Origin of the sequence: Winogradskyella sp. PE311 (genome assembly GCF_046545555.1) — a bacterium.
GTDB lineage: Bacteria > Bacteroidota > Bacteroidia > Flavobacteriales > Flavobacteriaceae > Winogradskyella.
In genome coordinates, this window is record NZ_JBHZTH010000002.1 from 288357 (window position 1) to 344357 (window position 56001).

At 32.1% G+C, this 56001-nt stretch carries 53 protein-coding genes and 1 other RNA gene; 34 read left to right on the forward strand and 20 right to left on the reverse strand.

Going from position 1 to position 56001, the window contains the following annotated elements; all coding sequences use genetic code 11:
* The first annotated feature begins 131 nt into the window (after positions 1–131).
* The 4 genes from ACFWU4_RS10865 to rocD all read left to right on the forward strand — a co-directional run bounded on the left by ACFWU4_RS10865 (position 132) and on the right by rocD (position 2987).
* On the forward strand, positions 132–638 hold the full coding sequence (locus ACFWU4_RS10865) for a hypothetical protein (protein ID WP_411127738.1): 507 nt from the start codon (positions 132–134) through the stop codon (positions 636–638).
* The gene (locus tag ACFWU4_RS10870; protein WP_411127740.1) at positions 639–1190 is read left to right on the forward strand and encodes an RNA polymerase sigma factor; all 552 of its coding nucleotides are present in this window, start codon (positions 639–641) and stop codon (positions 1188–1190) included.
* Positions 1180–1560 carry a DUF6768 family protein gene (locus ACFWU4_RS10875; RefSeq protein WP_411127742.1) on the forward strand — a complete coding sequence of 127 codons (381 nt, stop codon included), beginning with the start codon at positions 1180–1182 and terminating at the stop codon, positions 1558–1560. Before ACFWU4_RS10870 ends, ACFWU4_RS10875 begins: the two co-directional genes overlap by 11 nt.
* Before the next feature lie 146 nt (positions 1561–1706).
* Complete coding sequence (gene rocD, locus ACFWU4_RS10880) at positions 1707–2987, forward strand: ornithine--oxo-acid transaminase (protein WP_411127743.1); 1281 nt, start codon at positions 1707–1709, stop codon at positions 2985–2987.
* Positions 2988–3047: 60 nt separating this feature from the next.
* On the opposite strand, the gene ACFWU4_RS10885 is transcribed toward rocD, so the two are convergent.
* Both ACFWU4_RS10885 and ACFWU4_RS10890 read right to left on the reverse strand, forming a co-directional pair.
* Positions 3048–3380: a CCC motif membrane protein gene (locus tag ACFWU4_RS10885; RefSeq protein ID WP_411127745.1), complete on the reverse strand. Its 333-nt coding sequence runs from the start codon at positions 3378–3380 to the stop codon at positions 3048–3050.
* 24 nt (positions 3381–3404) lie between these two features.
* Entirely contained in the window at positions 3405–3701 is a 297-nt protein-coding gene (locus ACFWU4_RS10890; RefSeq protein WP_411127747.1) for a DUF2752 domain-containing protein, read from the reverse strand.
* Positions 3702–3791: 90 nt separating this feature from the next.
* Between ACFWU4_RS10890 and ACFWU4_RS10895 the strand changes: the two genes are divergently transcribed.
* Both ACFWU4_RS10895 and ACFWU4_RS10900 read left to right on the forward strand, forming a co-directional pair.
* On the forward strand, positions 3792–4010 hold the full coding sequence (locus ACFWU4_RS10895; RefSeq protein WP_411127749.1) for a hypothetical protein: 219 nt from the start codon (positions 3792–3794) through the stop codon (positions 4008–4010).
* Complete coding sequence (locus ACFWU4_RS10900) at positions 4000–4557, forward strand: Smr/MutS family protein (RefSeq protein ID WP_411127751.1); 558 nt, start codon at positions 4000–4002, stop codon at positions 4555–4557. Before ACFWU4_RS10895 ends, ACFWU4_RS10900 begins: the two co-directional genes overlap by 11 nt.
* A gap of 11 nt (positions 4558–4568) precedes the next feature.
* Here the strand turns inward: ACFWU4_RS10900 and ACFWU4_RS10905 are convergent, their stop codons facing one another.
* Positions 4569–5558: a hypothetical protein gene (locus ACFWU4_RS10905; RefSeq protein ID WP_411127753.1), complete on the reverse strand. Its 990-nt coding sequence runs from the start codon at positions 5556–5558 to the stop codon at positions 4569–4571.
* Positions 5559–5608: 50 nt separating this feature from the next.
* On the opposite strand from ACFWU4_RS10905, the gene ACFWU4_RS10910 reads away from it, so the two are divergent.
* Entirely contained in the window at positions 5609–6754 is a 1146-nt protein-coding gene (locus tag ACFWU4_RS10910) for a cysteine desulfurase family protein (protein ID WP_411127755.1), read from the forward strand.
* On the opposite strand, the gene ACFWU4_RS10915 is transcribed toward ACFWU4_RS10910, so the two are convergent.
* The gene (locus tag ACFWU4_RS10915; protein WP_411127757.1) at positions 6744–8543 is read right to left on the reverse strand and encodes a T9SS type A sorting domain-containing protein; all 1800 of its coding nucleotides are present in this window, start codon (positions 8541–8543) and stop codon (positions 6744–6746) included. The two genes, ACFWU4_RS10910 and ACFWU4_RS10915, sit on opposite strands and share 11 nt — an antisense overlap.
* Before the next feature lie 158 nt (positions 8544–8701).
* Here ACFWU4_RS10915 and ACFWU4_RS10920 point away from each other — a divergent pair, with 158 nt between their 5' ends.
* The gene (locus ACFWU4_RS10920; RefSeq protein WP_411127759.1) at positions 8702–10114 is read left to right on the forward strand and encodes a cell wall anchor protein; all 1413 of its coding nucleotides are present in this window, start codon (positions 8702–8704) and stop codon (positions 10112–10114) included.
* 321 nt (positions 10115–10435) lie between these two features.
* Entirely contained in the window at positions 10436–11875 is a 1440-nt protein-coding gene (locus ACFWU4_RS10925) for a cell wall anchor protein (protein WP_411127761.1), read from the forward strand.
* Here ACFWU4_RS10925 and ACFWU4_RS10930 read toward each other — a convergent pair.
* Together ACFWU4_RS10930 and ACFWU4_RS10935 are read right to left on the reverse strand one after the other, a co-directional pair.
* Positions 11872–14337, reverse strand: coding sequence for a TonB-dependent receptor (locus ACFWU4_RS10930; RefSeq protein WP_411127763.1), 2466 nt, complete (start codon positions 14335–14337; stop codon positions 11872–11874). The two genes, ACFWU4_RS10925 and ACFWU4_RS10930, sit on opposite strands and share 4 nt — an antisense overlap.
* 10 nt (positions 14338–14347) lie before the next feature.
* A complete protein-coding gene (locus ACFWU4_RS10935) occupies positions 14348–16036 on the reverse strand; it encodes a M23 family metallopeptidase (protein WP_411127765.1) in 1689 nt (562 codons plus the stop codon).
* Between the two features lie 178 nt (positions 16037–16214).
* On the opposite strand from ACFWU4_RS10935, the gene ACFWU4_RS10940 reads away from it, so the two are divergent.
* From ACFWU4_RS10940 to rny, 4 genes are all read left to right on the forward strand, one after another.
* Entirely contained in the window at positions 16215–16505 is a 291-nt protein-coding gene (locus ACFWU4_RS10940; protein ID WP_411127767.1) for a hypothetical protein, read from the forward strand.
* A 19-nt stretch (positions 16506–16524) separates the two neighbouring features.
* Positions 16525–16812 (forward strand): cell division protein ZapA, encoded by a 288-nt coding sequence (locus tag ACFWU4_RS10945; protein ID WP_411127769.1) that lies wholly within the window; start codon positions 16525–16527, stop codon positions 16810–16812.
* Between the two features lie 57 nt (positions 16813–16869).
* Positions 16870–16990: non-coding RNA, 6S RNA (gene ssrS / locus ACFWU4_RS10950), on the forward strand.
* 55 nt (positions 16991–17045) lie between these two features.
* Positions 17046–18623, forward strand: a complete 1578-nt coding sequence (gene rny, locus ACFWU4_RS10955; protein WP_411127771.1) for a ribonuclease Y — start codon at positions 17046–17048, stop codon at positions 18621–18623.
* A gap of 33 nt (positions 18624–18656) precedes the next feature.
* Here the strand turns inward: rny and ACFWU4_RS10960 are convergent, their stop codons facing one another.
* Together ACFWU4_RS10960 and xerA are read right to left on the reverse strand one after the other, a co-directional pair.
* On the reverse strand, positions 18657–19859 hold the full coding sequence (locus tag ACFWU4_RS10960) for a sensor histidine kinase (RefSeq protein ID WP_411127773.1): 1203 nt from the start codon (positions 19857–19859) through the stop codon (positions 18657–18659).
* A gap of 65 nt (positions 19860–19924) precedes the next feature.
* Positions 19925–20833 (reverse strand): site-specific tyrosine recombinase/integron integrase, encoded by a 909-nt coding sequence (gene xerA / locus ACFWU4_RS10965; protein ID WP_411127775.1) that lies wholly within the window; start codon positions 20831–20833, stop codon positions 19925–19927.
* A 219-nt stretch (positions 20834–21052) separates the two neighbouring features.
* Here xerA and ACFWU4_RS10970 point away from each other — a divergent pair, with 219 nt between their 5' ends.
* The 3 genes from ACFWU4_RS10970 (at position 21053) to ACFWU4_RS10980 (ending at position 22496) form a co-directional block, all read left to right on the forward strand.
* On the forward strand, positions 21053–21523 hold the full coding sequence (locus tag ACFWU4_RS10970; protein ID WP_411127777.1) for an outer membrane beta-barrel protein: 471 nt from the start codon (positions 21053–21055) through the stop codon (positions 21521–21523).
* A gap of 77 nt (positions 21524–21600) precedes the next feature.
* Positions 21601–22020: a type II 3-dehydroquinate dehydratase gene (locus ACFWU4_RS10975; RefSeq protein WP_411127779.1), complete on the forward strand. Its 420-nt coding sequence runs from the start codon at positions 21601–21603 to the stop codon at positions 22018–22020.
* A 2-nt stretch (positions 22021–22022) separates the two neighbouring features.
* Positions 22023–22496 (forward strand): outer membrane beta-barrel protein, encoded by a 474-nt coding sequence (locus ACFWU4_RS10980; RefSeq protein WP_411127781.1) that lies wholly within the window; start codon positions 22023–22025, stop codon positions 22494–22496.
* 105 nt (positions 22497–22601) lie between these two features.
* Here ACFWU4_RS10980 and lpdA read toward each other — a convergent pair whose 3' ends face one another.
* The 3 genes from lpdA to msrB all read right to left on the reverse strand — a co-directional run bounded on the left by lpdA (position 22602) and on the right by msrB (position 25177).
* A complete protein-coding gene (gene lpdA / locus ACFWU4_RS10985) occupies positions 22602–23978 on the reverse strand; it encodes a dihydrolipoyl dehydrogenase (RefSeq protein WP_411127783.1) in 1377 nt (458 codons plus the stop codon).
* A gap of 57 nt (positions 23979–24035) precedes the next feature.
* Positions 24036–24590 (reverse strand): DUF1572 family protein, encoded by a 555-nt coding sequence (locus ACFWU4_RS10990; RefSeq protein ID WP_411127785.1) that lies wholly within the window; start codon positions 24588–24590, stop codon positions 24036–24038.
* 101 nt (positions 24591–24691) lie between these two features.
* Positions 24692–25177 carry a peptide-methionine (R)-S-oxide reductase MsrB gene (msrB, locus tag ACFWU4_RS10995; RefSeq protein WP_411127787.1) on the reverse strand — a complete coding sequence of 162 codons (486 nt, stop codon included), beginning with the start codon at positions 25175–25177 and terminating at the stop codon, positions 24692–24694.
* A gap of 160 nt (positions 25178–25337) precedes the next feature.
* Between msrB and ACFWU4_RS11000 the strand changes: the two genes are divergently transcribed.
* From ACFWU4_RS11000 to ACFWU4_RS11025, 6 genes are all read left to right on the forward strand, one after another.
* Positions 25338–26753, forward strand: a complete 1416-nt coding sequence (locus tag ACFWU4_RS11000) for a glycogen synthase (RefSeq protein ID WP_411127789.1) — start codon at positions 25338–25340, stop codon at positions 26751–26753.
* Entirely contained in the window at positions 26750–28015 is a 1266-nt protein-coding gene (locus tag ACFWU4_RS11005; RefSeq protein WP_411127791.1) for a glucose-1-phosphate adenylyltransferase, read from the forward strand. Before ACFWU4_RS11000 ends, ACFWU4_RS11005 begins: the two co-directional genes overlap by 4 nt.
* Before the next feature lie 21 nt (positions 28016–28036).
* On the forward strand, positions 28037–29953 hold the full coding sequence (gene glgB / locus ACFWU4_RS11010; RefSeq protein WP_411127793.1) for a 1,4-alpha-glucan branching protein GlgB: 1917 nt from the start codon (positions 28037–28039) through the stop codon (positions 29951–29953).
* A 221-nt stretch (positions 29954–30174) separates the two neighbouring features.
* Positions 30175–32583 carry a TIM-barrel domain-containing protein gene (locus tag ACFWU4_RS11015; RefSeq protein WP_411127795.1) on the forward strand — a complete coding sequence of 803 codons (2409 nt, stop codon included), beginning with the start codon at positions 30175–30177 and terminating at the stop codon, positions 32581–32583.
* Positions 32584–32671: 88 nt separating this feature from the next.
* The gene (locus tag ACFWU4_RS11020; protein WP_411127797.1) at positions 32672–33496 is read left to right on the forward strand and encodes a M48 family metallopeptidase; all 825 of its coding nucleotides are present in this window, start codon (positions 32672–32674) and stop codon (positions 33494–33496) included.
* A 70-nt stretch (positions 33497–33566) separates the two neighbouring features.
* Entirely contained in the window at positions 33567–34868 is a 1302-nt protein-coding gene (locus ACFWU4_RS11025) for an MFS transporter (RefSeq protein WP_411127799.1), read from the forward strand.
* A gap of 52 nt (positions 34869–34920) precedes the next feature.
* Here the strand turns inward: ACFWU4_RS11025 and ACFWU4_RS11030 are convergent, their stop codons facing one another.
* The 4 genes from ACFWU4_RS11030 to ACFWU4_RS11045 form a co-directional block, all read right to left on the reverse strand.
* On the reverse strand, positions 34921–35646 hold the full coding sequence (locus ACFWU4_RS11030) for a head GIN domain-containing protein (RefSeq protein ID WP_411127801.1): 726 nt from the start codon (positions 35644–35646) through the stop codon (positions 34921–34923).
* Between the two features lie 62 nt (positions 35647–35708).
* Positions 35709–36797, reverse strand: a complete 1089-nt coding sequence (locus ACFWU4_RS11035) for a hypothetical protein (protein ID WP_411127802.1) — start codon at positions 36795–36797, stop codon at positions 35709–35711.
* On the reverse strand, positions 36775–37338 hold the full coding sequence (locus tag ACFWU4_RS11040) for a hypothetical protein (RefSeq protein ID WP_411127804.1): 564 nt from the start codon (positions 37336–37338) through the stop codon (positions 36775–36777). Before ACFWU4_RS11040 ends, ACFWU4_RS11035 begins: the two co-directional genes overlap by 23 nt.
* 11 nt (positions 37339–37349) lie before the next feature.
* Entirely contained in the window at positions 37350–37901 is a 552-nt protein-coding gene (locus tag ACFWU4_RS11045; protein ID WP_411127806.1) for an RNA polymerase sigma factor, read from the reverse strand.
* A 229-nt stretch (positions 37902–38130) separates the two neighbouring features.
* Between ACFWU4_RS11045 and lon the strand changes: the two genes are divergently transcribed.
* From lon to cmk, 4 genes are all read left to right on the forward strand, one after another.
* Positions 38131–40584, forward strand: coding sequence for an endopeptidase La (lon, locus tag ACFWU4_RS11050; RefSeq protein WP_411127808.1), 2454 nt, complete (start codon positions 38131–38133; stop codon positions 40582–40584).
* A complete protein-coding gene (locus tag ACFWU4_RS11055) occupies positions 40568–41380 on the forward strand; it encodes a LysM peptidoglycan-binding domain-containing protein (RefSeq protein WP_411127810.1) in 813 nt (270 codons plus the stop codon). Before lon ends, ACFWU4_RS11055 begins: the two co-directional genes overlap by 17 nt.
* Positions 41381–41489: 109 nt before the next feature.
* Entirely contained in the window at positions 41490–42521 is a 1032-nt protein-coding gene (gene porQ / locus ACFWU4_RS11060; protein WP_411127812.1) for a type IX secretion system protein PorQ, read from the forward strand.
* Positions 42522–42602: 81 nt separating this feature from the next.
* Positions 42603–43286 carry a (d)CMP kinase gene (cmk, locus tag ACFWU4_RS11065; RefSeq protein WP_411127814.1) on the forward strand — a complete coding sequence of 228 codons (684 nt, stop codon included), beginning with the start codon at positions 42603–42605 and terminating at the stop codon, positions 43284–43286.
* A gap of 44 nt (positions 43287–43330) precedes the next feature.
* Here the strand turns inward: cmk and ACFWU4_RS11070 are convergent, their stop codons facing one another.
* The gene (locus tag ACFWU4_RS11070) at positions 43331–43708 is read right to left on the reverse strand and encodes a LysM peptidoglycan-binding domain-containing protein (protein WP_411127816.1); all 378 of its coding nucleotides are present in this window, start codon (positions 43706–43708) and stop codon (positions 43331–43333) included.
* A 274-nt stretch (positions 43709–43982) separates the two neighbouring features.
* Here ACFWU4_RS11070 and rpsA point away from each other — a divergent pair, with 274 nt between their 5' ends.
* From rpsA to ACFWU4_RS11100, 6 genes are all read left to right on the forward strand, one after another.
* A complete protein-coding gene (rpsA, locus tag ACFWU4_RS11075; RefSeq protein ID WP_411127818.1) occupies positions 43983–45818 on the forward strand; it encodes a 30S ribosomal protein S1 in 1836 nt (611 codons plus the stop codon).
* A 180-nt stretch (positions 45819–45998) separates the two neighbouring features.
* Complete coding sequence (locus ACFWU4_RS11080) at positions 45999–46235, forward strand: hypothetical protein (RefSeq protein WP_411127820.1); 237 nt, start codon at positions 45999–46001, stop codon at positions 46233–46235.
* 128 nt (positions 46236–46363) lie between these two features.
* On the forward strand, positions 46364–46903 hold the full coding sequence (gene pyrR, locus ACFWU4_RS11085) for a bifunctional pyr operon transcriptional regulator/uracil phosphoribosyltransferase PyrR (protein WP_411127822.1): 540 nt from the start codon (positions 46364–46366) through the stop codon (positions 46901–46903).
* A gap of 12 nt (positions 46904–46915) precedes the next feature.
* Positions 46916–47845, forward strand: a complete 930-nt coding sequence (locus ACFWU4_RS11090; protein ID WP_411127824.1) for an aspartate carbamoyltransferase catalytic subunit — start codon at positions 46916–46918, stop codon at positions 47843–47845.
* 8 nt (positions 47846–47853) lie between these two features.
* Positions 47854–48186, forward strand: coding sequence for a ribonuclease Z (locus ACFWU4_RS11095; RefSeq protein ID WP_411127826.1), 333 nt, complete (start codon positions 47854–47856; stop codon positions 48184–48186).
* Between the two features lies 1 nt (position 48187).
* Positions 48188–49093: a ribonuclease Z gene (locus ACFWU4_RS11100; protein WP_411127828.1), complete on the forward strand. Its 906-nt coding sequence runs from the start codon at positions 48188–48190 to the stop codon at positions 49091–49093.
* On the opposite strand, the gene ACFWU4_RS11105 is transcribed toward ACFWU4_RS11100, so the two are convergent.
* Positions 49090–49506 (reverse strand): hypothetical protein, encoded by a 417-nt coding sequence (locus ACFWU4_RS11105; RefSeq protein WP_411127830.1) that lies wholly within the window; start codon positions 49504–49506, stop codon positions 49090–49092. The two genes, ACFWU4_RS11100 and ACFWU4_RS11105, sit on opposite strands and share 4 nt — an antisense overlap.
* A 78-nt stretch (positions 49507–49584) precedes the next feature.
* On the opposite strand from ACFWU4_RS11105, the gene pdxH reads away from it, so the two are divergent.
* Together pdxH and ACFWU4_RS11115 are read left to right on the forward strand one after the other, a co-directional pair.
* The gene (gene pdxH, locus ACFWU4_RS11110) at positions 49585–50232 is read left to right on the forward strand and encodes a pyridoxamine 5'-phosphate oxidase (protein WP_411127831.1); all 648 of its coding nucleotides are present in this window, start codon (positions 49585–49587) and stop codon (positions 50230–50232) included.
* Between the two features lie 195 nt (positions 50233–50427).
* Positions 50428–50922 carry a CAP domain-containing protein gene (locus tag ACFWU4_RS11115; RefSeq protein ID WP_411127833.1) on the forward strand — a complete coding sequence of 165 codons (495 nt, stop codon included), beginning with the start codon at positions 50428–50430 and terminating at the stop codon, positions 50920–50922.
* Positions 50923–51486: 564 nt separating this feature from the next.
* On the opposite strand, the gene ACFWU4_RS11120 is transcribed toward ACFWU4_RS11115, so the two are convergent.
* From ACFWU4_RS11120 to ACFWU4_RS11130, 3 genes are all read right to left on the reverse strand, one after another.
* Positions 51487–53397: an OmpA family protein gene (locus ACFWU4_RS11120; RefSeq protein WP_411127835.1), complete on the reverse strand. Its 1911-nt coding sequence runs from the start codon at positions 53395–53397 to the stop codon at positions 51487–51489.
* Between the two features lie 13 nt (positions 53398–53410).
* On the reverse strand, positions 53411–54346 hold the full coding sequence (locus tag ACFWU4_RS11125) for a type IX secretion system membrane protein PorP/SprF (RefSeq protein WP_411127837.1): 936 nt from the start codon (positions 54344–54346) through the stop codon (positions 53411–53413).
* A gap of 12 nt (positions 54347–54358) precedes the next feature.
* Positions 54359–56001 (reverse strand): gliding motility-associated C-terminal domain-containing protein (locus ACFWU4_RS11130; RefSeq protein WP_411127839.1); only part of this gene is annotated, 1643 nt, incomplete at its 5' end.

The window sequence follows — 56001 nt, forward strand, 5'->3', positions numbered from 1 at the left end:
GACCCTTAATTTTTAGAAAAGACACATAAACGTTCAGGTTTGACTAAGACTTCCTAATTCATATATAGATATATTTAATAGAATGTTCTGAAATTTTTTGAACCTATTTATACTTTTAACGTCTTTAGAGTATGAGAGTTATAAACAGTCATAAACGCACAATTAATCAGCCTATAAGTATGGTTTATCCTTTGTTTAAAACACTTGCTAGTCCAAACGATTTGGTATGGCCTTACGAAAAATGGCCCGCAATTAAATTTAAAAATGGATTGTATGTTGGAAGTAGTGGTGGACATGGTAGAGTTAGATATACAATTATAGAATTTACTGAAGGTGAATCAATAAAATTTCAGTTTTCAAAACCAATAGGATTTAATGGTACACATCAATTAAAAATTGAAGAATTGACAGAAAATAGTGTTCAAATAAGTCATATAATAAGAATGGAGACATCATTTAAAGCCACATTTTTTTGGATATTTATAATCCGTTGGTTGCATAATGCGCTTATTAAAGATGCTTTTGATAAAGTAGAAAACTATTTTTTAACTTATAATAAAGAGACAACTTATAGTATTTGGGTTGGACTGCTACGAAATCTCTATAAGAGAAAATCATATAAAACTAAACATGCTTAATTGAAAACCAAGCAAAATATAGATGCGAAATTAATAAAAGCCTATAAAGCTGGTGATAATAACGCCTTAGCTATTTTGGTTAAACGATGGCATAAACTATTTTGTGATAAGGCACATTGGTTGGTTAAAGATAAAGATGTTGCTAAAGATATAGCACAGGATAGTTGGTCAATTATTATTAAAAAAATAGATAGCTTAAATGACCCTAAACAATTTAAATATTGGGCATACAGAATTATAGTTAATAAATCAACCGATTGGTTGCGACTGCAAAGTAAAAACCAAAAGGAGTCTTTTAATCATGACATTGAGTTTTTAAATACGGAGAAAGTATATTCTGAAAATGAGCACCTAAAGCACAAGTTGTCAAAAGCTATAGATAGTTTGCCTAATGGTCAAAAAGTAGTGATTAAATTATTTTATATAGAGTTATATAGCTTAAAGGAAATAGGTGATTTATTAGGAATTTCGGTAGGAACTGCTAAATCTAGATTGTTTTATGCACGAGAAAAATTAAAAACAATTTTAAATTATAAAGATTATGAAAACTAATAAGGAAGACATAGACCAATTAATTAAAGACACTTTAACAGAAGAAGAAGCTAAATTTTACGATGCACTTGAAGAGCAAAGTGTATTCGCAATGATTGCTGGCTTATATAAAGGAAAAAATCTATGGTTTATACTAATAATGCATGTTATTAATATTGTCGCATTTGCATTTATGATTTACTGTTTAATACAAACTTTTGATGCTGTAGAGACTAATGATCTATTGCTTTGGATTGCTGGTTTTTTCTTTTGTTTTATTACAATGTGTATGATTAAAATTTACGCTTGGATGCAAATACACAGAAATGCTTTGACTAGAGAAATAAAAAGATTAGAATTACAAGTGTCATCATTATCAACAAAATTATGATAGTAAGTTTTTATTTCGAATAGAATATTTATTAATTTGCAAACTCTAGGGATGATTTCTCTCCCACGCTGCTTTTTCAGTCTTCCTGAAAGAATAAAGGTGATGAAGGAATGGATATTTTATTCATTTATTAAATTATTTTTAAAATGGCTGTTTTAGACCAATTAACATCGCAACAGGCGATCGATTTAGAAAACAAGTATGGTGCGCACAATTACCATCCACTACCAATAGTATTAAGTAGAGGAGAAGGTGTATTTGTTTGGGATGTAGAAGGGAAAAAGTATTATGACTTTCTTTCTGCGTACTCAGCAGTAAATCAAGGGCATTGTCACCCTAAGATTGTGAGTGCTATGACTAACCAGGCGCAAACGCTAACCTTAACTTCAAGAGCGTTCTATAATGACATGTTAGGTAAGTTTGAGAAGTATGCAACAGAAACATTTCATTACGATAAACTATTACCAATGAATACTGGTGCTGAAGCTGTAGAAACGGCTCTAAAACTATGTAGAAAATGGGCGTATGAGGTTAAAGGTATTGAAGAAAATGAAGCGGAAATTATTGTTTGTGAAAATAATTTTCATGGTAGAACGACGACTATTATTTCATTTAGTAATGATCCTGTCGCTCGCAAAAACTTTGGACCTTATACAGATGGATTTATTAAAATTGAATATGATAACCTTAAAGCTTTAGAGGAAGCTCTTAGTGCCAATAAAAATGTGGCTGGATTTTTGGTAGAGCCAATTCAAGGTGAAGCAGGTGTATATGTGCCTAGTGATGGTTATTTAGCAGCAGCAAAAGCATTATGCAACAAGCATAACGTTTTATTTATTGCAGACGAAGTACAAACAGGAATTGCACGTACAGGTCGTTTATTGGCAACTTGTGGTAATTGTAATTGTGCAAATAAACATTGTTCTGGCGAGCCAGAAGTAAAAGCTGATATCTTAATATTAGGTAAAGCTCTTTCCGGAGGTGCTTATCCTGTTTCAGCAGTTTTAGCTAATGACAATATTATGAACGTTATTAAACCTGGGAATCATGGTAGTACATTTGGCGGTAATCCAGTTGCTGCTGCTATAGGTATGACTGCTCTAGAAGTTATTAAAGATGAAGAGTTGGCTCATAACGCTCAAGAATTAGGTGAATTATTTAGAGCAGAATTATCAAAATTTATTGAAACAAGTTCTATTGTTAATGCTGTAAGAGGTAAAGGGCTTTTAAATGCAATATTAATAAATGACACAGAGGAAAGTGAAACAGCTTGGAATATTTGTTTGCGTTTACGAGATAATGGCTTATTAGCTAAACCAACACACGGTAATATAATCCGTTTTGCACCACCATTGGTTATGAGTAAAGATCAATTATTAGATTGTGTATCTATTATAACCACGACTTTAAAGGAGTTTGAAAATTAACTTTATATAATTAAAAAAGGCAACCAACTGGTTGCCTTTTTTAATACTTAATATTTGATTCTATTGATTTTGCATCTCTTTTGCACGTTCCATCATTAATTCAGGATCGCTAAGCGCGTCCCATCCAATCATTGAAATAACATATAGCATGTAAGCTGCAAATAATACACCGAGTACTATACCAATAATACCCATAATTTTTCCTGCTTTTACATTACCATACCCTAAGTAATTTTCAGGATCTTGTTTATAAACTTTTTCTGATTTAAGCGCAATAATTAAAGCGACAATACCAAAAATGATTCCTGGTAAGCCATAACAACAGCAACCTACTATTGATAAAATTCCCATTACAAGGGCTAAAGTTGCGTTTGGCAGCATTTGTTTTTCCATGATTGTTGATTTTTTTAGTGTTAGTTAAAATGTTTTAATTAAAAAACTTGTTACAATAATACTAATATTTAGAATAAATAAACCTAGAATTATTTTATGCCCATTTTTAAACTGAAATTTTAAGTGTAATAGAAGAAATGAAAACATAGCAATAAGAGTATAAATTGCAGGATACATATGGAAAGCTGCGACGAATTCTCCTCGCAAAATAAATGCTACAGATCGCTGCATTCCACAACCCATGCAATCTACATTGAAATTTTTCTTCCAAAAGCAGGATAACATATAATCCTCAAGTCCTTTTAATAATATAAGCATCATGCGAATTTAATAATTTGACAAATACTTTTGTAATAACTATTGTAAATTATAGTAAAGCTTATTTTTGTAAAAGATATAAATTACAGGGTCATGGATATTTCTAGAGTAATAAATTTTATTTGTATAGTAGCTGGAGGTGCAATTGCAGTATATGCGCAAGCAGAGCAAAAGCAGAACTCATACTTATTAATTGGTGGTATAATAATACTAATGTTTGGTATTTACAGAACATCTCGTAATATTCCTAGCAAGTACGGCAAGCAAGAAGAAGAAACTTTTGTTAAATCAGAACATATAGATGAAAATTAAAGTTGGTGATAAGGTTGAAACTATTGATGATGCTATAGTAGGTAGTGTCATAAAAATTGAAGATGATTTAATTACAATAAAAGATACTGACGGTTTTGAGTTTAAGTTTGAAGCTAATGAGTTAATTCTATCTGTTTCTGAAAATAAAATTAACAATGCTGTTTATGATGCAAATATTGAAGCTGTAATACGAGAGAAGGAATCGAAAAAAAGAAAGGTAACTCAGTCAGTAAGACCTAAAGAAAGGCATGCACCAAAATTTGAAGTTGATTTACATATTCATCATTTAACCAAGTCTACACGAGGTATGACAAATTTTGAAATGCTTAATATTCAATTAGATACAGCAAGAGGTCAATTAGAATTTGCCATCAGAAAACGAATTCCTAAAATAGTTTTTATTCACGGAGTAGGTGAAGGTGTTCTACGTCAAGAATTAGAAACACTTTTTAGTCGCTATAATAATGTAAAGTTTTATGATGCAGATTATAAAACCTATGGCTTAGGTGCTACTGAAGTTAGAATTTTTCAGAATATGGAACCTTAATAAAAAGGCACTTATTGGTTTACAGTAAAAACAGTAGTTAAAGTTCCTAGATTTATAATCTCAGCACTTAATATTTCTAAATTAACATCATTTATAACAAAATTTGTTAAGACTGTTCTTGTATAAGAATTGTTTTCTGTAAACCCAGGAGAACCATAATTCGTTACTTCCAGAATATTTAAATAATGTGGCACTAAATCACCAGCCGAGTTTGTATTTTGATCGTTTCTAGGATCTTTATCACCATTAGCATCTTCTTGTATAGTTAAGACCATATCACCATCATCATCAGTATCTAAATAATCGGGTATTAAATCACCATCAGTATCGAGTGGGTTGGTTGTAGGATCTCCATCTCCATCTATATCACTCGAGTCAATTTCGTTTATCGTCTTTACATTATCATTATCATCATCCTCATCTAAATAATCAGGAAATTCATCTCCATCAGAATTAAGGGCATTAGGAAAATTACCATTTTCATCCGCGTCACCACGACCTTCTAAATCAGAAGGAATACCATCACCATCATCGTCATCAATAGTAACAGTAACAAATGCAGAACCAGCTGTTGCTTCATAGTCTTCTACAATTACTAAATCAGAAGGAGGAATAACATCACATAATTCTTGATCTGTTCCCGAACTTACTACAGCTCTATTATAAGTTCTATAAAGAAACCTTACCGTAGATCCATTAATAGCAAATTCTGTAGAAATTCCTGAGGCTGTAGGTTCTGAAAACAATAAATCGTTAGTGTCGTTCCTTGGTATTATGAGTGAAAGAGATTCGTTAGGATCTTGCCTTAAATCATAAATAAGATAAGACTCATTATCATTTGTGCATCGCTCTAATTCCTGATCAAAAACTAATTCTACAGTAATAATATCACCATCGTCGCAAGTGGTTAAAACAAATAAACTAAGTATTATAAAAAAACGACGTAACATAGAATAGATTTTAGACAAAAATAACGGATTTGTAAAATTATAACGTCGCATTAACCAAATAATTTTATTTACAATATTTTTGTAATAAATATGTGCACTTTATGAAATCGATATATCTAGATAATGCAGCTACTACTGCCATACGACCTGAGGTTGTGGAGCGTATGACAGAAGTGCTAAGTCACACTTATGGTAATGCATCTTCAACACATGGATTTGGGCGTTCGTCAAAAGCGCTTTTAGAGCAATGTCGAAAAAACATTGCGAGTTATTTTAATGTTACATCAGGTGAGATTGTTTTTACTTCTGGTGGCACTGAAGCTGATAACTTAGCATTAAGAAGTGCTGTGAGAGATTTAGAGGTTACAGAAATCATAACATCTAAAATAGAGCATCACGCAGTTTTACATACAGCAGAGCAATTAGAAAAAGAGTATGGTGTAAAATTAAGTTTTGTTCATTTAAATGATTCTGGCTTAGTAGATTTAGATCATTTACAATCTCTACTGAAAGCTTCGAATAAAGCAATAGTTAGCCTAATGCATATTAACAATGAGGTTGGTAATAGTTTAGATATTGTAAGTGTTGGTAACCTTTGTAAAGAAAATAACGCATTGTTTCATTCTGATATGGTTCAATCTATAGGTCATTATAAAATAGATTTACAGAAGCTATCAATTGATTTCCTTGCTGCTAGTGCACATAAGTTCCATGGACCTAAAGGTGTTGGATTTTGCTTTATAAGAAAAGAATCGGGTCTTAAACCTTTAATATTTGGTGGTGAGCAAGAGCGAGGTTATAGAGCAGGTACTGAAGCTGTCCATAATATAGTTGGCATGGATGAAGCATTAAAAATTGCTTATGACCAATTAGATATTGAAAAAGAATATGTTCTGGGTTTAAAAAATTATTTCATTCAAAAGCTTGAGAAAGATATAATTAACGTAAGCTTTAATGGTGCTTGTGCCAATAATAAACAGAGTACATATACTTTGGTGAATATATGTCTTCCTATTGCACCGGAGAAAGCGTCAATGCTACAGTTTCAATTAGATCTTAAAGGTATAGCATGTTCTAAAGGCAGTGCATGCCAAAGTGGAAGTAGCCAACAATCTCATGTACTTAGTGCTATATTAGATAAAGATAAATTAATACTTCCGTCCGTACGTTTCTCTTTTTCTATTTATAATACTAAAGATGAATTGGACTATGTAATTGAAGTTTTAAAAGATTTTGTTAATTCTTAACAATTACCTTTTGAGTTTTTATAGTATTAGATTCAGTGACTACATTAACAACATAAACTCCATCACTAAAGTTAGTGGTTGTTAATTTATACTTACTCATACTAGTGTTATAACTCTTAGAAAGAACTTCCTTACCTATCACATCAAATACCTCAATTTTTTTAATCTCCAAGCTATTTGGGTTAGAGACTACAAGTTGATGAATTTGGTTGTCTTGAGTAATACTTACAGTACTTAAATCAACGTCTTCAACACCCAAAACTTGGTTTGGTATAAAAACAATTTCAAACCTATTGGAGTAGTTTCCTGGTTCAATGTTTATTTCAAAGTTTTGATTTCTTAAATTAACATAGGTGTCATTGTTATTATCATGAATATATATACCTTGACCGTCTTCAAAATTTTGAATATCAAAAATTCTAATACGCATTGGTTGTTGCTCTTCTATATCTACATTTAGTGGAATCACTAAAGCTTCGTCAAAGGCATACGCAGCACCAGAACAAACTTTATTATCAATTGTAAAATAGGTGTCTGTTGCGTAATTGCTAGATCGTTTTAGTTCTAAGCCCTTATCATAACCTTCTGTTGCTGTATTATGAAAATTTAAAATAAGTTGTCTTGTATATTGTGATTGGTTAACTGAGAAGTCAACATTAAGCCTAAAACGTTTATAATCTGCTGGCACTAATGATAAACCATTAGTCTGATAGTTAATGGACGTAGTGTTTTCATCGTTATCTTCTGTGAGCGATGCATTTCTAAAAAAAGAACTACTACCTCCTTCTTTCTCATAAACGCGATGCTCATTTTTTGCAAACACAGTCCCTGTGGTGCTTGTTTCTCCTTTAACCATAAATCCTTGTCCAATTGGAATATAACGACCGGCAGTTTTAACACCATTTTCAGGCGTAACTAAGGGAAAAGAGTTATCGTTTTCATTATATGTCATAAAAACGGCTGGAGTATCAGTAATAATATCTCCGGCAGCATTAATTGTAAACTCGTAATAACCTCCTACATAATCCTGTAAAACATGCGAATTTACTGTTCCATTCTGTTCCCAATAATATAAAGTTCCATCTATTGCATTAACATTGTCGACATCATGAATGTATAAAGCGGCATCTATTGCACTTGGGTAAGGGTTGCCAACTAAAGTAAATAAATCTTCTAAAACAGCATTTCCAATTGTACCATTATTCGGTTTTCCTCTAAAGTCGTAAGTTTGATTGCCTGTAGCAGCTGTTCCTATACCTTTCATTGTAAAACCAAGTCCTGGCGCAATATCATTAGTACTGCCAACAAAAGCCCAATCACTATATGAATCTGAAGCTACATAGGTCCATAACCATCGATTAGATATTGTTAATGGAGAGTTATAGCCATCAAAATCATTTGTAAAACCACTGTCTTGGCTATCAATAGTGCTCATTGTAGAAAGTAGTGGGTCATCAGTTTGATTGAGTCGGAAGCTATTGTTTATCGAAGTATTGGATAAAATACCACCTATTGGTGAGCACCAATAATTATAAGTCCATTGGTTTACTGTGCCTTCTTGATAAACACTAAGTTCTCCTATACCAGAATTACCTGTTGTTAAATCTCCCTGTATTAATTGTGATTCGTCTCGTAGGTATATTTTAGAATCTGCCTCATTAAGGTTGATATCATCCTTTACAAAAATGATTTGATCTTTCACATATATATAAGTGTCATTTCTAACACTTAATTGAGCAAAAGCTATTATAGAAAACGAAAAAAAACAAAAGGTAAATAAATATTTCATAATACGTTGTGTTACTATTTAGCCTTAAATGAAAGGCAATATAACAAAAATAATACATTTAAACGATAAAATTTGTTTTTTATCGATTAAATGTTTAAGTTCGCCCACCCTTAATTAATAACATTATGTTTTTATCTACTAAAAGCTGGCTGTTGGTCATGCTATTATTTACATGTGTAGGATATGCACAAGTAGGAATAGGTACGACAGATCCAGATCCATCTGCTTTATTAGAATTAGACTCAGACGGTCAAGGAATACTAGTTCCTCGGATGTCTACTTTAGATCGTATAGATATTACAAGTCCTGCCGAAGGTTTAATGGTTTATGATTTAGATGAACGAAGTTTTTACTATTATTCATCGGGTAGCTGGCTGCCAATTTCAGGGTCAGAAAAGCGTATAAACCATAAATTAATAAAAAGTTTAGCAGATTTATCTGATGAACTTATCGCAGGTGGTGGATCGCAATATTTGTTAGATTCATCCTATTTGTATGAAATTAATGGCTCACTGAACGTAGATTTTCCAATAGTATTGAATGGAGCATACCTTAAAGGTGAAGATAATATAGATGATCAATTGGTAAATAATACTGGAGGACCTCTTTTTGTAGGATCTTCAGGAGGAAATTTAAGAAGATTAACTATTGTAGGAAATAGTAGTCCAATTTTTAACATCACGGGTTCAGGTTCAGAAAGTTTAGTTTCACTTTCTGTAAATTACACAAATGCCAGTAGCATCGGTTCGTTAAATAACATGAGTAGTGTTCACTTTAATACAGGTCAATTTATTAATAACTCTGCAGGAATTACAGCTACTGATATTTCATCATACTTAATGACAAATTTTAGTTGGGCTTCAACTAATTCTGGTATATTTTTGTCTTTAAATGGAACTTTTGATGATATTCAATTATCAAATGCTTGCGTTATTGTAGATTCTGGTGAAACTGGTATAGATGTTAGCAGCAATCCAACTATTACAGGTAATGCTTCAATCGTAAACGTAAATTTTGATGGTGCCGGACAGAATGTTAATCGTTATTTAACAGGATCCTATACAAATTACAATTTTAATAATAATTGGCATATTGAATCACAAGGAATTCCAAGAGAAACTGATGATAGTGCATCTGGGAATTTTTATTATACGGGTGATCTAGTTACAGGCTTTACTCAGTCAATTTCTAACGGAACAGCGGTAGAGGTGCAGGGCGGTGGTACATTTAATGCGGATAATTTATTAAGATTTAGCGCATCTGGAGGAAATAATAGATTGACTTATACAGGAGGTACAACTAGAGAATTTAATATTAACGTATCTATGTCAGTAAGAGTGACTAACGCAGCAGGTAATTATTATGCTTTTGCAATAGCTAGAAATGGTACTCTTATTACAGAATCTAACTCAATTGTTTATATTGATAATAATAACCAAATACAAAGTATTTCAATGAATGCTAATATTAGACTTGGGACTAATGACTATGTAGAGGTTTATGTACAGCGTCTTACAGGGTCAGGATCTGATACTTTAGCCGTGTTTTCAGAAAATTTAAGTATCCATTAATTTATTAGTTCGGAATTATAGAATTAATAATATATCGATTTGGGTAGTTGTTTTTTGTATTAATTAAGTTTTAATTGTCTTTTTCTAGGTTTTATTTCTGTTGTTTTAATTGAAATTAGCCTAAAATCTGACTATTAATCTACTTATATTCCTAATATATTGTCTTTTTTTTTTGCTTCAATTTTGTCAGTAAAATAGGGTGTTTCTAAAGCTTCTAGTGAATCACGCCATGTATTTTATCTATTAAAAATGTATTTCATCGGATATTTTGTATATATTTATCCCATGTTTAGGCTATAACTGATCTTAAATGATTGTGTTATGAAACTGTTTAATTTTTTACTTTTTTTACTCTTTTCTAATTTTTTACTTGCTCAAGTTGGAGTTGGTAACACAAATCCAGATGCGTCTTCAATTTTAGATATTACATCTACTACAAAAGGGATGTTAGCTCCAAGGATGACAACCTTACAACGCGAGGCAATTACAACTCCGGCTGATGGTTTATTAGTATATGATACTGACGAAAGCTCGTTTTATTTTTATAAAGCTTCGAACTGGGTTATTATTAATTCAGACTTACAAAATGTTGAAAGGGATAATTATAAGTTGGTTAAATCTGCTGCAGATTTAGCAGACGAACTTGTTGCAGGTGGCGGTACTACATATGAATTAGATACGAATACGTATTATGAAATTAATGGCACAGTGGTCTTATCATTTCCAATTGACCTTAACAATGCATACATATCTGGTTTAGATGCCAATGAAGATGTTCTATTTCAGCCAACAGGCACTATATTTTCTGGCACAACTGGTGGAAGTATTAGAAATCTCACCTTAGTTTCTAGTGCGAGTAAAATTTTTGATATTACAGCAGCAGCAACTGAAACTTTAGTTTTTCAAAACAGCATCATAGCGAATTCTGCAGAAGTTGGTGATTTAGAAGGTTTTGGAGTTGTTTTTTGCAATATTATTAATATTGTTAATAATTCGGATGGTATAGTTTTTACAGATATCGATAATCTTTTACTAAGTAATTTAGCATGGTTCGAAAGTAACTCAGGTACATTTGAAACATACATAGGGAATTTTGATTTAATTGAGAAGATAAGTGGTTTTTTTAAAGTACCAGCTGGAGCAACTGGTATCGACGTAAGTAATAATCCTTCTGTTGGCTTTGGTAGCATTGTCGGTACTCCTTTTTCAGGATTGGGTACTTTTATTGATGGCTATACTGTAGGGAGTTATAGTGGTTATGATTTTTCAAATGATTGGAATATTAACAGTCCTGGAATAAGAATTGAAAATGATAATAGTGCTTCAGCAGATTTTTATTACACCGGAGCGGTTACCACAGGATTTACTCAAACTATCACAAATGGTACGGCTCAAAACATTGAAGGTGGTGGAACTTTTTCTGGTAATAATTTATTTAGATTTACGGCTCCAGCACCAGGTAATAGATTGACTTATGATGGTATAGAACAACGCCAGTTTCAAGTCAATGCTTCTTTGTCTATAAGAGTGTTAAGTGCTACGTCCGATTTTTATGGTTTTTTAATTGCGAAGAATGGTACCGTCATTACAGAGTCTAATTCAGTGATATTTATAGATAGTGATAGTCAGATACAAAATGTAGCTATTAATGCCATCGCTAATCTAGAGAAAGGTGATTACATTGAAGTTTTTGTTCAACGTTTAACTGGGACAGGGAGTGATACATTGGTTGTTTTCTCCGAAAATTTAAGTATAAACTAGAATTTAGCAGATAACCTTAAATTAAATACTCTTGGTGTAAGAAAGTTTGGAATGGCGAATTGTCTTTTTGTGTAGACATCTCTAACCCAAGTGTTTGTTATTGAGTTTTGATTATTGAACATGTTATATATTTCAAAACCAAGAGATAGTTCTTTAAATTTTTTCTTCCAACCAGAATTATAAGTTTTAGATGGGTTTATTAGTTCTAATGAAATACCTAAATCAGCCCGTCTATAATCTCTTAAACGAATTTGAAAGTCATACGGATCTGCATAACTCGGTGATCCACCAGGTACACCTGTATTATAAACTAGGTTGAGGTACATTTTTAAATTTGGCATATTTGGCACATAATCTTGAAACAAAGCTCCAAACTTTAAACGTTGATCAGTAGGCCTGGCGATAAAACCTCTATTGTCTATATTTTCTTCAGTTTTTAAATAGCCAAAACTAAACCATGATTCAGTTCCAGGTACAAATTCTCCATTAAGCCTCATATCTAAACCATAGGCGTATGCAGTGGCATTATTATTTGCTCTGTATCGAATTCTTACATTTTCTAAAGTATATGGATTAACATCAGTTAACCCTTTATAATAAGCTTCTGTGACCAATTTAAATGGTCTATCCCATATCTCAAAACTATATTCATTACCTAATACAATATGAAAAGATTTTTGAGCTTTTACATTAGGTCGTACAACACCAGAAGAATCTCTAAGTTCTCGGTAAAATGGAGGTTGGTAGTATAATCCGCCTGCAACTCTAAATAACATATCTTTATCCCAATCTGGCTTTATAGCAAATTGAGCTCGTGGGCTGAATACGGTTTGCGTTGAGCTTTCTATGCCTTCACCACTAACGGTCCAGTTATGAGCTCTTACACCTACGTTATAAAACACATCGCTATTTCCCCAAGACGTTCGTTTACTATATTGAGCAAAAGCTTGTAAGCGATCAATTTGTACTTTATTTAGTGCTCTTATGTTTTCAAAAGCAGTAATAGGTCCAGAAAAAGCCTCATAAGGTTGAAGATTTGGTTCACTAAAATTTGGTGGTCTAATCGAAAAACCTGCAGAATCAATAATTTCATATTCAACCAGGCGATCTCTAATATCTTCGTGAGTGTATTTTACAGACCATTCAACTGTGCTTTCATCATCAATTTTATAATCACCGCGATGCTCAGCATTTACTATAAGTGCATCTAAATCATTTCTAGCATGGGTTAATTGAGAACCAATACCCTCACTAAATTCTACTTCTCCCAAATCCTCATCACCAATATTGGTATTAACTTCTCCTAATCGATATTGAGCAAAGATGTCAAAATATTCTTGCTCTGTGGTTTGGTATGCAGAAGCAATAAATTTTAATGTTAAATCTTCATTCACAAAATAATTTGCTTTGAGCGCCCCAAAATACGTTTGATATTGATCCTCTTCCTGACCTTCGTAAAATACCAAAAGCGCTACTGGCTCTTGCAGTGTCCCGAAATTAGTTTGTCGATTCTCGGGCTCGAAGTTGTATTTGTTTAAAGAAATATTACCAAGAAAGTTTAAATGAAATTTATCTGAAAAACGATACGTTAAATAGGTCTGAGCATCCGCAAAGACAGGCTCTACATTTCCTTCGGTCTCAAGATTATTTAATATTAGACTATTATCTCTATAGCGAACACCTGCAATACCAGAAAATTTCCCATCCTTAGATACTGCTTCAGCAGCTATACTTCCACCTAATAAGCTTAAGTCAGTTCTTATACCAAAAGCCACTGGATTTCTATAGGTAATATCTAAAACCGACGATAATTTATCACCATATTTGGCTTGAAAACCACCAGCTGAGAAATCTACATTTTGAACTAAATCAGTATTGACAAAACTTAAACCTTCTTGATTACCAGAACGAATTAAGAATGGTCTATAAACTTCTATTTCGTTTACATAAACCAAATTCTCATCAAAATTCCCACCTCTAACTGAGTATTGCGTACTTAATTCATTAGAAATATTTACACCAGGCAGTGTCTTTAGAATATTCTCTACGCCAGGTTGAGCTCCTTTTATGGTTCTTATTGTTTCTGGAGAAATTGAAGTAACGCCATCAACAGATTGTCTTGTATTTGTATTAATCACTACCGTTGCAATTTGCTCAACTTCAATCTTCATGACAGGATTAAACTCTAGTTCTTGACCATTTTTGAGATTAAATTTGGCTTCGACTCGTTTATGACCGACATGTGTAAATTCGATAATGACTTCAACTCCAATTGGAATTTTTAGCTCATAAAAACCATTACTATTGCTAGCCGTTCCCTCACCAGTTGATGATTTAATATTTACATTTTCGATTGGCTGATTGGATTCATCTAAAATAACACCTCTAATTATTGAGGACTGAGAAAAGGATAGCACACTAAAAAGTAAGCTTAATGAGGTAATAAAATGTAAGCGTTTCAAATAGTTTAGTTTATTTTCTAAAGAATGTTGCTTCAAATGTAGAACTATTTCCAACATTATCAGTAACAATTATCTTTAATTCATTCTTAGTATCATTAACGATATTATCATTAAAATCGTGTATCAGAGTGTCGGTTTTATAATCATACTCCATTAAGATCCATTTACCATTAACTGTAGCTCTATATTTACTTATGCCTGATAAATCGTCATCTATCTTTACTTTTAAATAACGGTATTTGCTTAACCACTTTTTATTTTGAAAATTAATAGGTTTAATAGTGGGTTTAATTGTATCTATCGCTAGTGTAAAAGTTCCAAAAATTTTACTGCCAGCACTTAATATATTTCCTTTTCGTTTAGTATTTAAATATCCTGGTTTTTTATAATATCCATATAAGCGCGCAATAAAAATTTTGTCTAAATCTTTACTCTTGTAATTACTTAAGTCATAATTAACATAAAAATTCTTTTGAAGTGGAATTTTGTCTTCATGAAGATGAATGGTATCAGAGCTAACACTAAAGTCAATAAGAACATCTTCATATACCGTATTCTTATAAAAATTTACTGATACATTTTCAGATTCGAGAGTTGTAAATTTATCACTGGACACTAAGGATTTATTAGTGGCTGGTATAGCTTCAGGTTTGATCAGTTTTTCGTACTTACCTCTAACAGGAATATTAACCCAAGTTTCATTACCCTTATAGTCTCTCACTCTAATTTTATATACCGATGAGGTACTGTCTTCGACTATTATATAACCATTATCATAAGCATCTTTATAAAGGCTTAAAGGGTTATTCTTTTCAATAAATAATTTTTGAATTCTAGATTTTTTTGATTTAAAATATTCGTAATCAATTAAACGTTTAATATGTTTTGTTTCGCTAAAGCTAAAGCGCTTAAAATCTATTTCTAAACTTTTATTACCGTTAAAAAAAGTTTGAATATTACTAACACCATTGTTATTTGGTGCTAAATCTTGTTTGTCATAAGATGTTATACCAAAACCAATATTACCAAATGCAGTAATTTTCTCGACTTCATAACTTCCATTTTTTTGTGGAATTAAACGTAGTGGCATACGTTTATTTTTTCCGTTTATAATAGCGTTTTCATCTTTAGGGTAAGCATAAACAGCTGATACAAATGGAGCTTTAGAATCTTTTACATCAATACCAAACAGCATAGGATTCATTGGACGTTCTTGATTATCTCTAATTTCAAAATGCAAGTGTGGACCACCAGAACCACCTGTATTACCAGAATATGCTATAACTTCATCAGAGTCTATAAGAAGCTCTTCCGTGCTTGGAAATACCTCTACTTCAAAACTTTCCTTATCGTATTGACATTCTTTTATATATTTTTCTAAACGTTTAGAAAACTTCTGTAAATGTCCATACACTGTTGTATAGCCATTTGGGTGTGTAATATAAATCGCTTTACCATAGCCATAATGTGAAATCTTAATACGGCTCACGTAGCCTTTGGCAGAGGCATAAACCTTTAATCCTTGTTTTTGCTGTGTCTTTATATCGAGACCTCCATGAAAGTGCGAAGACCTTAATTCTGCAAATGTCCCAGAAAGAACCATTGTTATGTCCAAAGGATTTCTAAAATAATCTTGAGGATATTCGGACTGTGCGTAAGTGGTTAGTGAAATTAAAAATAGGAGCAGTGTTTTTTTCATGGAATAATCAATTAAAGCTAAAATATTAATTTGATTAATATATACAAACGTAAAATCGAGATTATTTTATTTAACAGTCTAATTCCTTTAATGTTATGTCAATGAAAAATAATTGTAAAAGAATTGTATTTTTTCATTTGGTATGTTAACTTTGTTTCAACAGTATTGAATTACTTTAATGAGTAAAATAGAAGACATTGTTGATGCTTTAGAAAACAAGATTAGTAAGGTCTTGCATAAGCAAGAAGTCTTAAAAAAGACAAATGCTAGCTTAACTGAAAAATTAGAGCAGCAACAGCATAAGCTTTTAATGCAACAAGAAGAATTAGGATCTTGGGCAGAAAAATATGATACACTCAAAATAGCAAATTCAATGCTTGGTAGTGACGAAAATAAGCGAGAAACGAAGCTCAAAATAAATGCACTTATTAGGGATATTGATCATTGTATTGGTCAAATTTCAGAATAAAGTTGTAAATTTAGATTAAATGTCAAATCAATTAAAAATTAAACTTTCAATAGCAAATAGGGTCTATCCATTAACGATAAATCCAAGCCAAGAGGAAGGTTTAAGAAAGGCCACAAAAAAGATTGAGGCTATGATTGGACAATTTGAGCAGAATTACTCTGTTAGAGATAAGCAAGATGTTTTAGCAATGTGTGCTTTACAATTTGCGGCTCAAGTAGAGCAAAAATCAATAGATAAAGAGTATGTTAATGAAGAAGTACAGGATAAGCTTAAAGCTTTAAATGAACTTTTAAAATCTCATATTTAACTCGCACGTTCTTTAAAATAAAAGGTTACTGCCTACATTAGTTTCATTTTTTGATAAACTCAACGATCAATTCTTTAAAAAGGGTGAGTTGAAGTTGTAAAATCGTGCTGTTAATACGTAAGTATTTAGACAGATTTTTGATCAGCTTGTTAGCCCTAAACTTGTTTTTAAGGAGTTTATACAAAACCGTAAACTGATGTAGGCTTTTTTTATATAATAACTAAACAATAAACATGGACACTAACACAATCTTATATGTTGTAGGAGGAGTAGTATTAGGAATAATACTAGGATATATTATAGCAAAATCTTTAGCAAAAGGAAATGCCTCTAAATTAATCTCAAATGCAGAAGGAGAGGCAAAGGCTATTTTGAAACAAGCAAAGGTGGATGCAGATGCTTTGAAGAAAGATAAAATACTACAGGCAAAAGAAAAATTTATTGAGCTAAAATCAGAACATGAAAAAGTAATTCTGTCTAGAGATAAAAAGATGGCAGAAGCTGAAAAGCGCATCCGAGATAAAGAGTCTCAAATATCTAATGAATTATCGAAATCAAAAAAATCTAATCAATCGTTAGATAGTAAGATTAAGGATTACGATTTTAGATTAGAATTTTTAGATAAGAAAAAAGACGAAGTTGAAAAGGCTCATAAAAGCCAAATAAAACAATTAGAGGTTATTTCGTCTTTATCAGCAGAAGAGGCTAAAGAGCAATTGGTGGAATCTTTAAAAGAAGAAGCTAAGACTGATGCTATGGGCTTTATACAAAACCATATAGAAGAGGCGAAACTAACGGCACAACAAGAGGCGAAGAAAATAATTATTAATACAATTCAACGTATTGGTACTGAAGAAGCTGTTGATAATTGTGTGTCTGTATTCAATATAGAATCAGACGATGTAAAAGGTAGAATTATAGGTAGAGAGGGAAGAAATATTAGAGCGATTGAGGCTGCTACCGGCGTAGAGATTATCGTAGATGATACTCCTGAAGCTATTATTTTATCTTGTTTCGATTCTGTAAGAAGAGAAATTGCACGTTTATCCCTACATAAATTAGTAACAGATGGTAGAATACATCCGGCTAGAATAGAAGAGGTTGTAAGAAAAACTCAGAAACAGATAGAACAAGAAATTATAGAAGTTGGTAAGCGAACTGTTATCGATCTCGGAATTCACGGTCTAAATCCAGAATTAATAAAAATGGTCGGTCGTATGAAATACCGATCGTCTTATGGACAGAATTTACTTCAGCATTCGCGAGAAGTGGCTAAACTCTGTGGTGTTATGGCTGCTGAGTTAGGATTAAATCCAAAGTTAGCTAAACGTGCAGGTCTACTTCATGATATTGGAAAAGTACCATCTTCAGAAACAGATGTAGAAACACCGCATGCTATTCTTGGTATGCAATGGGCAGAGAAGCATGGTGAAAAACCTGAGGTTTGTAATGCTATTGGTGCTCACCATGATGAAATTGAAATGACAACATTGTTATCACCAATTATTCAGGTTTGTGATGCGATATCTGGTGCTAGACCAGGAGCTAGAAGACAAGTTTTAGATTCTTACATACAACGATTAAAGGATTTAGAGGATGTAGCCTTTGGTTTTCCAGGTGTTAAGAAAGCTTATGCGATACAGGCTGGTAGAGAGTTACGTGTCATTGTAGAGAGTGAAAAAGTATCTGACGAAGTGGCCGCAGGCTTATCTTTTGAGATTTCTCAAAAAATCCAAACGGATATGACGTATCCAGGACAAGTAAAAGTTACTGTTATAAGAGAAACTAGAGCAGTTAATATTGCTAAATAAACAAATTGTTGAAAGAATAGACAAAGAGCACTTTTATAGTGCTTTTTTCTTTTTAAAAGTTAGGCTAAATGTAGACCCCTTGTTGAGTTCACTGTTTAATTCTATAGTGCCATTTAATGCTTCAACTTGAGTTTTGGTAATATAAAGCCCAATACCTCTAGAATCTTTTCGTTCGGTTCCATGGAATGTTTGATACATTTCAAATATTTGACCATTATATTTATTCATATCTATTCCTATACCATTATCAGCTATTAAAATTTTTATTGTGTCTTTGGTATGTAATGACTGAATTAGTATTTGAGATTCTTTATCTGGATCTGAATATTTGATTCCGTTAGAGATTAGGTTGTAAATAATACTTTCTAAATAAGACTTGTTTGTAATTAAAGTATCATCCATTCTTAAGGCGTTAAAAATTTTGATGTTTTTGCTCTTTATGTCTACCTCTAGGCTATCTATAATTTTATTGGAACATTCAAAAAGATTAACACGCTCATTAAGTTGATTTATATTGGTTTTTGATTTTATGCTTATAATATCATCAAGGTCTACAATGGTTGTAGTCAATGAGTCTGAAATTGTAACTAAATGATTTATTAAATCTTTTTTTTCTTCTTCATTCTCTGTTTCATCATAAAACTCAAGAATATTTTTAAGATTTCCAATATGCGTTTTTAAGTTGTGCGAGACAATGTGAGTGAAATTGTGAAGTCTTTTATTTTGATTTGTTATAAGTTGTAGATTATTCTTTAGTTTGTTTTCATTTGTTTTTCTTAATGTAATGTCTGTATGCGTACCAATAATTCTAGTTGGTTTGTTGTCATTATCTCTTTCTATGACTTTTCCCTTATCTAATATCCATTTGTAATTACCATTCTTACATAATATTCGGTATTCTATTTCATAGATTTCTAATTCTCCATTAAGGTGTAATGTAAAGTCACCATCATAGGCAGCTTTGTCTTCAGGATGCACTCTATCGTTCCATTCTTTAGAAATGTTTTTTAATTCACCCGGTTTGTACCCTATTATATTTATTGATTCTTTAGAATAATATGCCTTTTTAGTTATAGGATTATAATCCCAAAGCCCAATATTTGAAATTTCAAACGCTACTTTATGCTTGTAATTTTGTAAACCAATTTTGTATTTCTTCTTCTTCTTCCTTAAGCTTGTATTCTTGGTGTAAGAATCTCTTTTAAAGTCTGTTATGTTTAGCCCCAAAAATTTCATGGTAGTATCCTTTTATATAAGACACTATTTATAACTTGTAGTCACTACAATAATAAAAAGTAGAACTATTTTCTAGGATGAAATTTATTGAGTACTTCGCTTAAATGAGAACGATCGACGTGCATATAGACCTCAGTCGTAGTGATACTTTCATGACCTAGCATCATTTGAATGGCTCTAAGATCAGCACCATTTTCTAATAAATGTGTAGCAAAAGAATGTCTAAATGTGTGAGGAGATACTGTTTTATTAATACCAGATTTTTCAACAAGTTTTTTAATAATTGTAAAAATCATAGCTCTTGTTAATTTTTTACCTTTATAATTAAGAAACAAAATATCTTTTGAGTCTGGATGAACGTTAATATGACTTCTTATACTTTTCCAGATTAAAATATATTTTTCTGTGCTAGATCCGATTGGTACAAATCGCTGTTTATTACCTTTTCCTGTAACCTTTATAAAGCCTTCGTCAAAAAACAGGTCGGAAATTTTTAATTCTATTAATTCACTAACCCTAAGACCACAGCTATACAAAGTTTCTATAATGGCTCTATTGCGCTCGCCTAAATTTATACTGTTATATTGATAACTTAAATCAATTTGAGATATAAGATGGTCAATATCACTAACTGATAAAGTGTCAGGCAGTTTTCTTCCAATTTTAGGGGATTCAATAAGATCTAATGGATTGTCTTTTCTGTAATCTTCAAATATCAGATAGTCAAAAAAATTTCTAAGACCAGATATAATACGACTTTGTGATCTTGGATTAATAGTTTTAGAAATGGTGTATATAAATTGCTTTATAACTTCATTATCTATTTCTAGAGGGGAGACAGAAATTGTATTGTCTTCAAGATAATTAATAAGCTTCTTTATATCATAAGAGTAATTATCTATTGAATTACGAGATAGTCCACGCTCAATCAATAAATAGTGTTTGTAGTCCTTAATTGCTTGTAGCCATTTCATTAATATATACGTGCTTTTCAGTTTCAAAAATAAGAGAAAAAACTTCGTTATTTAACGTATTTCTTTAAAATATTGTTAATAACAATAAATTTAAAATGCTTAATATCAGTTATTTAATATAAATTATTGTTTAAATTGTTAATAACTATGTTATAATACTTTCTTATTTTAAAAAAAAGGCTTTAGTTTGTAATAATCAATTTTAAAAACTTAAATATTATGAAAAAATTATTTTTAGCTGCTTTTGCAGTATTTGCATTTGCTAGTATTAATGCACAAGAAGGTTTTAGTGCCAAAGCTGGATTCAACAGTGTTTCGATCAGTGTATCTGGTGCGTCGGGAAGTGAATCAGGGTTTTACCTTGGTTTAGGTTACCAATTCGAACTAAGTGAAGAATTTGATATTGAACCAGCAATTTTGTACAGTTCTGTTTCAGATTTAAACTCTCTTTATATTCCTGTAATGGTTAAATATGGTATCTCAGAAGACTTTAGTCTTATGGCTGGCCCGCAGGTTAACTATCTTTTAGAAGATGTTGAACAAGGTGAGTTTGGTATTGATTTAGGTGCAGGTTTATCGTATAATATTTCTGAAGATTTCTATGCTGAAGCAAGATATGCTTTTCAAGTATCTAGAGATATAGAGGCAGATATTAATACTTTAACCGTTGGTGTAGGTTATAGATTCTAATAGAGATTTTATTCTATAAATTAAACCGAAGTTTGCACTTCGGTTTTTTTATGCACTTATTTTAATACCTTTACTTTATGAAGAAACTTATCATTATTAATGGCCCTAATCTAAATTTATTAGGAAAGCGTGAGCCAGAGATTTATGGAAAAGAAACATTTAACGATTATTTAATTACTTTAAAGAAAAATTATAAAGGTGCTAGCATAGATTATTTTCAATCTAATATTGAAGGCGAGCTTATAGATAAAATACAAGAGGTCGGTTTTACTTATGATGGTATTATTTTAAATGCAGCGGCATATACACATACTTCAGTTGGTATTGGTGATGCTGTAAAAGCTATAGAAACTGCAGTTATAGAAGTGCATATTTCTAATACATTTGCTAGAGAGACATTTAGACATCAATCTTATATTTCTCCCAACGTAAAAGGTGTTATACTAGGATTTGGGCTTAAGAGTTATAATTTGGCAATTGAAAGTTTTATTTTGTAATTATGAAAAAGTTAATTCTGCTAATTTGTTTTTTGTCATTAGGACATTTGTTATTCGCCCAAACTCAGTTAGGTATAAAGGGTGGTTTAAATTTTACGTTTTTTAAGGTTACGGAAGGGGGTTTTGGTACTAATCCAGAATCTGACATAGGCTTTTATGGAGGTGTTTTTGTAGATTTTAAAATTGATAACGGATTTCATATACAGCCAGAATTATTATATAAAGGTGTTGGAGATTTTGAATTTATAAATGCACCCATCTATTTAAAATACGATATTTACGATTCATTGCATATTCTTGTTGGTCCTAGTTTAAACTATTTCTTTGATATTTTTAACAATAGCTTTAAAGTAAGAGCTGATGTAAGTTTAGAGTATGATTTTGGTTCAAAATTGAGTGCACATATGAAATATACTTTAGGGTTTGAAGAACTGTCAGCTGATATTATTTTTATAGGTTTAGGTTATAGACTTTAGATATTGATAATTAAATAAGAAAAGCGAATCAAAACTAATTTTGATTCGCTTTTTTATATTCTATTAACTTTTTTAAAAGTTTAAAAGTTTATCAATTGTCCTATACTACAAGTGTATAACTTCATCGTAAGCAGCAGCAACAGCTTCCATTACTGCTTCACTCATCGTTGGGTGTGGGTGTACGGCTTTTAATACTTCATGTCCAGTAGTTTCAAGTTTACGACCTAAAACCGCTTCTGCAATCATATCGGTAACTCCAGCTCCAATCATATGACAGCCTAACCATTCGCCATATTTAGCATCAAAAATCACTTTTACAAAACCATCTTTATTTCCACCAGCACTTGCCTTACCTGATGCAGAAAATGGAAATTTACCAATTTTTACATCTAGTCCTTGTTCTTTTGCTTGTGCCTCTGTTAAACCAACAGATGCAATTTCTGGGGAACAATAAGTGCAACCAGGAATGTTACCGTAATCTAGCGCTTCAACATGTTGACCTGCAATTTTTTCTACACATAGAATACCTTCAGCAGAAGCAACATGCGCTAATGCTTGTCCTGGTGTTACATCACCAATGGCGTAGTAACCTGGGATATTTGTTTGATAATAATCATTAACTAAGATTTTATCTCTATCTACTGCAATACCAACGTCTTCTAGTCCAATATTTTCTATATTAGATTTAATACCAACTGCTGATAATAGGATGTCAGCCTCGAGTATTTCTTCCCCTTTTTTAGTCTTTACAGTAGCTTTAACACCTTTTCCAGAAGTATCAACAGAAGTTACCTCTGCAGATGTTTTTATCTTAATTCCAGATTTTTTAAAACTACGTTCTAATTGCTTTGATACCTCGTCATCTTCAACAGGAACGATTTTATCTAAATATTCTACAATAGTAACTTCTGTTCCCATTGAATTATAGAAATAAGCAAATTCTACTCCTATCGCACCAGAACCAACAACAATCATTTTCTTAGGTTGCTTTTCTAAAGTCATGGCTTGTCTATAACCTATTACTTTTTTGCCATCTTGTGGTAAACTTGGCAACTCCCTAGATCTTGCTCCTGTTGCAACAATTATATGATCTGCTGAATATTCAGTACCATCAACATCAACTTTCTTACCAGTTTTTAATTTCCCATAACCTTCAATAACGTCGATTTTGTTCTTTTTCATTAAAAACTTTACACCATTACTCATTCCATCAGCAACACCACGACTTCTTTTAACTACAGCATCAAAATCGTGTTCCGCGTCTTTTACTTTTAAACCGTAATCTTCAGCATGCTTTAAATACTCGAATACTTGAGCAGATTTCAATAAGGCTTTAGTCGGAATACAACCCCAATTTAAACATACACCACCAAGGCTTTCTTTTTCTACAATGGCTGTTTTAAAACCTAATTGAGATGCTCTAATTGCAGTAACATAGCCACCAGGACCGCTTCCTAAAACTATAATATCGTATTTACTCATGCGTCAATTTTTTAGTTGAATTTTGAAGGAACAAATTTACAAAACCAAAACGTAATATTAAAGGTCTTCAGTAAAATGTCTTAGACCTTTATTTTTTTTAAACTTATCGTTGTTATAATCTTTAGATAGTCCCTTTGCAATAGAAAGTGATTCCCAATTTGTACCTTTTATAAGTTTTCCTAAAAATACAATCTGACCAATGTGATAGGCATAGTGCATCATTTGCCTATTAATGGCTTCTGTAACTGTATGACCTTGATTTCTTATGTAAATAATTTTAACTAAATCTTCGTTAGATAATGATTTGATTGCACTGAATAAACAATCCCAACCTTTGTTCCATGAGTTGATTAAATTTTCTTTTGAGACATATGTGTCTTCAAATTCTTCATCACGTTTACGCCATTTTTTTTCACCGTCTTCGATTAAAAAATTTGTCCAGCGACTTAACATATTTCCAACGATATGTTTGACTATAATTGCTATTGAATTAGAATCTTCCTCAAACTCTTTTTTTAATTCGTCATATGATAGTCTAGTTATTGTTTTATAACCTAGACTTTTATAATATTCAAATTGTTTTATTACACTAGATAAATAAGATGATTCCATAAAATTTAATTATGTAGCATAAATTAGCGATATAACATCTTAGAAACTATTAATAATGATAGTTAGATGTTATATCGCTATTTCTGTTTTCACTTTCTAATTTATCCTTCTGAAGGAACAAACTTTAAAGCGATACCATTTATACAATGACGTTTACCTGTAGTTTCTCTCGGTCCATCATTAAAAACATGGCCAAGATGACCACCACAATTTGCGCAATGCTCTTCGTCTCTAGAATATCCTAAGTTATTATCAGTGCCATAAGCTACGTTTCCTTTGATTTCTCTGTCGAAACTTGGCCATCCTGTTCCCGAATCAAATTTATGTTCACTTTTAAATAATGGTGTATCGCAAGCTGCACAATGGTAAACTCCCTTTTTGTAATTTTTATTCAAACTACTAGAGAATGGGCGTTCTGTACCTGCTTTTCTTAATATATAATATTGTTTTTCAGTGAGTTGTTCTTTCCATTCTGCTTCAGTTTTTGTTACAGGGAAAGTTTCTTTCTCTTTTACCTCTTTTTTTTGGGCTGAACTATTGCAGCTAAAAATAAAACTTAAAATGAGTATTGATAGTATCTTTTTCATGATATAAATTTAATGATTATTTTATAATATCATAAGTCGAAAATGATATTACTTAATTACGAAATCGATATAAATTTTTAATTAATAATAATAAAAGGAATGCTATGAATCTTAACTAATTAATTGTTAAATTTAAAAACTAAATACTAACTAAGAACAAATGAGAATAATGCATGTAAGTGCAGAATGTTATCCAATTGCCAAAGTAGGTGGTCTAGCTGATGTTGTTGGCGCTTTGCCAAAATATCAAAACCAGTTAGGTGGTGACAGTAGTGTTGTAATGCCGTTTTATAATAATACATTTACGCAAAAGCATACGTTTAAAACTATTTATAGTGCTAGAGTTAGTCTAGGACATAATGAATATGACTATAGTATTTTAAAATTAAAATCTAATGTCCTTGATTTCGATATTTTCTTTGTAGATATTCAAGAGTTACTTTTTAAAGATTACGTTTATTCAGCTGATGATACGGACCGTTTTCTGGCATTTCAAATAGCAGTTTTAGATTGGATGCTGACCTTAAAGAAGAAGCCTAAATATATTCATTGCCATGATCATCATACAGGATTAGTTCCTTTTATGTTACAAGAATGTTATTGTTATGAATCTTTAAATAAAATACCAGTAGTTACTACAATTCATAATGCCCAATACCAAGGCTGGTTTGGTTATAACAACTTATATAAAATACCAGACTTTAATCTCGATAATATTGGTCTTCTGGATTGGAATGGCACTATAAATCCCTTAGCTGCAGCGATTAAATGCGCTTGGCGTGTTACCACAGTATCACCTAGTTATATGGAAGAATTGAAACAAGATGCCAATGGATTAGAAGGTCTTCTGCGTCATGAAAGTGCAAAAACTGTTGGTATTTTAAATGGTGTTGATACTGAAGTATGGAACCCAGAAACCGATACTTATCTCATTAAAAATTATAAGGTGTCTACAGTTGAGGCCGGCAAAAAAGCTAATAAAAAGTGGCTTTGTAATGAATATGACCTAGATCAAGATAAACCTTTATTTGCTTTTATAGGTAGATTAGTAGGAGAGAAGGGATCTGATTTATTTCCAGATGCTTTTGATGTTGCGTTAAATAATAATGATATTTCAATATTACTCTTAGGGTCAGGAAACCCAATTACAGAAGGCGGATTAAATGTTTTGAAGAAAGAACACGAAGGAAAGTATAATGCCTTTATTGGTTATGATGAAAGATTGTCTCATATAATTTACGCTGGAGCTGATTTTTTATTGATGCCTTCTAGAGTAGAGCCTTGCGGATTAAATCAAATGTATTCATTGCGATATGGCACCATACCAATTGTTCGCAATATAGGTGGTCTAAAAGACACTATAGTAGATATAGAGGATGAAGGTTTTGGTTTTGTGCATCAGAATACGAGTGTAAAAGACATTTGTTTATCTATAGAAAGAGCAACAGCTTTTTATTCAAATAAAAAAGAGCTAAAAAAAACGAAGAAACGCATTATGAAAATTGACCATTCTTGGGACAATTCTGCGAAAAAATATATGCAATTATATAAATCCATTAAAAAAGCTAAATTATGATTAACGAAAGTGTATTATCAATTATTTTGGGAGGAGGCCAAGGCTCCAGATTATACCCACTAACTGCAGATAGATCTAAACCAGCTGTACCAATTGCTGGTAAATATAGATTAGTGGATATTCCTATTTCTAATTGTATTAATAATGATATAAAGCGCATGTATGTATTAACTCAGTTTAATTCTGCGTCGCTAAATCAACACATAAAAAACACTTATCATTTTAGTTTTTTTAGTAGTGCTTTTGTCGATGTTTTAGCTGCAGAGCAGACTATGCAAAGTGATAAATGGTTTCAAGGCACAGCTGATGCGGTTAGACAAAGTATGCATCATTTTTTACGTAATGATTTTGAATATGCCTTAATTCTATCTGGTGATCAGTTGTATAATATGGATTTAGAGGATATGATAAAAAAGCATAAAGAAAGTAACGCAGAAATAACTATTGCGACTTATCCTGTTAATGCAAAAGATGCTACTGGTTTTGGGCTTTTAAAAACGAATGATGAAAATATAATCACTTCCTTTATAGAAAAACCAGCATCAGAATTATTACCAGATTGGACTTCGGATGTAGGAGTGGAAATGGAAAAAGAAGGTAGAAATTACCTAGCTTCTATGGGAATTTATATTTTCAATAGAGATTTATTAATAAAGCTAATGGAGGATCCGGATACGATAGATTTTGGAAAAGAGATTATCCCGCAATCCATACACAAACATAAAACGCTTAGCTATCAATATGAAGGCTATTGGACAGATATTGGAACGATAGAGTCGTTTTTTGAAGCTAATTTAGGACTAACAGACGACATTCCTAAATTTAATTTATATGATAATAATAGGGTTTATACTAGAGCAAGAATTTTACCAACATCTAAAATCTCAGGTACTATTTTAAATAATTCTGTGATTGCAGATGGTTGTATTATTCATGCCGAAAAAATAGAGAAAAGTGTTATTGGTATTCGATCTAGAATTGGCAAAAATTCTATAGTGCAAAATACATATATGATGGGTAATGATTCTTATGAGTCATTAAATGACATGGAGAATAATAGCATAGAAAATCTTTTAGGTATTGGTAACGGATGCTTTATAAATTATTGTATAGTTGACAAAAATTGTAGAATTGGTGATGATGTAAGAATTGAAGGTGGAAAACATTTAGAGGACAAAGAGACAGATAGCTACTTTATAAAAGATGGAATTGTAGTTATTAAAAAAGATGCGACTATTCCTAAAGGAACAGTGATTAAATAAATATTTATTTTAATATAATAGATGGCAGAAGTTATTCCTTATAGTTTATTTACAGATTTTGATATCAATTTATTTAAATCTGGTAAGCACTACCGTTTGTACGAAAAATTTGGTTCTCATATTACTACTGTAGACGGAGTAGAAGGCGTTTATTTTGCTGTTTGGGCTCCGAGTGCAAAAATGGTTTCCGTTGTAGGTGATTTTAATTTTTGGTCCGAAGGAGAGCATAAATTAAATGTACGTTGGGACTCTAGTGGCATTTGGGAAGGTTTTATTCCTGGTGCAGGAAAAGGTACAAAGTACAAATACAAAATAGAGAGTAACAATAACAGCATTAAAACCGAGAAGGCAGATCCTTACGCAAGACGTTATGAGCATAACCCTAAAACAGCGTCTATTGTTTGGGATGAACCTTATAAATGGAAAGATAGCAAATGGATGAAAAAACGAAAGCAGCATAATGCCTTAGATGCTCCTTATTCTGTTTACGAAGTTCATCTAGGATCCTGGAAAAAGAAGGTAGAGGAAGGGCGCTTTTTGTCTTATGTTGAGATGGCTGACGAATTAGTCTCTTATGTAAAGGAAATGAACTTTACTCATGTAGAATTAATGCCAGTTATGGAGTTTCCGTATGATCCATCTTGGGGTTATCAAGTTACAGGTTATTTTGCACCAACATCCAGGTTTGGGTATCCAGAAGAATTTAAGCTCTTAGTAGATAAATTACATCAAAATGATATAGGAATTATCTTAGATTGGGTACCGTCGCATTTTCCAGAAGACGCTCATGGACTTGGTTTTTTTGATGGAAGTGCATTGTACGAGCACCCAGACCCAAGAAAGGGTTATCATAACGATTGGAAAAGTTTAATTTTTAATTATGGTCGTAATGAAGTAAAGTCGTTTTTAATAAGTAATGCTATTTTTTGGCTTGATCAATATCATGCCGACGGTTTGCGCGTAGATGCAGTTGCCTCCATGCTATTTCTAGACTACAGTAGGGAAGATGGTGAATGGGAGCCGAATATGTATGGAGGCAGAGAGAATCTCGAAGCCATGGCATTTTTAAGAGAAATGAATGAGGCCGTTTATTCATCATTTCCAGATGTACAAACCATAGCTGAAGAATCTACAGCTTTTCCGATGGTATCGAAACCAACCTTTATGGGAGGCCTTGGGTTTGGAATGAAATGGATGATGGGTTGGATGCATGATACATTACAGTATTTTACAAAGGAACCTATCTATAGACAATTTCACCAAAATGATCTAACGTTCTCGATGACATATGCCTTTACAGAAAACTTTATGTTGCCTTTAAGTCATGATGAAGTTGTATATGGTAAAAAGTCGATATTAGGAAGAATGCCTGGTGATGAATGGCAGCGTTTTGCTAATCTTAGATTATTATATGGTTATATGTTTACGCACCCAGGAACGAACTTATTATTTCAAGGCGCTGAATTTGGGCAAAGTGGTGAATGGAATTTTGAAACTAGTTTAGATTGGCATTTATTAGAATATGCACCTCATAAAGGAGTGCAAAAATTCATAAAAGACTTAAATGCACTTTACAAAAACCAGCCAGCATTGCACCAAAAACAATTTTCAGCAGAAGGATTCGAGTGGATTGATTATAATGACTCTGAAAATTCAGTATTTACATATATTAGAAAAGGGACCAATGAAGAAGACGATTTAATAGTTGCGTGCAATATGACGCCTATTCCAAAAGAAAGTTACAAAATTGGACTACCTAGAAAAGGAAAACTCAAAGAAGTGTTTAATAGTGATTTAGAAATTTATTTTGGTAGTGGTAATTATAAAAATAAAGTACTAACTATTAAAGCTGAGCCTTGGCATTTTAAAAATCAATCTGCAGATGTTAATATTCCACCGTTAGGTCTAGTTATTTTGAAATATGTAAAAAAGAAATAAGAGAAAATGTATTGAAGTGCTTTTATCTAGAAAACTTACTATTCTTTTTTCTAGGTTTTCAGCATTAAATCCCCAATAAATTCCTCTAAAATTATCATTCCTTCAAAATTGAACAACAAAAACGTAATAGTTTGTAATAAGTTATAAATACAGAGTTCTACGTTTTTTTTAGTTCTATTTTTTCCGTTTTTTTGTTATTCTTTTACAAATGAAATAATGCTATGATTGTAAATACAGAATTAGAAAATAAGGGAAATTTATTCCCATCAAAAATAATAGATTTTAAGAAAGATGTTGATACATTATATTTCACAACAGATAATGATGTTATTCTTCAACTTACCGTTGTACGGGACAGTGTTCTTCGCTTTAGATATACTACAGTAGGTAATTTTGACAATGATTTTTCTTATGCAATTACGAAATATGCCAGTTTTGGGTACAACAAATTAGAAATTAAAGACGAAGACGAAAGTTATATAATAATCACGTCGAAATTAAGATGTGAGATTTCTAAAGAAAGCCTTCGTGTCTCTATATATGATGTTTCAGATGGCACCCTTATAAATCAAGACGAAGGCGGATTTCATTGGGAAGAGAATTATCATAATGGTGGTAACATTGTTAAAATGAGTAAGGTATCTAATGATGGGGAGAGTTATTATGGTTTAGGGGATAAACCAAACCACTTGAATTTAAAAGGTAAACGTTATAACAATTGGGTAACGGATTCTTACGCTTATGGAAAGGATACAGATCCTATCTATAAAGCGATTCCGTTTTATACAGGTTTACATCACGGTAAAGCCTACGGTATCTTTTTTGATAATACATTTATGACCTCTTTTGATTTTGCACAAGAGCGCAGAAATGTAACAAGTTTTTGGGCGCAAGGTGGCGAAATGAATTACTATTTTTTCTACGGACCAAAAATGAATGATGTTGTTGAAAGTTATACAGATTTAACAGGTAAACCACATCATTTGCCACCACTTTGGGCACTTGGCTTTCATCAGTGTAAATGGAGTTATTACCCAGAAAGTAAGGTGAAAGATATTGCTTCTACGTTTAGAAAATTACAGATTCCATGCGATGCCATCTATTTAGATATTGATTACATGGAGGGCTTTCGTTGTTTTACTTGGAACAAGGACTATTTTCCAGACCCAAAGCGAATGGTTAAGGAATTAATGGATGACGGTTTTAAGACCGTCGCTATTATTGATCCGGGTATTAAAATTGATAAAGATTATTCTGTTTTTAAAGAAGCGCTAGAGAAAGACTATTTCTGTAAGCGCGCAGATGGTGACTATATGAAGGGTAAAGTTTGGCCTGGAGAATGCTATTTCCCAGATTTTACAAACCCTGAAGTACGTGACTGGTGGTCTGGTTTATTTAAAGAGTTAATAGAAGATATAGGTATTAAAGGGGTTTGGAATGATATGAATGAGCCTGCTGTTATGGAGGTGCCTAACAAAACTTTCCCTGATGATGTGCGTCACGATTATGATGGAAATCCTTGTAGTCATAGAAAGGCCCATAATATTTATGGTATGCAGATGGCAAGGGCAACCTATCAAGGTTTAAAAAAATATTCCCATCCAAAACGTCCTTTTGTAATAACACGTTCTGCTTATTCTGGTACGCAGCGTTATACATCGACATGGACCGGAGATAATGTTGCTACTTGGGAGCATTTATGGATTGCAAACATACAGGCACAACGCATGGCTATGTCTGGTTTTTCATTTGCAGGTAGTGATATTGGTGGATTTGCAGAACAACCACAAGGTGAGTTATTTACGCGCTGGATACAACTAGGTGTTTTTCATCCATTTTTTAGAGTGCATTCTTCCGGAGATCATGGAGACCAAGAACCTTGGGCTTTCGATGAAGATGTGACAGATATTGTAAGAAAGTTTATTGAAATAAGATATCAGTTATTACCATATCTATATACTGCTTTTTGGAATTATGTGGATCATGGAATGCCATTACTAAAATCTCTTGTTTTATACGATCAAGAAGATGTGCAGACGCATTATAGAACTGACGAATTTATTTTTGGCGAACAAATTTTAGCATGTCCTGTATTAGAACCAAATGCTAAGGGAAGACGCATGTATATACCTAAAGGTAAATGGTACAATTTCTGGTCAGATGAAGTGGTTAAAGGGGGACGAGAAATGTGGGTTGACGCTGATATAGATAGCATGCCAATTTTTATAAAGGAAGGTGCTATTGTACCTAAATATCCTATTCAACAGTATGTAGGAGAAAAAGAAATTAAGGAAATCACCCTTGATGTTTACTATAAAAAAGGTAAAGAAAAGAGTGAGTTGTTTAGTGATGCAAATGATGGTTTTGATTACACTAAAGGCCGTTTTAGCTTAAGAACTTTTAATTTAACAGGTAGAGTAGACGAATTAATCATAAACCAACACAAGGAGGGTAAATTTATTACTCCATATGATACTTTTAAGATTCAAATTCATGGTTTGCCATTTGAAATCACTGAACTAGAATTAGATAATGAAACTATTTCTTTAAAAGATTTAAAATCTAATGGAACAAATTCTTTTGTTGTAGATAAGAATTTTTCTGAGTTACACATTAAAGGTATTAAGTAAAGAAGTGACTTGTAAGTTATTTCAGTGTCTAAATTTATATACGATTTGATTTCGTACTTTAGTAATTTACAATTAAAAACCATTAGCTATGAATTTTAAAAACACGATAGTATCAGTAGGTATTATTTTTGTTGTCTTATCATGTGCAACAAATCCATTCACAGGTAAAAAAACGATGGCATTTGTTGGAAATGATCAACTTTTCCCATCTGCATTTGCACAGTACAATCAAGTCTTATCAGAAAACGAGGTTGTTACTGGTACAAAAGATTCTGAGATGATTACCAGAGTAGGTCAGCGTATAGCAGTGGCCGCAGAACGTTGGTTAAATGCAAATGGTCATCAAGGCTATTTAGATGATTATAAATGGGAATACAAACTCATTCAATCAGAACAAGTTAATGCATGGTGCATGCCAGGAGGTAAAATTGCTTTTTATACAGGTATCCTTCCAATTGCACAAAATGAAACTGGTGTTGCCGCTATTATGGGACACGAAGTTGCACATGCTTTAGCAAACCATGGTCAGCAACGTATGAGTGCTGCCTATTTACAACAAGGTATCGCTGTAGCAGGTAATATAGCTTTAGCTAATGATGAAAATCTTGGTTTATATAATCAAGCATTTGGTATCGTTTCTAATGTTGGTGGTATGTTGCCGTTTAGTAGAGGTCACGAAACTGAAGCTGATAGAATTGGATCTTATCTAATGGCAGTAGCTGGTTACAACCCAGATGAAGGTGCGGAACTATGGAAACGTATGAAAGCTAACAGCGGAGGACAAGCACCACCGGAATTTTTAAGTACACATCCTAGTAATGATTCTCGTATTGCTAATTTGCAGGCGTTAGCTCCTAAGGCTAAAGCTGAAGCAAAGAAATTTGGGGTTACATCGTTTAGACCTATAAATTAATATTAGATTAAATAATATTTGACTAATTTAGAAGCTGTCCTTTTTGGACAGCTTTTCTTATTTAAATATTATGAGCGAACTTAAAAAAGGAAGCAAAAAGCTTCTCAATGCCTGGGCATTTTACGATTGGGCAAATTCGGTGTATACCTTAACTATTGCATCGTCTATATTTCCAATTTTTTATTCAGCATTATTTCTTACTGAGATTAAGAAGGTTACGGCTTTCGGTTATGAATTTAAGAGTACGGCACTAATTACTTTTGTTACAGCATTTACATTCCTCGTAGTTGCTGTTTTATCTCCCATTCTTTCTGGTATTGCAGATTATGTTGGGAATAAGAAAAACTTCATGAAATTCTTTTGCTATGTCGGATCTGTTGGCTGTATTGGACTGTATTGGTTTAGTATAGAGCCTGATAGAATTCATTTAAGTTTATTATTCTATTTTATGGGATTGATAGGATATTGGGGAAGTTTGGTCTTTTATAATTCGTATTTACCTGATATTGCTTTTGAAGAACAGCAAGACAGCATAAGTGCAAAGGGTTTTAGTATGGGCTATTTTGGCAGCGTACTATTGCTTATAATCAATTTAGTGATGGTTATGAGTCAAGAAACTGGTGAGGATAAAATGCAAATGATGCGCTATTCATTTATTACTGTTGGTATCTGGTGGGCCTTATTTAGCCAATACACATTTTATATATTGCCTAAAGGATCATCTTCAGGACATAAAGTCACTAAATCTATAATCTTTAATGGGTTTAAAGAGCTTAAAGGTGTCTGGAATCAGCTTAAGCAGAACCTAAGATTAAAGCGTTATTTATATGCATTTTTTGTATTTAGTATGGCGGTACAAACCATTATGCTCGTTGCTGTTTATTTTGGCGAAGAAGAGATTGCTTGGGGAAGTGATGAAGCTAAAACCACAGGACTCATCTCAAGTATATTGGTAATTCAATTGGTAGCTATATTAGGTGCTTTTTTAACGTCTAGAGCTTCTTCAAAATTTGGTAACATAAAAACACTTATTGCAGTCAATTTCATTTGGATGGCACTTTGTTTTTATGCCTATTTTATGAAATCACCAATGGAGTTCTATATTGCTGCATCATTAGTAGGTTTGGTTATGGGAGGTATTCAATCTTTAGCAAGATCTACATATTCTAAATTTTTGCCAGATACAGAAGATACAACATCTTATTTCAGTTTTTATGATGTTGCAGAGAAGATAGGTATTGTTATTGGTATGCTTATTTACGGTTTTATAGACCAGATTACAGGTAGTATGCGTAACTCCATATTATTCTTATTTGTGTTTTTTTTATTGGGAATTGTTTTGCTTTTTAGAATTCCTAAAAAAGATTTATAAAAAAGGACAAGCAAAACGCTCATCCTTTTCATCTTTTGGTTGATTATAAAACTTAGTTACTCACACTACCTGAGCCCGTAATTCTTGTATCTTTTTTTGTAGGTGTACCAGAATAACGAACATCGCCAGAGCCTGTAATTCTTACTTTTAATTCACCATTACAAACTATAGCTACATCACCAGATCCTGTGATTTTAGCTTCAACGTTATTGCTCTTTAAACTCTTGCCATTAAAGTCACCAGAACCTGCAACCTTAGTCATTAAATTATTAGTAGAACCATTTAATGATATATCCCCAGAACCTGAAATACTACTTTCTATATTTTTTGCAGACACATTTAAGTCAATATCACCAGAGCCAGCTATAGATACATCAAAATTATTTGCTTCAATAATACCCATGTTTTCAATATCACCAGAACCAGAAAGAGAAACAACACTAATAGATTCGTAAGGAACAGTAATAACAATGGCTTTTGTTGATCTAAGGTTAAAGCCCTTTTTTGTTTTTACGATAAGCATTTCATCTTTTACTTCGGTGATAATATATTCCATAAGATTGGCATCACCTTTAATAGTAATTTCACCTTCTTTACCTTGCACAAGCTTAAAGTCCATTGATCCTGCGGCTTTTAAACCATCGTAAGAACCTGTTGATCTAGTCTCTGTAGTAATGTTGCCGTCACCTTTAATTTTCTTCCATTTTCCCCATTGTGCATGAGTTGTTGTAATAGATAATAAAAAAGCGATTACAGTAATTGATTTTAATAGTTTCATGATTTTTATTTTTGATTAATTGATTTTATATGTTGTTTGTACTGAATTTATTTCAGTAGCTCTTATTGTTTTTTAAAACTCACACTACCGTGTTGTGAACTAATTTTCACCATGTTTCCAGAATCTTTAGTCCCATAATAACCATCATACTTTTTGCTTGTATGATCTACTTCCTTGTTAACAAAATTAAAACCGTCAGAGTCTCTTAACGATCCATGAGCGAAGTCTAAATCGAAATTAAAATTAAAATTAGCATCATAGCCTATAGTCATACTTGTAAATCTTGTATCAATATTTATGTTATTAGCTTTAGGAGCGATCTTATCTATTTTTAAAGAACCATGACTACCCTTAATCGCAAGATTTTTAAATACATTACCAATTCTAGAAGTAAGGTGATTCCCTTGTCCTTCTAAGTTATTAATATTATCTACAACCAAAGACCCAAAATTACAATCATACTCGATGTTTTCTGCAAATTCGATTTGGGACCTTGTATGATTGGCCTTTATATCTATTGCTTCAGTTTTTGCAATTGTAAAACCACTATGATTTGCTGAAATTCGTCCTGCCTTAATATATTCAAAGTAGCTATCCTTGGTATGATTAAAGCTAATTACATTGTTATTAGACATTAACTCTTTGGTTGTTATTTTACCATGATTGCAACTAATTTTACTAGAGCCTTTTAATTTATCTAATGTAATAGATCCAAATTCATTGTTTAAGTCTACGTTATTAGTCATTGGTACTTTTATAACATAATCAATCTCCATTTGTAAGTTCATCTTTTTTCCCCAACTCCACCAATTCTTTTTGTTTTTTTCAATTTTGGTAACTGCAGAAACTAAGTCATTAGAAGCTGAAAAGTCAACATCTATTCTATTAAGACGGTCTTGCACTTTTTCTTCATCATTTCCAGTAATTTTAATAGTAATATCAAACTCAATACGGTTTTGATCCCAAGTAATGATATTTAAATTTCCAAAACTATTTTTCACTTTTAAAGTGGCATTTGAGGATACATTAAATGATTTTTTAATGTTTCGTTCTTTACTAGTCTTAGCTGCTACTAGGTCTGTATTAGCAAATGTTATAAACGGAATAACAAATAGTAATAATGCTAACTTATATTGTATTTTTTGTATCATCGGTTATTGTTTTTAAATTTTTAATAGTCTTAATTTCTTCTAAGACAATGTTCAAAATGTCTATTCGGTTTTGAAAGTTGGTAATCATGGCATAAATAATGCGCTGATCGCTACCACTTTCGGTTAATTCTAGTTTCAATTTTTTGTATTCTTTTTCGAGACTTTTAATCTGTTCTAAAGCATCATTAATAACACTTTCAGTAAATGGTGAACGTTCTTTATTTAGTTTCTTTAATTCATTCTCAATAGTAGCAGTAAAGAAATCTTGAGTTTCAGAAAGCTCAGGTGAGACACTTGCTAAATCTCTAACTTCAGTATCATTATTTAGTGTTGTAAATACACTTAAGCAAATAACTATTGAAGCAGCAATAGCCAAAAAAGGTTTCCAATTAATAGTGCTAGATTTTTTTGATGCGACCAAAGTCAGATCATTAGCTTTTAATTTGTCTAAAAACCTATTCTCATGGCCCTCATTAGGTTTAGTTATATCAAACTCATCCTTTAGGTCATCAAATAAATCCTTTATAGTATCTTTTTGCATATTTCTAAAATTTATGCCGTTTGTATTAACTTTTTACGCAAACTTTCCTTGGCCCTAGAAATCATAGTTCTACAATTTGCATATGATATATTCATGATATCACAGATTTCTTCATAATCATAACCTTCAATAAGGTGCAATGTTAGACCCAAACTGTAGTTTGGTTTTAAATTTTTCATTACGCTCATTATTTGTTTTACTTTATGATTATTTTGGTTGTCTTCTATTATGCCACTATCATCTTCAACTTTATATAGTATAGATTCTAAAGGCACTTCATTTTGTTTTATGTTTTTGTTGTAGTAGCCAATACTATTATTTACTACAATTCGTTTTAACCATGCACCAAACACATTGGTGTCTTCTAGAGTATTTAACTTTGTAAAAGCTGTTAAAAATGACTCTTGCATAATGTCCTCAGCTTTAAAAGAATCTTTTACAATTCTAATTGCTGTGTTGTACATTGCTTTGTTATATCTGTTATAAACTTCCAACTGCGCGCGTTGGTTGTTAGATTTACATTGCAATAGTAACTGCTCGATATTTTGATTGGTTGATGTCAAAAAAACAATTGCTTTTATATATAGATGTTAACTTTATCCAAGTGTTACAGTTTGATTAAAAAAACTTTTGAATTTTATAAAGATAATGGCATAACAATTGAAAATATAATTGTGTGAATAACTTTAAATAGATACTAACTATTTGATAATCAGTTTAAAGTTAATTATTAATACATTTAAAAAAATGTTATTCTGTTTTAAGTAAATGACAGAATGGCTTATATATACTATGAGTAAACAAAAATTTTTAGGACTTGACAGTTTGTCATTTCAGGATTTTGACGAGAATTCAGAATTAATTCCTTTAATGACGCCAGAAGATGAAGAATTAATTAATAATGAGTCTTTACCTGAATCCTTACCTATATTATCTTTAAGAAATACGGTATTGTTTCCTGGTGTAGTTATTCCAATTACAGCTGGTCGTGATGCCTCAATAAAGTTAATTAATGATGCTAACAAAGGTGGCAAGGTTATAGGTGTGGTATCTCAAAAGGACGAAGGTGTAGAGAACCCCAAAGCAAAAGATATATACAAGATAGGTACTGTTGCACGTATTCTAAAGGTGTTAAAAATGCCAGATGGTAATACTACTGTGGTTATTCAGGGTAAAAAGCGTTTTCAAATAAATGAGGTTATTTCTGAAACTCCATATCTAACAGCTACTATCTCTGATATCGCTGAAGCTAAACCAGCCAAAGACAATGAAGAGTTTAAAGCAATTATAGAGTCTATAAAGGACTTATCACTGGAGATTATAAAGGAAAGTCCAAATATTCCGTCCGAAGCATCATTTGCTATAAAGAATATAGAAAGTAGCTCGTTCTTAATCAATTTTGTGTCTTCTAACATGAATCTTAAAGTTGAAGAAAAGCAAGAACTTTTAAAGATTAATGATCTTAAAGAGCGTGCACTAGCAACTTTGAAGTTTATGAATATGGAATATCAAAAGTTAGAGCTTAAAAATGATATTCAGAATAAGGTTCAAAGTGATATGAATCAACAGCAGCGAGAGTATTTCTTGCACCAGCAAATGAAAACCATTCAAGAAGAATTAGGTGGTGGAGTATCCTCTGGTGAGGAAATCGAAGAAATGAAAGCACGTGCTAAAGAAAAAAAATGGGACGAAAAAGTAAAGGCACATTTCGATAAAGAGTTGTCTAAGATGCAACGTATGAATCCTCAAGTGGCTGAATATTCGATACAGCGTAACTACTTAGACTTGTATTTAGATTTACCTTGGAATGAATTTAGTAAAGATAAATTCGATCTTAAACGCGCTATGAAAATCTTAGATCGCGATCATTTTGGTCTAGACGATGTTAAGAAACGTATTATAGAATATTTAGCTGTCTTAAAACTTCGTAATGATATGAAGTCGCCAATTCTATGTTTATACGGTCCTCCAGGAGTTGGTAAAACATCTCTAGGAAAATCTGTAGCAGAAGCTTTAGGTAGAGAATATGTAAGGATTTCCCTAGGTGGTTTACGAGACGAATCCGAAATAAGAGGACATCGTAAAACGTATATTGGTGCTATGCCAGGTCGAATTATTCAGAGTTTAAAGAAGGCACAAACCTCTAATCCTGTATTTGTATTAGATGAAATAGATAAGCTCTCAACAGGGAGTCAAGGTGATCCTTCTTCTGCGATGCTAGAGGTTTTAGATCCAGAACAAAACAGTGAATTTTACGATAATTTCCTAGAAATGGGATATGATTTATCTAAAGTTATGTTTGTTGCTACTGCTAATAGTTTAAATACGATTCAACCTGCTTTGAGAGATCGTATGGAGATTATAAATGTTACAGGTTACACTATTGAAGAAAAAGTAGAGATTGCCAAACGTCATTTGTTACCAAAACAGTTAAAAGAACATGGTTTAGATAATTCTCATTTGAGAATAGCCAAACCACAGTTAGAAAAAATAGTTGAAGGTTATACTCGTGAATCTGGTGTGAGAGGACTGGAAAAGCAAATTGCTAAAATGGTACGTTATGCAGCCAAAAATATTGCAATGGAAGAGGATTATAATATCAAAATATCTAATGACGATGTAATTGAGATTTTAGGCAGTCCAAGATTAGAACGCGATAAGTATGAAAATAATAATGTTGCTGGTGTTGTTACAGGATTAGCATGGACGAGAGTAGGAGGTGATATTCTATTTATAGAATCTATCTTGTCTAAAGGAAAAGGAAACCTTACCATTACAGGAAACTTGGGAAAAGTTATGAAAGAATCTGCAACCATTGCCATGGAATACATTAAGGCAAATGCAGATACATTTGATATTAATCCTGAAGTTTTCGATAAATACAATGTACACATTCATGTACCAGAAGGTGCCACACCAAAAGATGGACCAAGTGCAGGTGTAACTATGTTAACTTCTTTAGTATCTTTGTTCACACAGCGCAAAGTGAAAAAGAGTTTAGCTATGACAGGTGAGATTACCTTAAGAGGTAAAGTTTTACCAGTTGGAGGTATAAAAGAAAAAATCTTAGCAGCAAAGCGTGCAAGAATAAAAGAAATCTTATTGTGTGAAGATAATAAGCGCGATATTGATGAAATAAAACCCCAATACTTAAAAGGACTTACTTTTCATTATGTTACAGACATGAGCGATGTATTAAAACTCGCATTAACAAATCAAAAAGTAAAAAATGCAAAAAAACTTTAAATTAATTTTATCCATTATAATAGTACTGTTGGCAGGAGCCCTCGCTTTTGGTCAGGAAGAAAGTAAAAAAATAGAGTATAAAGAAGTTACCTTAGATGGTAAACCTGCTAAGCTTAACGTGTTAACTGGTGAGATTACGTTTGTAAATCCAAATGATAAAACGAAACCTGTTAAGTTTGATGATTATGTAAAAAATTCAAACAAGCAAGCTAAAGATGTTATTGCTTCAAATTCAGTTTCGAGTTCACAACCTATCATTCATACTGTAAAAGAAGGTGAAAATTTATTAAAAATTTCCCAGCGTTATGGCGCATCTTTAACAGATTTAAAGCGTATTAATAATTTGGAAACGACTTTAGTTAAAATAGGACAAAAATTACGTGTTAGTCATTTTGATCCTATAGAAAACAATACAGAGGCAGTGTCTAAACCTATTTACGTAAAGAATGTTTCAGAGGAGGGATTTCACATCGTAAAAAAAGGAGAAACACTTTATAGGTTAGCAAATAATTATGGAATAACGGTTAGTGAATTAAAACAATATAATGGTTTAAACTCTAATCTTATTAAAGTCGGTCAGAAGCTTTTACTTCCAAATAGTAATATTGAAACTGAAAACACTGATGATACTGTTACATCTTGGCGCGTAGTTAAAGGAGATACCTTATTTAGTATTTCATTGTATACAGGGACAACTGTTTCTGAGTTAAAGAGAATTAATGGATTAAACAATAATATTATTAAAGTTGGGCAACAAATAGACTTTATCTCGAAAAGTGCAACAGCGAAAAAATAAAATATACTTATGCTCGTTTTAAGATTGAACTCTTTTAAAAGAAAGTATAAGAGTTCAATGATTCTGTTATGTGATTTCAAGAAAAAAAATACATAATATTGCACATTCTATGATTAAGAGGCTTACCAGCACATTTTGCTTATTGTTGGCACTACCATTGTTTGCGCAACTGGGTGGTGAGTCTACGTATCAATTTCTTAATTTGGTATCTTCACCAAGGCAAGCTGCACTTGGTGGAAAAATCATCACTAATTTTGATCATGATGTTACAGAGGCGCTATATAATCCAGCTTCTATTAACTGGCAAATGCATAATCAATTAGCTGTAAATGTTTCTAGTTACCTTGGTGGTATTTCTTATGGTACAGCAGCATATGCATACACTTGGGATAGGCACTTACAGACATTTCATTTTGGTGTTACTTATATTAATTATGGAACATTTGATGGTTATGATTTAAATGGAGTTTCAACAGGAACATTTACTGGTAATGAAGCAGCGATTTCGGCAGGTTATAATTATAATATTCCATTTACAGACTTTTATGTTGGTGCCAATATAAAGATTATAACGTCACTATTAGAGCAATATAACTCTGTTGGTGGCGCAATAGATATAGGAGCAATGTATATTAATGAAGATTTAGATTTTCATGCTGCGTTAACGATTAGGAATCTCGGAACACAATTTTCTACATATGCAGGACAAAACGAACCGTTGCCTTTTGAGGTTAATTTTGGAATGTCCCAAACTTTAGAAAATGTACCTATTCGATGGCATTTAACTCTAGAAAATCTTCAGCAATGGCCAATTGGTGTATCTAATCCTGCTAGAGCAATCTCAGATTTAGATGGTAATCAAACACAAGAAAAAGTTGGGTTTTTAAATAATACTTTACGACATTTAATTTTAGGTGCAGAATTATGGCCAGAAAGAGGTTTTAATTTAAGATTAGGTTATAACTTTAGGCGTGCAGAAGAGTTAAGAATTGTAGATCAAAGAACTTTTTCGGGACTTTCTGTTGGAGTAGCAGTGAAATTAAATAAAATACGATTTAGTTATACTCATGCAAGATATACTAGTGCTTCTAATACAAGTTTTTTTGGAATTCAGATAGACTTGGATAATAGAAGGCGATAAATTAGTGTAAATTAAGTCTTATAGTTTTAATTAAATTTGATTAGAACAAAATAAATAGATTCCATTTTATGGGAAATAAATATGAATAAAATTACTATAGCCATAGATGGTTTTTCATCGACAGGAAAAAGTACAATAGCAAAGCAAATAGCTAAAGCCTTAAATTATATATATGTAGATACAGGCGCCATGTATAGAGCTGTAACACACTTTGCTTTGAAGAATAACCTTATTGGAGATGGTTTTTTTAATTCTACCGAACTTATTAATAAATTAAACGAAATTAAAATTTCATTTAAGTTTAATGAAGAACTTGGTTTCGCTGAGGTTTATCTTAATGAAGTAAATATTGAAGATTCGATAAGAACATTAGAGGTTTCTCGTTTTGTTAGCCCTGTTGCAGCAATTTCAGAAGTTCGATTAAAATTAGTGCAACAGCAGCAACTAATGGGTAAGGATAAAGGTATTGTAATGGATGGAAGAGATATTGGTACAGTAGTATTTCCTGAAGCTGAGTTAAAAATATTCATGACAGCTTCTGCTGAGACTAGGGCTAAGCGTCGTTATAAGGAATTATTAGAACGTGGCCATAATCTTAGTTATAATGATGTTTTAGATAATGTAACTACTAGAGATCATATAGATTCTACCAGAGAAGATTCTCCTTTGGTAAAAGCAGAGGATGCAATAGAAATCGATAATTCAGATTTGACTATTGAAGAACAAATTACTACTTTACTAGAATTAGCTCATAAATACATATAAAAAAAGCGACCATTTGGTCGCTTTTTTATTGAATGCTTTAATTTCTATAAATTAGGAATTACCAATTCTTGGTCTGGATGAATAACATCAGGATTCTTTAGAATGCTTGTGTTAGCAGCAAAGATCTCTTTGTACTTCATTGCATCTCCATAATAATGTTTTGCAATTTTCCCTAAAGTTTCTCCAGAAGAAACAGTATGTCTAGCATATACTGACTCATCAGCAACGGTTATATTTGCCATAACATCAGCCGGATTATCTCCACCAGCCGCTTTAATAGCATCCCATAATAAGTTTTTTTCGTATTGTGTAGCTGCTGTACCTTTTATCTTAAGTACTCCATTTTCCTCACTAACATCTCCGTTCTGAATGTTTAATTTTTCTCCTAAGTCTAGCACGCCTTGGTATTTAGCTCTAACCATAATTGTAAGTTTTAATTTTAAATATTAATAGTATTGTAAATATACCAAATTTTAACATCTCTGTATCATTTTGATATTCTATTTATAAGACACTAAAAAATTATTTAAGTCACATTGTTTATAGTTTGGTTTTAAGAAGAATAAATAGTATTTTTGCAGACCTTTTTGGCGAAATTAGAAAGTAAGAAAAGGATAAACAACACATAATTAATAACTTCTGTAGGTTTTTCGCTAAACTTTCAAAACAGACAGGATACAAATTTTTATTCAGCACATGTCTGAAAAAGAAACAAAACAAGCTGAGGTTGAAGCAACTGAAGCAGTAACAGTAGCAGCTCCTGTAGTATCTGAAGCGCAAGCAAATCCAGAAAAATTCTTAAAAGAGTTCGATTGGCACAATTACGAAGAAGGAATTGAGCAGGTTGAAGACACTAAATTAGAAGAGTTTGAAAAGTTAGTATCTGAAAACTTCGTTGATACATTAGATGATGAAGTTGTAGAGGGTACTGTTATTACTATTAGTGATAGAGATGCAATTATTGACATCAATGCTAAGTCTGAAGGTGTAATTTCTCTTAATGAGTTTCGTTACAATCCAAACCTTAAAGTTGGTGACAAAGTAGAAGTATTGATTGATGTGCGTGAAGATGCAACAGGACAATTAGTATTATCGCACAGAAAAGCTCGTGTAATAAAAGCATGGGACAGAGTAAACAATGCACATGATACTGGCGAAATCGTAAACGGTTTTGTAAAATGTAGAACTAAAGGTGGAATGATTGTAGATGTATTTGGTATAGAAGCGTTCTTACCAGGTTCTCAAATCGATGTTAAGCCAATTAGAGATTACGATCAGTACGTAAATAAAACTATGGAATTTAAAGTTGTGAAAATCAACCACGAATTCAAAAACATAGTAGTTTCTCATAAAGCTCTTATTGAAGCTGATATTGAAGAACAAAAGAAAGAAATTATTGGTCAACTAGAGAAAGGACAAGTATTAGAAGGGATTGTAAAAAATATTACTTCTTATGGTGTGTTTATCGATTTAGGTGGTGTAGATGGTTTAGTTCACATTACAGATTTATCTTGGTCTCGTATCAACCATCCAAATGAGATTGTTGAGTTAGATCAGAAATTAAACGTTGTAATTCTTGATTTTGATGAAAACAAATCTAGAATTCAATTAGGTCTTAAGCAATTATCTAAACATCCTTGGGAAGCGTTAGGTGAAGAAGTTAAGATTGGCGATAAAGTAAAAGGTAAAGTAGTTGTAATCGCAGATTACGGTGCATTTGTTGAAGTTGAAGAAGGTGTTGAAGGCTTAGTTCACGTAAGTGAAATGTCTTGGTCTACACATTTACGTTCAGCTCAAGATTTTGTAACTGTAGGAGATGAAATCGAGGCAGTTATCTTAACTTTAGATAGAGAAGATCGTAAAATGTCACTTGGTATTAAGCAATTAACACCAGATCCATGGACAGATATTACTACTAAATACCCAGTTGGTTCTAATCATACTGGTATTGTACGTAACTTTACAAACTTTGGTGTTTTTGTTGAATTAGAAGAAGGTATCGACGGATTAATTTATATCTCAGACTTATCTTGGACTAAGAAAATTAAGCATCCATCTGAGTTCTGTAACGTAGGTGATAACTTAGACGTAGTTGTATTAGAGTTAGACGTAGAAGGGCGTAAATTATCTTTAGGTCATAAACAAACTACAGAAAACCCATGGGATAAGTACGAAACTGAGTTCGCTTTAGAAACTGTGCATAAAGCAGCAGTTACTGAAATGGTAGATAAAGGAGCAACAATAGATTTTAATGAAGATATTGTAGCCTTTATTCCAGCACGTCATTTAGAGAAAGAAGATGGTTCTAAACTTAAGAAAGGTGAAGAAGCAGAATTTAAGATCATTGAATTTAATAAAGAATTCAAACGTGTTGTAGCATCTCATACAGCAGTATTTAGAGCTGAAGAGGCAAAAATCGTTAAGCAAGCTGTTAAAAAACAAGCGGCTCAAGCGGCAGAAGCTAAACCAACTCTTGGCGATGCAAATGATGCTTTACAGGCACTTAAAGATAAAATGGACGGGAAGAAATAATTCCTTGAAATTATCAATTCAAAAAAAGCCTCTCGAAAATCGAGAGGCTTTTTTTATGAAATACATAAAAAATTAGTGACCAATTTAAAAGAAAAGCAAAATTAGTGGGTAACATTTTTTTCTGCTTAGACACATTAATAAAAGGAGAGTCCTTTTATTAATTTTAAAAAACATTTAATTATGAAAAACAAACTTTTAAGTCTTGGGAGAGTTTTGAGTAAATCCCAATTAAAAACAATTAATGGCGGTTCTGGTACTTGTGCTTATTACAATGGGGAATGGTACGTTGAGAATTTAAGTTATTCGGAAGTTCAAGGAATGCTTAGTGGACCAAACGATCATTGGTGTTGCGACTCTTGTGGTTCTGCCTCGTGGTTACCACAACGGATTAAAAAAGTACCAAACGAACCAACATAAAAGTTATTATGAAATTCAAAATTATGTTTAGCCTCTCGATTTTCGAAAGGCTTTTTTTATAAACCACCTTAATTTGATACTCAAATTATTTACCTTAACTTTGCACATCGATAACGCTTGAATACTAAATGAGTCAAAAAGTATTACTTAACTCCAAGGAAGTCAATATCATACTACACAGATTGACTTGTCAACTTATTGAAAATCATGACGATTTTTCTGAAACCGTTTTAATAGGGATTCAACCAAGAGGTAAATTTTTAGCAGATCGCATAGCTCAAATGCTCAATAGGGATTATAAAATAAAAAATGTTGAGCTAGGTCATTTAGATATTACATTTTTTAGAGATGATTTTAGACGCAGCGAAAAACCCTTAGAAGCAAATACTACCGAAATAGATTTTATTGTTGAGAACAAGAATATAGTTTTTATAGACGATGTATTATATACAGGTCGAAGTATAAGATCTGCACTTACAGCAATTCAGTCTTTTGGTAGGCCTAATAATATAGAATTATTAACGCTAATAGATAGACGTTTTAGTAGGCACTTACCAATACAACCAAATTATAGAGGTAGACAGGTAGATGCAATAGATAACCAAAAAGTAAAAGTAAACTGGGTAGAGAATGAAGGAGAAGATTCAGTCTACTTAATTGATAAATAGAATACTAATAATATGAGTGAACTAAGTGTTAATCACTTATTAGGGATAAAATATCTTACTAATGAAGATATAGAATTAATTTTTGAGACTGCAGATCAGTTTAAAGAAGTAATTAATAGACCAATTAAGAAAGTACCTTCACTAAGAGATATTACTATTGCTAATTTATTTTTTGAAAATTCAACTAGAACAAAACTTTCTTTTGAACTCGCAGAGAAACGGTTATCTGCAGATGTCATTAACTTTTCAGCGTCACAGTCTTCAGTTAAAAAAGGTGAAACCTTAATAGATACTGTAAACAATATCTTATCTATGAAAGTAGATATGGTTGTAATGCGCCATCCTAATCCAGGTGCGGGAGTATTTCTATCTAAACATGTCAATGCAAGTATAATCAATGCTGGTGATGGCGCTCATGAGCACCCTACCCAAGCTTTATTAGATTCTTATTCTATTAGAGAAAAATTAGGGTCAGTAAAAGGCAAGAATGTTGTTATTGTAGGAGATATATTGCATAGTAGAGTAGCGTTATCTAATATTTATGCGTTACAGTTACAAGGAGCTAATGTTATGGTTTGTGGTCCAAAAACTTTGCTTCCCAAATACATAGAAGATCTTGGTGTTAAAGTTGAAACTAATCTAAAAAAAGCTCTGGAATGGTGTGATGTGGCAAACATGTTACGAGTTCAAAACGAGAGAATGGATATTAGTTATTTTCCAACGACTAGAGAATACACACAACAATTTGGTGTAAATAAAGAGCTATTAGATAGCTTAAATAAAGAGATAGTTATAATGCATCCTGGACCTATAAATAGAGGTGTAGAGATTACCAGTGATGTTGCCGACTCTAAACAAGCTATTATTTTAAATCAAGTAGAAAATGGTGTAGCAGTTAGAATGGCAGTTATTTATCTGTTAGCATCTAAAATAAAACAATAGATAGATTAATGATTATAGATAGAGATGGTAATACGACTATAATTGCCCAAGAAAAAGCGTCAGTTAAAACTTTGGTAAATAATATTGAACAGGCTTATGATAAATATAAAAACTATCATTTGGTTGTAAGGTTATCTAGTTTAGATAAAATTTCGTTAGAAGATATTATAGAATTTCTGCGATTAAGTAATAATCACAGATCTGCTAAAAAATCTTTTGTAGTGGTATCCGATAATGCAGATTTAGACCAAATGCCAGATGAAATTGTTGTAGTACCAACATTACAAGAAGCATTTGACATTATTGAAATGGAGGATATTGAACGTGATTTAGGTTTTTAATATGAAATTAACCATATTAGGTTGTCACAGTGCAACACCACGAACAAATACCAATCCAACGTCCCAAGTTCTAGAAATTAATAACCACATGTTTCTAATAGATTGTGGAGAAGGCACGCAAGTAGAATTGCGTCGTAATAAAATAAAGTTTTCTAGAATTAAGCATATTTTTATATCTCACTTGCATGGCGACCATTATTTTGGTTTAGTCGGTCTAGTTAGTACTTTTAGATTATTAACTAGGGAGACAGAGCTTCACATTTATGGACCTAAAGGTATAAAAGAGGTTATAACACTGCAGTTAAAGCTTTCAGACTCTTGGACCAATTTCCCTTTATATTTTCATGAGTTAACCTCTAAAAAGTCAGAACTCATCTATGAAGATGATAAAGTAGAAGTGCATACAATTCCACTTATTCATCGTATCTATACCAATGGGTTTTTATTTAAAGAAAAACCTAATGAGCGTAAATTAAATATTGGTGCTGTTTTAGATGCTAATATTAATAAAGCGTATTACAGAAAGTTAAAGCAAGGTGCAGATGTAGAAAATGAAGAAGGAATTTTAATAAGTAATGAGTCTGTAACAAAAGACCCTTTACCTTCTAAGAGTTATGCTTTTTGCAGTGACACCGTGTATAACGAAAAAATAATCCCTATTATTAAGGATACTACAATATTATATCACGAATCTACTTTTTTAGATAAAAATGAAAATCTTTGCGAAAGAACAAAGCATAGCACAGCAAGACAAGCTGCTACAATTGCTAAAATGGCAAACGTAGAAACATTAATATTAGGCCATTTTTCTACAAGATATGGAAGTTATGACGGATTTAAAAGTGAAGCCAAGGAGGTGTTTGAAAACGTAGTTTTGGCAAAAGATGGTAAATCTTTTGAATTTTAGTTAAATTCATCCAATTGCTCAACCCAATTAATAGCCTCAGTTAAATTACTACAACGCTTAATACTTTTTTTAGAAAATTCTTTTTCTAATGTCGCATTACGTCGAGAAATCGAATTATAAGTAATGATGCAGCTTGCAACAAGAAATTTAGGATATTTAGTCATTATGTTAATCCAAACAAGCGGGTTTACAGAATACGCATTTACTCTATTAGATATCAAACAGATTTTTGGGTGAGCACCATAGAACGAAAATATCTCAGAAACGATAAGCTCAGCTTTGATAGAATCAAAATGTACACCTTCGTTAATTTCACCTATTACAAATTTTTCACATAAATAATAAGTTCCATAATTCATTTCAAGTTTATAATGTTTAATTTCATTAAACAATGCTGAATTTTCGAATTTCATATTTAACTTTGCTAGAAATCTAAGTTAGAAATTTTCTTTGATATTGTTACATTCAAATTCGTAGTTATAAAATTGTTTATGGAAAAAGATTTAAGTGATTATAGAAAATCTTATGAAAAAGGGGAGTTATTATTAGGTAGCGTTCCAGATAATCCAATAGAGCTTTTTAGAAGTTGGTTTACGGAGGTTGATACTCATTTTAGTGTAGATGAGACTAATGCGATGACACTATCTACAATTGGTGTCGATTTGTATCCAAAGAGTAGGGTTGTACTATTAAAAAAGTTTACACATGAGGGATTTATATTTTACACTAATTACGATAGTGAAAAAGGGAAAGCTATTCAAAAAAATCCAAATGTATGCTTATCTTTTTTTTGGCACTCTGCAGAACGCCAAGTTATTATAAAAGGAAAAGCAGAAAGAATAGCAGAGAATTTGAGTGATGGCTATTTTGAATCTAGGCCACGAGGAAGTCAATTAGGAGCAATTGCCTCTAATCAAAGTGAGGTTATTAAAGATAGAAATAAACTCGAGGCAAAATTAAAGAATTTAGAAATTGAATACGAAGGACAGGAAATTTTAAGACCAAAAAATTGGGGAGGCTTTATTGTTAAACCAATTGAGCTAGAATTTTGGCAAGGAAGGCCCAATAGATTGCATGATAGAATTAGATACCAGTTAAAAGAAAATCTTAATTGGAAAATAGATAGACTCTCACCATAGTAAACTTGATTATAACGTTTAAATGCAGGTATTAATCGTTTAAATGTATTTTAAATGTTAAAAAATGTGTATTTCATCGATGTTTTACAATAAATAACGATAAAATGCATGTATTTCGTCGAAAACACTTGTTTTTTTTTTTTTTTTAATAAGTAGGCAGTTAAATTGGTACTCCCAAACCTAAATAACCTACTTATGAAAGCTTCTAAACTACTGCCGTTTTTGGCTATTGTTTCAATTCTATCTTTTACATCTTGTTCTACAGAGGATATAGCTGAAGACATAGATGCTATTGAAGTTCCATTAGCTCCTCAAGCTAAACAGATAGAAATTGAAATCATGGAACTTATTAACGCACATAGAATTAATGAAGGTTTAAATACTTTAAATAATCACAATACTGTAAAGGCCGTTGCCTTTACGCACACAGATTATATGATTGAAGTAGACAATGTTTCTCATGACAATTTTTTTCAGAGAAAAGAAAGTTTACAACTTAATGCAGATGCAAATATTGTTTCTGAAAACGTAGCATATGGTTTTAATTCTGCTGAGTCAGTAGTAAATGCCTGGTTAAATAGCCCTAATCATAAATTAAATATTGAAGGAGATTATACAGATTTTGACATCTCTGCAGAACAGAACAATGATGGAAGATGGTACTTTACCAATATTTTCATTAAGCGTTAGACCGCAGTAAAAGTTGATTAATAGCAAAGAAAAGCCACAGCAATGTGGCTTTTTTTATTTCCTACATTTAAGTTACTTTTCATATGAGTTATACTTTAGTAAAAGTAAGCTAGCCTAAAAGGAATTTTGTTTTTACAAGCTATTAGTTTTAAAAAGTAGCATCATAAAAATGTTTTGAACTAGTATTGATATCATTAATGTTAAGTGCATTGCGGCTTATTTTGGTCATATGCAACTTCCTTTAATAATGTAACTCACTAGATTTTTTTACTTCTGATTATACTTTGAGACGTTTTTACATGTTAATATATTAGAACGCTTATCAAAATAGTATAGTAAACATATTTCGATTTGTTCCTTTAAGATCTCCAATCTCATAAAGGAACCAACAACTCTTTCATGAAGCTTTAAAATTATAGTTAAGGCTACTTATCACCCATTTACTTAGTTTTATTGTTAGGTTTTTTGCGATGTCTAAAATCTATTTTAATATTTAAAATTGGAAAAAAAAAGCAAGCTTACAATAAGCTTGCTCTTAAGAATAAGTAAAAGTTGAGGGTGATATTATTCGTTTACAATATAGAAATAGGAACGTCTGTTTAGTTGATGTTCTTCCTCACTACAATCAGTATTATTAGAACATTGATTTAATAATTGTGACTCTCCAAATCCAATGGCACTTTCTATTCTGTTAGCTTCAATGCCTCGAGATATTAAATAGTCTCTAGTAGATTTTGCACGCCTATCCGATAGTTTCATATTGTATCTATCACGTCCACGACTATCTGTATGTGATTCAATCTTGATAATCATATTTGGATGTTTACGCAGTACATCTACAATATTTTCTAACTCATAACTTGCATCTGTTCTAATATTGGATTTATTAAAATCAAAGAAAATAGGATTAATAACAATTTGATTGTCTATAATTAGTGGTTCTAAGTTAAGATCTAACTCATTAATTTTTTTATTATCTAGGTCAGTCTTAACGTCCTTTTTATCTACTTTGTAGTCAGGTTTATTACCTATTAAATTATAAATTTTATCGCAGTCTACAAGAAAATTGTATTCTCCACCATCTTTGGTAATAACTTCTTCTATAATTTTACCAGTTTCATCTAAAAGTTGCACAGTGACACCAGTTAAGATGATATTAGTTTTACTATCTCTAGCAAAACCTTTAATCTCTTGTTTACATTCTATTGTATTAAAGCTGTATATGTCATCACTTCCTTTACCTCCTGGTCTATTAGAAGAAAAATAACCTATTTGTGTATCAGAATTAATATAGAAAGCAAAATCATCATAACCACTATTAAACGGAGCACCTATATTAATCGGATCTTCACTGCGATCTCCTTTGAGTATGTCAGATTTAAATATATCTAATAATCCTAAATTCAGATAGCCATCAGAAGAAAAGTAGAGTGTATTATCTTTACTTACAAATGGAAACATCTCTCTGCCTTCGGTATTAATTTTTTCACCTAAGTTTTCTGGTTCTCCATAAGTACCGTTATCTTTAATTGAGACCGCATAAATATCGGTTTGTCCCAAACCACCTTCACGGTCAGAAACAAAATAAAGAGTTTTGTTATCTGCACTAAGTGCTGGATGTCCCGTAGAGTAAACTTTATCATTAAATGGTAATTCTACAATATCAGACCATTTGTTATCAATAAGACTAGCTTTATAAAGTTTTAAATGCGTAGTTCCTTCCTTATCATAGGCTAGTTTATTTCGTCGAGTAATATTGTCTCTAGTGAAATAAATAGTTTTACCGTCATTAGTAATTACAACAGACGCCTCATGATAATCAGTGTTGACTGCATCAGATTCTATTTTTATTGGGTTCGAATCATATGAAATAGCTTTACTATCTTCAATTAAAGATATCTGAAACAAATCTAAGAAGGGTTCTTTATTCCAATTATAAACTTTTTTACTATCATCTCTCGCTGATGCAAAGTATAATGTATTATTATAAACAAAACCTCCAAAGTCTGCATTAGTAGAATTAAACGGAACATTTTCAATATTTACAACTACATCTTTACTAGAAGTCAGTTTATCATAAATATCAGTTTCATCAGGATTATAACCTTTGAGTCGGCTATCACCTTTATGTAAAGCACTTAACTCTTTAAACCATTTATCTGCTTCGTCAAAACTACCTATACTTCTAAGAGATTGAATATATTTGTACAAATACTCGGCATCGATTTTTTTATACTTATTTAAAGCTTCTCCATACCAATATGCCGCTTTTTCAGAATTTGAATTATTGTAATACGCATCTCCTAAACGAGTTAATACATGTGCACTATCATCACCTTTGTCATATGCCTTTTGATAAAGTTCAATAGCTTTTAAATATGCAAAATCCTCGAAAAACTTATCAGCTAACTTGGTTTGCGAGTATGAAAACGCACAAGTTAAAATAAGGGTAAGAATTAATAATCTTGTCTTCATAATAGGTATCTTTTTAGAAGTATCTTGGAGATTTTATACGTTTACTTTTAAAGACTTCAAACATAAGCAGTACTTCATGAGTCCCACTTGTATATGGTCTTAAGTCTGAAATAGGATATTCATAAGCATAACCTATTCTTAACTGTCTTGAAATTTGAAAGTCAGCAATACCTCCTAGAGCAGCAGCAGATTCGTTTATTCTATAACTTGCTCCAAGCCATAGTGTTTCATTAAATAAAAAGTTAGCTGAAATATCAAATGATAATGGAGCTCCATTTGTACCTTTTAATAATACAGATGGTTTTAATTTTGTAGTTTCACTTAAATCAAAGACATAACCACCAGTAAAATAATAACTAATACGTTCTAAGGCCACATAATCAATAGTACCACTACCTCCATTATTGTAATCCGTATTTAATATTCTTGGTGCCGAAAGTCCTAAATACCAACGTTCTGAATGCCAATATAAACCTGCGCCAACATTTGGACTCCAGCGGTTTGAAACATCATTAAAAAAGGGATCATTTACAACCGAAGGATCGTTTAATAATTCTTGATCTAAATTATAATGTGTAAATCCTGCTTTTAGTCCGAAAGCTAGTTCTGAGTTAACACCAGTTTGTATAGTATATGAAAAATCACCATATATATATGCAAAATTTTCATAGCCTAATTGATCGTTAATAAAAGAAAGACCTAATCCAATCTTATCATTGCGTAAAGGTGTATGCATAGATAAGGTTTGTGTTTCTGGTCCACCTTCTAGGCCAACCCATTGGCTTCTATGTAAACCAACAACACTAAGTGTTTCTCTACTTCCTGCGTAAGCTGGGTTTATAGAAATAGTGTTAAACATGTATTGTGTAAATTGCGGTAACTGCTGAGCAAAAGCGGTGGATGCTCCCAGCAGAACGATAACAATACTTAAAAATTTTGTTAACTTCATCGGTCAAGTTTATTAGTTTGTTGCTACGTAGATCGGACCAGCAAATGGTTTCAATCCACTATCTTTAAAATTAATTATGTAGTAGTATGTTCCGGTTGGGACCTTACCAGAGTTTCCTACAGATGATCCGTGTGCATCACCATTCCAGTCGTTTTGGTAGTTTCTAGATTCGTAAATCTTTGCTCCCCAACGATTAAATATTTCTACTTCAATTGTAAATCCACAGAATTCAAGACCTGTAACTGAAAAGAACTCATTATAGTTATCTCCATTAGCAGTTACCGTCTTTGATATTATAACATTATTTTCATCACTACATGGCAATACGGTACATTCATCATCTATTGCTACAGTAACTTCAGCTTCTGTTTGGCATGGTCCTTCTGTAATTGCATATTTGAATACATAATCGCCAACAGTTACAGTTGATGGATCAAATAAACTTCCATTTATTGTTGCATCTCCAGATACAACACTCCATGTTCCGTTCATATCAAAGTCACCAGATAATAAATCGAATAAATCGAATTCAATATCTAAAATACAACGCGAAGCGTCAAACGGTTCAATAACATTACTAATCTCAACAAATATAGTTTGTGTAAAATCTGTCATATTACCACAATCATCCGTAACTGTCCAAGTTCTTATGATTTCGTAATCTTCAAAATCATTAGCTTGAGTTGTATCTTCGATAAAATCAACCGTAATATTATTAGAACAAGAATCTTCAAACACTAAGTTAGGTACTTCAGGAATCTCATCACATGCTACCGTTAAGTTTTCTTCAAGAGATGTAACTAGTGTTGGTGCATTATTATCACTAACCGTAATTATTTGCGTATGAACAGTATCATTTCCACAACTATCAACAGTAGACCATGTACGTTCAATAATATAGTCGCCAATACATGCGCCATTAGTAATTACTTCTTCAAATATTACATCAACGATTCCACAATTATCAGTTGCTGTTAAAGTTTCTGCCGCTGGTACAGCATCACATTCAGCATCTTGATCTGCTGGTAGTGTTTCGTTAAACGTTGGTGCAGTAGTATCTTCAACTGTTATAGTTTGTGTATGTGTAGTTTCATTACCACAAGCATCTGATGCTGTCCATGTTCTAACTAAGATATATTCATTGTCACAAGCTCCTGCTGTTGTTTCTTCTACTACAGTTACATTGGCATCTCCGCAGTTATCAGTGGCAGTTAATGTATCTGCTGTTGGAACGGCGTCACACTCTAAAGTTACGTCTGAGGGTAAATCACCATCAAATATGGGTGCTGTAGTATCTATTAAATTAATCGTCTGAATTATTGTTGTTGTATTATTACATTCATCTGTTAATGACCATGTACGAGTTATAATAGATTCATTATCACAGCTACCATTAGCAATGCTGTCTGTAAAAGTTGCTTCTAAGCCAGAAGAACAAGTATCATCTTCATCTGTAACGTCACCTGTTATAGTCAAATCATTTGAATCTATATCACATTCTATTGTGATGTCAGTAGGTACAGTAAATGTAGGAGGTGTTGTATCTTCAACAGTAATAGTCTGTGAAGCTGAAGATGTATTACCACAATCATCAGTAGCGGTAAACGTTCTCACAATAGTTTTTGTATTACCACAAGCAGCCGTTTCAACATCAG

Coding starts and splice junctions, on each gene's coding strand:
- ACFWU4_RS11105 (WP_411127830.1), bottom strand. CDS start 49,506: ATGAAATTCGAAAATTCAGCATTGTTTAATGAAATTAAACATTATAAA.
- ACFWU4_RS11100 (WP_411127828.1), top strand. CDS start 48,188: ATGAAATTAACCATATTAGGTTGTCACAGTGCAACACCACGAACAAAT.
- ACFWU4_RS10885 (WP_411127745.1), bottom strand. CDS start 3,380: ATGGAAAAACAAATGCTGCCAAACGCAACTTTAGCCCTTGTAATGGGA.
- ACFWU4_RS11115 (WP_411127833.1), top strand. CDS start 50,428: ATGAAAGCTTCTAAACTACTGCCGTTTTTGGCTATTGTTTCAATTCTA.
- ACFWU4_RS11070 (WP_411127816.1), bottom strand. CDS start 43,708: ATGGTTAGAGCTAAATACCAAGGCGTGCTAGACTTAGGAGAAAAATTA.
- glgB (WP_411127793.1), top strand. CDS start 28,037: ATGGCAGAAGTTATTCCTTATAGTTTATTTACAGATTTTGATATCAAT.
- rny (WP_411127771.1), top strand. CDS start 17,046: ATGGACACTAACACAATCTTATATGTTGTAGGAGGAGTAGTATTAGGA.
- rocD (WP_411127743.1), top strand. CDS start 1,707: ATGGCTGTTTTAGACCAATTAACATCGCAACAGGCGATCGATTTAGAA.
- porQ (WP_411127812.1), top strand. CDS start 41,490: ATGATTAAGAGGCTTACCAGCACATTTTGCTTATTGTTGGCACTACCA.
- ACFWU4_RS10960 (WP_411127773.1), bottom strand. CDS start 19,859: ATGAAATTTTTGGGGCTAAACATAACAGACTTTAAAAGAGATTCTTAC.
- ACFWU4_RS11040 (WP_411127804.1), bottom strand. CDS start 37,338: ATGCAAAAAGATACTATAAAGGATTTATTTGATGACCTAAAGGATGAG.
- ACFWU4_RS11125 (WP_411127837.1), bottom strand. CDS start 54,346: ATGAAGTTAACAAAATTTTTAAGTATTGTTATCGTTCTGCTGGGAGCA.
- ACFWU4_RS11055 (WP_411127810.1), top strand. CDS start 40,568: ATGCAAAAAAACTTTAAATTAATTTTATCCATTATAATAGTACTGTTG.
- ACFWU4_RS10970 (WP_411127777.1), top strand. CDS start 21,053: ATGAAAAAATTATTTTTAGCTGCTTTTGCAGTATTTGCATTTGCTAGT.
- ACFWU4_RS10945 (WP_411127769.1), top strand. CDS start 16,525: ATGTCAAATCAATTAAAAATTAAACTTTCAATAGCAAATAGGGTCTAT.
- ACFWU4_RS10890 (WP_411127747.1), bottom strand. CDS start 3,701: ATGATGCTTATATTATTAAAAGGACTTGAGGATTATATGTTATCCTGC.
- ACFWU4_RS10900 (WP_411127751.1), top strand. CDS start 4,000: ATGAAAATTAAAGTTGGTGATAAGGTTGAAACTATTGATGATGCTATA.
- ACFWU4_RS10940 (WP_411127767.1), top strand. CDS start 16,215: ATGAGTAAAATAGAAGACATTGTTGATGCTTTAGAAAACAAGATTAGT.
- cmk (WP_411127814.1), top strand. CDS start 42,603: ATGAATAAAATTACTATAGCCATAGATGGTTTTTCATCGACAGGAAAA.
- ACFWU4_RS10905 (WP_411127753.1), bottom strand. CDS start 5,558: ATGCGACGTTATAATTTTACAAATCCGTTATTTTTGTCTAAAATCTAT.
- ACFWU4_RS10915 (WP_411127757.1), bottom strand. CDS start 8,543: ATGAAATATTTATTTACCTTTTGTTTTTTTTCGTTTTCTATAATAGCT.
- ACFWU4_RS11020 (WP_411127797.1), top strand. CDS start 32,672: ATGAATTTTAAAAACACGATAGTATCAGTAGGTATTATTTTTGTTGTC.
- ACFWU4_RS11030 (WP_411127801.1), bottom strand. CDS start 35,646: ATGAAACTATTAAAATCAATTACTGTAATCGCTTTTTTATTATCTATT.
- ACFWU4_RS10990 (WP_411127785.1), bottom strand. CDS start 24,590: ATGGAATCATCTTATTTATCTAGTGTAATAAAACAATTTGAATATTAT.
- pyrR (WP_411127822.1), top strand. CDS start 46,364: ATGAGTCAAAAAGTATTACTTAACTCCAAGGAAGTCAATATCATACTA.
- ACFWU4_RS10920 (WP_411127759.1), top strand. CDS start 8,702: ATGCTATTATTTACATGTGTAGGATATGCACAAGTAGGAATAGGTACG.
- ACFWU4_RS10875 (WP_411127742.1), top strand. CDS start 1,180: ATGAAAACTAATAAGGAAGACATAGACCAATTAATTAAAGACACTTTA.
- ACFWU4_RS10935 (WP_411127765.1), bottom strand. CDS start 16,036: ATGAAAAAAACACTGCTCCTATTTTTAATTTCACTAACCACTTACGCA.
- ACFWU4_RS11080 (WP_411127820.1), top strand. CDS start 45,999: ATGAAAAACAAACTTTTAAGTCTTGGGAGAGTTTTGAGTAAATCCCAA.
- ACFWU4_RS10925 (WP_411127761.1), top strand. CDS start 10,436: ATGAAACTGTTTAATTTTTTACTTTTTTTACTCTTTTCTAATTTTTTA.
- ACFWU4_RS10975 (WP_411127779.1), top strand. CDS start 21,601: ATGAAGAAACTTATCATTATTAATGGCCCTAATCTAAATTTATTAGGA.
- ACFWU4_RS10865 (WP_411127738.1), top strand. CDS start 132: ATGAGAGTTATAAACAGTCATAAACGCACAATTAATCAGCCTATAAGT.
- ACFWU4_RS11015 (WP_411127795.1), top strand. CDS start 30,175: ATGATTGTAAATACAGAATTAGAAAATAAGGGAAATTTATTCCCATCA.
- ACFWU4_RS11000 (WP_411127789.1), top strand. CDS start 25,338: ATGAGAATAATGCATGTAAGTGCAGAATGTTATCCAATTGCCAAAGTA.
- ACFWU4_RS11120 (WP_411127835.1), bottom strand. CDS start 53,397: ATGAAGACAAGATTATTAATTCTTACCCTTATTTTAACTTGTGCGTTT.
- ACFWU4_RS10980 (WP_411127781.1), top strand. CDS start 22,023: ATGAAAAAGTTAATTCTGCTAATTTGTTTTTTGTCATTAGGACATTTG.
- ACFWU4_RS10910 (WP_411127755.1), top strand. CDS start 5,609: ATGAAATCGATATATCTAGATAATGCAGCTACTACTGCCATACGACCT.
- rpsA (WP_411127818.1), top strand. CDS start 43,983: ATGTCTGAAAAAGAAACAAAACAAGCTGAGGTTGAAGCAACTGAAGCA.
- ACFWU4_RS11095 (WP_411127826.1), top strand. CDS start 47,854: ATGATTATAGATAGAGATGGTAATACGACTATAATTGCCCAAGAAAAA.
- pdxH (WP_411127831.1), top strand. CDS start 49,585: ATGGAAAAAGATTTAAGTGATTATAGAAAATCTTATGAAAAAGGGGAG.
- lpdA (WP_411127783.1), bottom strand. CDS start 23,978: ATGAGTAAATACGATATTATAGTTTTAGGAAGCGGTCCTGGTGGCTAT.
- ACFWU4_RS11025 (WP_411127799.1), top strand. CDS start 33,567: ATGAGCGAACTTAAAAAAGGAAGCAAAAAGCTTCTCAATGCCTGGGCA.
- ACFWU4_RS11035 (WP_411127802.1), bottom strand. CDS start 36,797: ATGATACAAAAAATACAATATAAGTTAGCATTATTACTATTTGTTATT.
- xerA (WP_411127775.1), bottom strand. CDS start 20,833: ATGAAATGGCTACAAGCAATTAAGGACTACAAACACTATTTATTGATT.
- lon (WP_411127808.1), top strand. CDS start 38,131: ATGAGTAAACAAAAATTTTTAGGACTTGACAGTTTGTCATTTCAGGAT.
- ACFWU4_RS11090 (WP_411127824.1), top strand. CDS start 46,916: ATGAGTGAACTAAGTGTTAATCACTTATTAGGGATAAAATATCTTACT.
- ACFWU4_RS11005 (WP_411127791.1), top strand. CDS start 26,750: ATGATTAACGAAAGTGTATTATCAATTATTTTGGGAGGAGGCCAAGGC.
- msrB (WP_411127787.1), bottom strand. CDS start 25,177: ATGAAAAAGATACTATCAATACTCATTTTAAGTTTTATTTTTAGCTGC.
- ACFWU4_RS10895 (WP_411127749.1), top strand. CDS start 3,792: ATGGATATTTCTAGAGTAATAAATTTTATTTGTATAGTAGCTGGAGGT.